The organism is Pseudomonas sp. FG6 (genome assembly GCF_057809015.1).
In genome coordinates this window covers 115,343-171,369 of sequence record NZ_JBMDJD010000003.1, presented here as the reverse complement: position 1 = coordinate 171,369, position 56,027 = coordinate 115,343, and the positions used below count along the sequence as shown (strand labels likewise).

Sequence of the window (56,027 nt, the reverse complement as noted above, 5' to 3'; positions counted from 1 at the left end):
CGAAACACCGCCTTGCGCTCGGCTTCCGGAATGCCCGGGCCGGAGTCGAGTACTTCGATGCGGGTGCTGTCGCCCTGGTCGACGCCACGCAGGATCACCGTGCCGCCCGGCGGGGTGAACTTGATGGAGTTGCTCAACAGGTTCGACACCGCTTCGAACAGCAGCGCCCGGTCACCGTTGAGCAGGGGCAGGGCGTCGGGCACTTGCAGGGTGAAGGTCAGTTCGCCTTCTTCGGCCAGGGGCAGGTAAAAGTCGTGCAGCTCCTGCAAGAGCTGCAACGGATCGAGGCGCACGAAGCCTGAACGCCGCTGTTGGTCTTCCAATTCGGAAATTCGCAACAAGCCGCGAAACCGCGCCATCAGGGTGTCGGTCTCGGCAATCACCTGGTCCATCTGCAAGGCTTCGGGCGAGCCGTCCGGCGCTTGCTGCTGGATGCGATAAAGCTGGGCGCGCAGGCGGGTCAGGGGCGTGCGCAGGTCATGGGCGATGTTGTCGCATACGCCCTTGACCTCATTCATCAAGCGTTCGATGCGTTCGAGCATGGCGTTGACGATGGCTGCCAGCATGTCCAGCTCGTCGCGTCGGCTCGACAGCGGCAGGCGATGGGTCAGGTCGCCGGCCACGATGGCTTCGGCGCTGGCCTGCAGTTTGCGGATCCGTTGCAGCGGTCGGCGGCGTAGCAGGTGCCAACCGGCGATCCCCGGCAAAATGGTCAACGACACGCCCCAGAACAGCGCGTGCAAAATGATGCGCGTCACGGCGAACAGCGAGCCATTGTCCCGGGCCAGGACCAGCCAGCGGCCGTCCTGGGTCCGCGTCGCTACCGCATCGCAGCTGTCGGAGGGTACGCCGGGGTCGTCGGAGTCGACGCAATCGCCGAGCATGTGGATCTGGCCGTCCAGCGGCAGGTCGGCGGGGATACGCTGGATCGGTCCGCTCAGGTGGTGCAGCTGCGGGTCGAACAGGCCGTAGGCATCGACGCCTCGGTCGTCCAGCGTCAGGCTGGCCATGAGGGCGTCTTCCAACTGATCGCCGTGAATACGGGCGAACAGGTGCTGGCGCTGCATCAGGGAATGCTTGGCCAGGCTGTCGAGGTAGCCGAATACCTCGTAGTACATCACCCCCATCAAAATCGCGCTCCAGATCACGAACAGCGAACTGTACAGCGCCAGCAACCGGCTGCTGGAGGAGCGCCAGCCCTTAGCGGGGTTCAGCAATGACATAGCCGGAACCCCGTACCGTGCGAATCAGCGGTTCCAGGCCCGGCGGGTCGATTTTCTTGCGCAGGCGGCCGATGTGGACGTCGATCAGGTTGGTGCCCGGATCAAAGTGATAACCCCAGACTTCTTCGAAGATCATCATGCGCGAGAGGATCTGCCCGCTGTTGCGCATCAAGAACTCCAGCAACTTGTATTCGGTGGGCAGCAGACTGAGCAATTGCCCGTTGCGGCTGGCTTCGCGGCTGATCAGGTTCAACTCCAGGTCGGCGACGCGCAGCACGGTTTCCGGCTCGCGGGCGCCGTTGTTGCGGCGCAGCAGGACCTCGACCCGGGCGGCCATTTCATCGGTGGCGAACGGTTTGGTCAGGTAATCGTCGCCCCCTGCGCGCAGGCCACGCACGCGCTCATCCACGTCGGAGAGGGCACTGATCATCAGGATCGGCGTGGCCACGCCCATGGTGCGCAGGGTGGTGACGATCACCAGGCCGTCGAGTTCGGGCAGCATCCGGTCGAGGGTGATCAGGTCGTAATCGCCACTCACCGCGCGCTCCAGGCCTTCGCGGCCATTATCGACCCAGTCGACGTTCAGGCCGTTGCGGGTCAGCTCGGCGACGATCTCGCGGGCGGTCACGGCGTCGTCTTCGATGGTCAGGATGCGGTTCATGGGCGATACCCTGTTGGGAAAGTAGAGCAATTGCGCAGCATTCTGCCAAAGAATACCTGTCGGCTTTCTGAAAAAAAGTTCATTGGCCGGCGAGCGGATTTCCTGGCTTGGATCAACACTTGGTCACAAATAATCCCTAACATAAATCTGATACGCACCATCATGCTGCATCTGCTCCCCTGTTTGGCGCGCTGTCGGGGTTCGATGCGAAACGGTGATGGTGTGCCGCAAGGAGCCGAGACCTCACTGAACTTTCAAGGAAGAGCTGCATGATGCAACCTCAAGACCCTCTACGCCGTAAATTCGATATCCAGCCACTGACCCAGGCCGACATGACGGTGCGCCTGGATGGGCGAACCGTCAATGCCGCCCAGGGCGAAACCGTTCTCACCGTCATCCAGTCCCTGGGGCAACGCCAGGTTGCCCGCAACGACCACGGTCGGATCAGCGGCGCGTACTGCGGCATGGGCGTGTGCCAGTGCTGCCTGGTCAAGATCGATGGCCGCCACAAGCGCCGCGCCTGCCAGACCCTGGTGCGCCCTGGCATGCAGATCGAAACCCGGGCCAATCGCCTGACCGAAATGGAGGCGCCATGAGCCTCGATCCGGTCATTGTCGGCGGTGGGCCGGCGGGCATGGCCGCAGCCATCGAGCTGGCCTCCCACGGGGTGCGCTGCACCTTGCTCGAAGAGGCGCCGCGCCTCGGCGGCGTGGTGTATCGCGGACCGCTGCGCGATGGCGTCAGCCTGGACTACCTGGGACCGCGCTACAGCGAAGCCCTGGACAAACTCCACGGGGAATACCAGTGCCACGCCGGGTTGATCGACGTGCGGCTGAGCAACCGCGTCATCGGTGCCGAAGGGTTCCGTTCGCTGGTGCTGCTCGACGCCGACGAGCGCCTGGGCGAGGTCGCGTATTCCCATCTGATCCTGGCGGCCGGTTGTCATGAACGCAGCGTGCCGTTTCCGGGCTGGACCCTGCCGGGGGTGATGATGCTCGGCGGCCTGCAGTTGCAGATCAAGAGCGGGGTGGTCAAGCCGCCCAGCCCCGTGGTAATCGCCGGCACCGGCCCGTTGCTACCGTTGGTGGCCTGTCAGTTGCACGCGTCGGGCGTGGCGGTGGCGGGCGTCTACGAGGCCTGTGCCTTCGGCAAGATTGCCAGGCAGAGCCTGGCCTTGCTGAACAAGCCGCAACTGTTCCTCGACGGCCTGGGCATGCTGGCCTACCTCAAGCTCAATCGCATTCCCGTGCGCTATGGCTGGGGCGTGGTGCGGGCGGACGGCGAGGATGAATTGAGCACCGTCACCGTCGCCCCTTATTCCAGCGATTGGGCGCCCGACTTGAAACGCGCCGAACAGGTGCCGGCCCAGACCCTGGCGGTCGGCTATGGTTTTATCCCGCGTACCCAATTGAGCCAGCAGATGGGCCTGGAGCACGGCTTCAGCGAGGATGGCTACTTGCGCGCCGTGTCCGATGCCTGGCAACAGAGCAGCGAGGCGCACATTCACCTGGCCGGCGACATGGGCGGGATTCGCGGTGGCGAAGCCGCCATGCTGAGCGGGCGCATCGCGGCGCTGTCGATCCTGATGCAGCGCAACGTGCTCGATCCCGCCACCGCCCTCGCGCACCGCCAGCGCTACCAGGCGCAGCTTGAGCGGATCGTTCGCTTTCGCGCCGCCGTGGACCGCTACACTCAGCGCGGTGCCGGGCAAACCGCGTTGCCGACGGCCGAGACGGTGATCTGCCGTTGCGAACACGCCACCCGCGCCGACATCGACCGGGCCCTGGAGCAGGGCGTGCAAGACATGGCCAGCCTGAAAATGCGCACCCGCGTGAGCATGGGCGATTGCCAGGGGCGGATGTGCGTCGGCTATTGCAGCGACCGCTTGCGCGCCGCCACCGGGCGTGCCGATGTCGGCTGGTTGCGACCGCGCTTCCCCATTGAACCGATTCCCTTTTCAGCGTTCCAGCACGTCGGCACGGAGGCCGTTTCCCATGATTAAGCAATACGATGTGGTCATCGCCGGTGGCGGGGTGATTGGCGCGGCCTGTGCCTATCAACTGTCTAAGCGCAAGAACCTGAAAATCGCCCTGGTCGACGCCAAGCGTCCTGGCAACGCCAGCCGTGCTTCGGCCGGCGGCCTGTGGGCCATCGGCGAGTCGGTGGGCCTGGGTTGCGGGGTGATCTTCTTTCGCATGATGTCGGCCAACCGCAAGCGCCAGACCCAGGGCGCCGCCGTGGCGGTGGACGCCAGCACGCCGCACATCCTGCCCCAGTCGTTCTTCGATTTTGCCTTGCAGTCCAACGCGATGTATCCGCAGTTGCACCGCGAGTTGCTGGACAACCATGGCATGGATTGCAAGTTCGAGCGCACCGGGCTCAAGTTCGTGATCTACGACGACGAAGACCGCTTGTACGCCGAGCACATCGTGGCCTGCATCCCCCATCTGGCCGACCAGGTGCGCTGGCTCGACCAGGCGGCCCTGCGCGAGGCCGAACCGACGGTCAGCCATGAAGCCTTGGGCGCGCTGGAGTTTCTCTGCGATCACCAGGTCAGCCCCTTCCGCCTGGCCGACGCTTACACCGAAGGCGCGCGGCAGAACGGCGTCGACGTGTTCTTCAACACCAACGTAACCGAGGTGCTGCGCAGCGGAAAACGGGTGACCGGGGTGAAAACCGCCGAGGCCGGCACCTTCATTTGCCGGACCCTGATCAATGCCGCCGGCGCCTGGGCGGCGGACCTGAGCGAGCAGGCCACCGGCGTGCGGATCCCGGTCAAGCCGGTCAAGGGGCAGATCCTGCTGACCGAGCGCATGCCGAAGATCCTCAACGGCTGCCTGACCACCAGCGATTGCTACGTGGCGCAGAAAGACAACGGCGAAATCCTCATTGGCAGTACCACCGAAGACAAGGGCTTCGACGTGACCACCACTTATCCCGAGATCGAAGGGTTGGTGCAGGGCGCGGTGCGTTGTATTCCCCAGTTGGCCGACATCAACCTGAAACGGACCTGGGCCGGCCTGCGCCCTGGCTCACCCGACGAACTGCCTATCCTCGGGCCGATGGCGGGTGTGGAAGGCTACCTCAACGCCTGCGGGCATTTCCGCACCGGCATCCTGACCTCGGCCATCACCGGGGTGTTGTTGGACAAGTTGGTGAACGACGAGCCGTTGCCGCTGGACATCACCCCGTTCCTGGCGGATCGCTTCGAGGTGGCGCCCATCAATGAGCTGAAGGCGAAGGAGCTGGCTTGAGGTAATCCAGTGAGTTGGGGATGGTGAATGCCATCTGTGGGAGCAAAGCTTGCTCGCGATGACTGCAGCCCATTCAATATTGATGCAGGCTGACTTACCGCTGTCGCGAGCAAGCTTTGCTCCCACGGGAGGGGGATGTGAAACCGAACTTGGCGCTATTGCATCGGCGTACTGACAAACGCCTCCAACCCCTCGGCGTAGGCAGTGAATGCGCTGATCGACGGGAATGACTGGCCCCGCACCTGGTCCGCTACCACCAGGTTGGTGAAGCTCCAGGCTACCGCCACGGTAATGCCCGCCTGATCGAGGGTGCCGTCGGTGTCCAACGGTTGTTTCGCTAGTTCCTGCTCCAGCATCCGGTAGGCCGCCGCCAGTTGGCCTTCCACGCGCTCCACCCAGGGGGCGTGCTGGATTTGCTCCGGTCGCAGGTTGCGCTCGTAATACAACTGCACCGATTTCTCGCAGGCCGCCAATGCCAGCCCGATCAGGCGCAATGATCGCAATCGTTGTGCGAGGTCATCCGGCATCAGGCTCTTGCCCGGCGCAGCCAAGGCCTGCAGGTAATCGATGATCAACGTGGAGTCCATCAGCACCGTGCCGTCATCGAGCACCAGGGTCGGTGCCTTGACCACCGGGTTGATGCCCTGGAACCGCTGGAAATGCCTGAACACCGAAACCGATTCATGCTCCAGGGCAATGCCCAGGCACTTGGCGCTGATCGCGACGCGTCGTACATAGGGTGAGTCCAGCATACCGATCAGTTTCATGGTGCCTCCTTCAACGATGCGGGCAGGGTGCTCAGGTGTCAGTCCTCGAACCCCACCTGTTCATGGATTTCGTCCACTTTCAGTTCCAGCCGGTAAGCCACGGCGATGAACAACGCCTGGCACAGGCACAACGTGGCGCTTAGCGAACGGAAGGCGAACGAACTGCCTTCGTTGACCAGCAGCACCGCGTTGGCCCGTTTGGCCAGGGGCGAGAGGTTGCTGTCGGTGATGATCAGCGTCTTGGCCTGGTGATGCTGGGCGATGCGCAGGCAGTGCTGGGTTTCCTTGCCGTAGGGCGTGAAGCTGATGGCGATCACCAGGTCGTTGGCCCGCACGCTACGCATCTGCTCGCGATAGCTACCCCCCAGGCCGGAAACCAGGTGGATGCGCTTGTTGGTGTGTTGCAGGTTGTACACCAGGTAATCGGCCACTGCGAACGAGCGCCGCACGCCCACCACATAAATGTTGTCGGCATTGACCACCAGGTCCACGGCTTTTTCGAACGCCTGGTCGTCCAGTTCCAGGCCTAGGCGCTCGATGCCCGACAACGTGGCGTTGACGCACTCGCGGGCCAGGTCGCCGCCGCTGGCTTTCTGCGACTTGTTGGCGATCATGCTGCGGATGCGCTGCTGGTAGTTCTGCACCGGCGTGGTCTTGTGGGTATAGGCCTCGCGGAACAGCGCCTGCATTTCGCTGAACCCGCTGAACCCGAAGCGCTGGGAAAAGCGCACGATGGCCGACGGGTGCACTTCGCATTCACGGGCGATGTCACTGATGCGATCGACCATGATCCGGTCGCGCTGCTGGCTCATGTAGCTGGCGATGCGCTTGAGTTGGCGCGGCAGGCTTTCGTACTCGTCGCTAATGAGTTGCAGCAGACGCTCGGCATTGATCGGTGGGCTGGAGAGGGCGCTTTCGGACGTACTCTCGGACGGCGCCGGCAGATCGGTGCGGGTCATGGAAAATCCTTCTGGCTTGTTCTTGTGGGCCGTCCGCAGAACGGTCGGCCCCGACAAATAGGTTGGCTGGTCGCAGTCTACAGCGTAGGTGAGGGGAAAATCATGGGCGGGCGCGATCACTGTCCTATGCTGAAACGATGCACTGTCATAAGTTTATTGGAAAAAATATTCTACATATAAATTTTATAGAATAAATATTGATTGTTGGCTGCCGCTCGTTTTAGTCTGCCCCCACCAAGAGCGTTGGCGCCGGCCACCGGCAGCGACGCAGGCTGATAAAAATAACAGGAGCCAGCATGGGCCAGACTCGTTTTGCCAGTGGGCGTCAATTGGATGTGATCTGCCTGGGACGCCTGGGTGTCGACCTCTATGCGCAGCAAGTCGGCGCGCGCCTGGAAGACGTCGCAAGCTTCGCCAAATACCTGGGGGGCTCGTCTGCCAACATCGCCTTCGGCACCGCGCGGTTGGGGCTCAAGTCTGCGATGTTGAGCCGGGTGGGGGACGATCACATGGGCCGCTTCCTGGTGGAGTCTCTGGCGCGCGAAGGCTGTGATGTCAGTGCCATCAAGGTTGACCCTGAGCGTCTGACGGCCATGGTCCTGCTGGGCATCAAGGACCGCGACACCTTTCCCCTGGTGTTCTACCGGGAAAATTGCGCCGACATGGCGCTACGCGCCGAAGACATCGACGAAACGTTCATTGCCTCCAGCAAGGCCTTGCTGGTGACCGGTACCCATTTCTCCACCGAAGGCGTCTATAACGCCAGCCTCCAGGCGCTGGACCATGCCCGCAAGCATGGGGTCAAGTGCATCCTCGACATCGATTATCGGCCGGTACTCTGGGGCCTGGCGGGCAAGGCCGACGGTGAAACCCGTTTTGTCGCCAGCCAGAACGTCAGCCAGCATGTGCAAGCGATCCTGCCGCGTTTTGACCTGATCGTCGGCACTGAAGAGGAATTCCTCATTGCCGGCGGCAGCGATGACCTGCTGGCCGCGCTGCGCACGGTGCGCTCACTGACGGCGGCGACCCTGGTGATCAAGCTTGGCCCGCAGGGCTGCACGGTGATCCATGGCGCCATCCCGAACCGGCTTGAAGACGGCGCGATCTATCCCGGCGTGCAGGTTGAGGTCCTTAATGTACTGGGTGCCGGTGACGCGTTCATGTCCGGTTTTCTCGCCGGTTGGCTGGAGGAGGCCAGCGATGAACAGTGCTGCCGGCTGGCCAATGCCTGTGGCGCCCTGGTGGTCTCGCGTCACGCCTGTGCCCCGGCGATGCCGACCCGGGCCGAACTCGACTATCTGTTCGACAGCCCGCTATTCAACAGCCCGGCGTCGATCACCCGACCGGATCAGGATCTCGTGTTGCAACGCCTGCACCAGGTGAGTGTGCCGCGCAAGGCCTGGAAGCAACTGTTCATTTTTGCGTTCGATCATCGCTGGCAACTGGTGGAACTGGCCCACAAGGCCGGACGCGATCTCTCTTGCATCGCAGCGCTCAAGCAACTGTTCGTCCGGGCGGTGGAACGGGTCGAGGCAGACCTGCGCCGCCAGGGCATCGAGGCCGACGTCGGCCTGTTGGCAGACCAGCGTTTCGGCCAGGACGCGCTGAACGCCGCCACGGGGCGCGGCTGGTGGGTGGCGCGGCCGGTGGAGGTGCAGAACTCACGGCCGCTGGCTTTCGAACACGGCCGTTCCATCGGCAGCCAGCTGATTGCCTGGCCTCAAGAACAGATCATCAAGTGCCTGGTGCAATTTCACCCCGATGACGAACCGCTGCTGCGCCTGGAGCAGGAGGCGCAACTGCTGGCGTTGTACAAGGCCTCCCAAACCAGCGGCCACGAGTTGCTGCTGGAAGTCATTCCACCGAAGGATCATCCATCGTCGCACCCGGACGTGCTGTACCGCGCCCTCAAGCGCCTTTACAACCTGGGCATTTTCCCGGCGTGGTGGAAGATCGAAGCCCAGACGGCGCAGCAATGGCGGCAACTGGATGAGCTGATCCAGCAGCGCGACCCGTACTGCCGTGGCGTGGTGGTGCTGGGGCTCAATGCGCCGCCGGCAGCGCTGGCAGAAGGTTTCCGCCAGGCCAGCCAGAGCACCACCTGCCGCGGGTTCGCCGTGGGCCGCACGATTCTCCAGGAACCGAGCCGGGCCTGGCTGGCCGGGGAGATCGATGATGAAGGGTTGATCCGGCAGGTGCAGGGGACGTTTGTGGAATTGATCGATGCTTGGCGTGCTGCCCGTGCTTGATGTACATGGCTTTTGTGGCGAGGGAGCTTGCTCCCGCTCGGCTGCAAAGCAGTCGCAAAACCTATGGATGCGGTTTACCTGTCGAATCGGGGTGGCTGACTTTGGGACTGCTTCGCAGTCCAGCGGGAGCAAGCTCCCTCGCCACAGGTGATCGGTTGAATATTAGAGACAACAATAAAAAGGTACCGCCATGCCCGCTATTCGAATTGGCATCAACCCGATTTCCTGGAGCAACGACGACCTGCCTTCCCTGGGGGGCGAGACGCCGCTGAGTACCGCGCTGAGCGAAGGCAAGGCCATCGGCTACGAAGGGTTTGAACTCAACGGCAAGTTTCCCAAGGATGCCAAGGGCGTTGGCGACGTGTTGCGCCCGTATGATTTGGCGCTGGTCTCGGGCTGGTACTCCGGTCGCCTGGCGCGGCGTTCGGCGGCCGAGGAAATCGACGCCATCGCCAGCCACGTCGAGTTGCTGGCGCAGAACGGAGCAAGCGTGCTGGTGTACGGTGAAGTGGCTGATTCCATCCAGGGCCAGCGCGTTGCGCTGGTCGAGCGTCCGCGTTTCCACACCGACGAAGCCTGGCAAGCCTACGCCGAAAAACTCACTGAGCTGGCGCGCTTTACCTTGGCCCAAGGCGTGCGCCTGGCCTATCACCACCACATGGGCGCCTATGTCGAATCGCCCACGGACATCGACAAGCTGATGGCCCTGACCGGCAGCGAGGTCGGCTTGCTGTTCGACGCGGGCCACTGCTACATGGGCGGCGGCGAACCGTTGCACGTGCTGCGCAAGCACATCGAACGGGTTTGCCATGTGCACTTCAAGAACGTGCGCAAACCGGTGGTGCAACTGGCGCGCAACAACCTTTGGAGTTTCCCCGACTGCATCATCAACGGCACTTTCACCGTGCCGGGGGATGGCGACATTGATTTTGCCGCGTTGCTCGATGTGCTGCTGGCCGCCGATTATCAAGGCTGGCTGGTGGTCGAGGCCGAGCAGGACCCGGCTGTTGCGCCGAGTTATGCCTACGCCAAGAAAGGCTACGACACCCTGCGGGCGTTGCTGCAGGCAAGGGGGCGGTCATGAGCCTGTTGATCAAGAGCCATCCCAGCGGGCGAAACATCGTCCAACTGCCCCCAGGCGAACTGGAATACGTCGGGTTTGCCGCCTACCGCCTGAGCCTGGGTGAAACCCTGCCGGTGGCCGCGGCTGACAAGGAGTTGTGCCTGGTGCTGCTCAGTGGTCGCATCAGCCTCAAGGGCGAGGCGCCGGGGCAGGGGGCCTTCGACTGGGACAACCTCGGTGATCGCCAGTCGGTGTTCGAAGACAAGTCGCCTTACGCCGCTTACCTGCCACCTGGCAGCCAGGCGCAGGTAACGGCCCTGAGCGATGTGCAGGTCGCGGTGTGCGCCGCGCCGGGCGCCGCCCAGAACACCTACGGCCCTCGGCTGATCGACCCGCAGAGCATGAAGCGCAGTGTGCGCGGCAAGGGCGCCAATACCCGCTATGTCTGCGACATCCTGCCCGACAGCGAACCGGCCCATTCGCTGCTGGTGGTGGAAGTGCGCACGCCGTCGGGTCACTCGTCGAGCTACCCACCGCACAAGCACGACACCGACGACCTGCCGCACCAGAGCTTCCTGGAAGAAACCTATTACCACCAGGTCAACCCGTCCCAGGGGTTTGTGTTCCAGCGGGTCTACACCGATGACCGCAGTCTCGACCAGGCCATGGCGGTGGAGAACAGCGACCTGGTGGTGGTGCCCAAGGGTTATCACCCGGTCAGCGTGCCGTACGGGTATGAGTCGTACTACCTGAACGTCATGGCCGGCCCCAAGCGAGCCTGGCAGTTCCATAACGATCCGCAGCACAGTTGGCTGCTGGACCTCTAGCTCGAAAGAATCCCCTGTGGGAGCGGGCTTGAGTCAGCCGCCAGATTTGCGTTTGAAAAGGTGCAAGCATGACCACAACACGACTGACCATGGCCCAGGCCCTGGTGAAATTCCTCGATAACCAATACGTCGAGGTCGATGGCGTCCAGAGCAAATTCATCGCCGGGGTCTTTACCATTTTCGGCCATGGCAACGTGCTCGGCCTGGGCCAGGCGCTGGAGCAGGAGCGCGGCGACCTGGTGGTTCATCAGGGCCGCAACGAGCAAGGCATGGCCCACGCGGCCATCGGTTTTGCCAAGCAGCATCTGCGCCGCAAGATCTACGCCTGCACCTCGTCGGTCGGCCCCGGCGCGGCGAACATGCTGACTGCCGCCGCCACGGCGACGGCCAATCGGATTCCGCTGCTGCTGTTGCCCGGCGATGTCTACGCCAGTCGCCAGCCGGACCCGGTGCTGCAACAGATCGAACAGTTCCATGACCTGAGCATCAGCACCAACGATGCGTTCAAGGCCGTGAGCAAATACTGGGACCGCATCAACCGCCCCGAGCAATTGATGAGCGCCGCGATCCAGGCCATGCGCGTGCTCACCGACCCGGCTGAAACCGGCGCGGTGACCCTGGCACTGCCCCAGGACGTGCAGGCCGAAGCCTACGATTACCCCGATTACTTCCTGCAAAAACGCGTGCACCGCATCGACCGTCGCCCGGCCACCGACGCGATGCTCGGCGATGCGCTGGCGCTGCTTCAGGGCAAGCGCAAGCCGTTGATCATTTGCGGCGGCGGGGTGAGGTATTCCGGTGCCAACGCGGCGTTGCAGGCGTTTGCCGAGCGCTTCGACATTCCCTTCGCCGAAACCCAGGCCGGCAAGAGCGCGGTGGTGTCCAGTCACCCGCTGAACGTCGGTGGCGTCGGCGAAACCGGTTGCCTGGCGGCGAACCTGCTGGCCAAGGAGGCCGACCTGATCATTGGCATCGGCACCCGCTACAGCGACTTCACCACGGGGTCGAAATGGCTGTTCCAGCATCCCGAGGTGCAGTTCCTCAATCTCAATGTCAGCCCGTGCGATGCCGTGAAGCTCGACGGCGTGCAACTGCTGGCCGACGCCCGTGCGGGCCTGGAGGCGCTGTCGGCGGCGATGGGCGACTACCGTGCCGACTGGGGCGGGCAGGTCGCCGAGGCCAAGGCCCAGCTCGACGCCGAAGTCGATCGGGTCTATCAGGCCGACTACCAGGCCCGGGATTTCGTCCCGGAAATCAACGACCACCTGGACCCGGCGGTGCTTCGCGAATTCATCGAACTCACCGGTTCCTGCCTGACTCAGAGTCGCGTGTTGGGCACCCTCAACCAAACCCTGGCCGATGACGCCATCATCGTCGCCGCTGCCGGCAGCCTGCCCGGCGACTTGCAGCGCGCTTGGCGCAGCAAGGGCGTGAACACCTATCACCTCGAATACGGCTATTCGTGCATGGGTTACGAGGTGAACGCGGCGCTGGGGGTGAAACTCGCCGAGCCCGACAAGGAGGTTTACGCCCTGGTGGGCGACGGCTCCTACCTGATGCTGCACTCGGAACTGGCGACCTCGATCCAGGAGCGTCGCAAGATCAATGTGGTGCTGCTGGACAACATGACCTTCGGCTGCATCAACAACCTGCAGATGGGCAACGGCATGGACAGCTTCGGCACCGAATTCCGCTACCGTAACCCGGACACCGGCCAGCTCGATGGCGGCTTCGTGCCGGTGGACTTCGCCATGAGTGCGGCGGCCTATGGCTGCAAGTCCTACACGGTGCGGACCCTCGACGAGCTGCACGCAGCGCTGGCCGATGCGCGCGTGCAAACGGTTTCGACGCTGATCGACATCAAGGTCCTGCCCAAGACCATGATCCACAGCTACCTGTCGTGGTGGCGGGTCGGCGTGGCGCAAGTCTCCACCAGCCCGCGCACCGATGCGGCCGCCAGGAAACTCAACGAACGACTGGGCGAAGCTCGTAAATATTGACCCGTCAGTATTAGTTGCTCTATCCAACGAAAGGAGTTCTACATGTCTTTGAAGCTGGGCGTCATCGGCACCGGGGCCATTGGCCAGGACCATATTCGCCGTTGCAGCCAGACCTTGCTCAACAGCCGGGTGGTGGCGGTGACCGACATCAACCTGGCCCAGGCGGCGAAGGTGGTGGCCGACTTGAAGCTGGCCGCCGAGGTCTATCCCGACGGCCATGCGTTGATCAAGGCGCCGGACGTGGAGGCGATTCTTGTCACCTCCTGGGGCCCGAGCCATGAGGAATTCGTGCTGGCGGCGATTGCGGCCGGCAAACCGGTGTTTTGCGAGAAGCCCCTGGCGGTCACGGCCCAGGGTTGCCGCAATGTCGTCGACGCCGAAGTGGCCCACGGCAAGCGCCTGGTGCAGGTCGGCTTCATGCGCCCCTACGATGAAGGCTATCGGGCGCTGAAGGCGGTGATCGACAGCGGCCAGATCGGCGAGCCACTGATGCTGCACTGCGCCCACCGCAACCCTCGCGTGGGAGAAAACTACAAGACCGACATGGCGATCACCGACACCCTGATCCATGAGCTGGATGTGTTGCGCTGGCTGCTGGCCGATGATTACGTATCGGTACAGGTGGTGTTCCCGCGCAAGACCAGCAAGGCCCTGGCTCATCTGCGCGATCCGCAGATCGTCCTGCTGGAAACCGCCCGTGGCACGCGCATCGACGTGGAGGTGTTCGTCAACTGCCAGTACGGCTACGACATCCAGTGCGAAGTGGTGGGGGAGACGGGCATTGCCAAGCTGCCAGAACCGTCCCAGGTGCAACTGCGCAGCGGCGCCAAGCTGTCCAATGCGATCCTGATGGACTGGAAGGACCGCTTCATCGCCGCCTACGACGTCGAGTTGCAGGCCTTCATCGACGGCGTGCGCGCCGGGCAAGTGGGCGGGCCTTCGGCCTGGGATGGCTACGCGGCGGCGGTGGCGGCGGATGCCTGCATCCAGGCGCAGCAGAGCGGGCAGATCGTCAAGGTAGAACTGCCTGAACGTCCGCGGTTCTATGGTTAAACACCTCCCCTGTGGGACATTTCCCTGTGGGAGCGAGCCTGCTCGCGATAGCGGTGGGTCAGTTTATATCGATGCTGAATGCCAGTCCGCAATCGCGAGCAGGCTCGCTCCCACAGGAGACAGGTTGAAAAATATTTAAATTCTAAAATTAATTGATATGGAAAATAATTTCTAATAGAGTCGATTCCGTCGTCACGCCTTATCCATAAAACCAACAAAAAATGTGGAGAAAGACCGTTCATGAAGACCAAGACCCGTATCGCCTCTCTGGCCCTGTCGTTGATGTTCACCAGCGGCGTTGCCCTGGCGGACCTGAAGATCGGCGTCAGCATGTCGCAGTTCGACGACACCTGGCTGACCTACCTGCGTGAATCCATGGACAAGAAAGCCAAGTCCCTGCCGGACGGCGTCACCTTGCAGTTCGAGGACGCCCGTAGCGATGTGGTCAAGCAACTGAGCCAGGTGGAAAGCTTCATCAGCCAGAAGGTCGACGCCATCATCGTCAATCCGGTGGACACCGCCGCGACCCAGCGCATCACCAAGTCCGCCGTGGCCGCCGGCATCCCGCTGGTCTATGTCAATCGTCGTCCCGATGACCTGAAACTGCCCGCCGGCGTGGTGACTGTCGCCTCCGATGACCTGGAAGCCGGGCGGATGCAGATGCAGTACCTGGCCGAGAAAATGGGCGGCAAGGGGGACATCGTGATTCTGCTGGGCGACCTGGCCAACAACTCCACGACCAACCGCACCAAAGGCGTCAAGGAAGTGCTGGCCAAGTACCCGAACATCAAGATCGAGCAGGAACAGACCGGCACCTGGCTGCGGGACAAGGGCATGACCCTGGTGAACGACTGGCTGACCCAGGGCCGCGAGTTCAATGCCGTGGTGGCCAACAACGACGAGATGGCCATCGGCGCCGCCATGGCTCTCAAGGGGGCCGGCAAGGATAAAGGCAGCGTATTGATTGCCGGTGTGGACGGTACCCCGGATGGCTTGAACGCGGTGAAGAAGGGCGAAATGGCGGTCTCGGTGTTCCAGGACGCCAAGGGCCAGGCCGATGGCTCGATCGACACGGCGGTGAAAATGGTCAAGAAGCAGCCGGTCGAGCAGGCCGTGTGGGTGCCGTATCGGCTGATCACGCCGGAAAACGTCGATCAGTTCAAGTGACGCCCCACCCCCACGACAACGAACGGGCAAGGTCGCCACGCCGACCTTGTCGAGGGAGTACCTGACCATGTTCGCTTCAGCGACTGCTTCGAGCGCCCCGGCGATGACCTTCCGGCCGGACGTAATACCTGACGAACCGTACCTGCTGGAAGTCGTCAATGTCAGCAAGGGCTTTCCCGGCGTGGTGGCCCTGTCCGATGTGCAGCTTCGGGTCCGTCCCGGCTCCGTGCTGGCCTTGATGGGCGAGAACGGCGCGGGCAAATCCACCCTGATGAAAATCATTGCCGGCATCCATCAGCCCGACGCCGGCGAGTTGCGCCTGCGGGGCCGGCCGGTGACGTTCGAGACGCCGCTGGCGGCCTTGCAGGCCGGCATCGCGATGATCCATCAGGAACTGAACCTGATGCCCCACATGAGCATCGCCGAGAACATCTGGATCGGCCGCGAGCAGCTCAACGGCCTGCACATGATCGACCACCGGGAAATGCATCGTTGCACCGCCAGGCTGCTGGAACGCCTGCGCATCGACCTCGATCCCGAGGAACTGGTGGGTCACCTGAGTATCGCCGAGCGGCAAATGGTGGAGATCGCCAAGGCCGTCTCGTATGACTCCGACATCCTGATCATGGATGAGCCGACGTCGGCCATTACCGAGACGGAAGTCGCCCACCTGTTCTCGATCATCGCCGACCTGAAGGCCCAGGGTAAGGGCATCATCTACATCACCCATAAGATGAATGAAGTGTTCGCCATCGCCGATGAAGTGGCGGTGTTTCGCGACGGCGCCTACATCGGCCTGCAACGGGCCGACAGCATGGACGGCGACAGCCTGATCTCGATGATGGTCGGCCGCCAGTTGAGCCAGTTGTTCCCGGAGCGGGAAAAGCCCATCGGGCCCTTGATGCTGTCGGTGCGCGACCTGAGCCTGGAAGGTGTCTTCACAGGCGTGTCCTTCGACCTGCATGCCGGGGAAATCCTGGGAATCGCCGGGTTGATGGGCTCGGGCCGGACCAACGTGGCCGAAGCGATCTTTGGCGTAACCCCCTGCACCGGGGGCGAGATCCTTCTGGACGGTCAACCGGTGCGCATCAGCGACCCACACGTGGCGATTGAAAAGGGCTTTGCCCTGCTGACCGAGGACCGCAAGCTCAGCGGGCTGTTCCCTTGCCTGTCGGTGCTGGAAAACATGGAGATGGCCGTGCTGCCCCATTACGTCGGCAACGGTTTCATCCAGCAGAAAGCCCTGCGCGCCTTGTGTGAAGACATGTGCAAGAGGCTGCGGGTCAAGACCCCGTCCCTGGAGCAGTGCATCGACACCTTGTCCGGTGGCAACCAGCAGAAAGCGCTGCTGGCGCGCTGGCTGATGACCAACCCGCGGATCCTGATCCTCGACGAACCGACCCGTGGCATCGACGTCGGTGCCAAGGCCGAGATCTATCGCTTGATTGCCTACCTCGCCAGCGAAGGCATGGCGGTGATCATGATTTCCTCGGAACTGCCGGAGGTGCTGGGCATGAGCGACCGGGTGATGGTCATGCACGAGGGCGAACTGATGGGCACCCTCGACCGCAGCGAAGCGACCCAGGAACGCGTGATGCAACTGGCTTCGGGCCTGGCCTGATGCCAGCCAACTATTCCCGTGGCGAGGGAGCTTGCTCCCGCTGGGGCGCGAAGCGTCCCTGTTTTGGGGCTGCTACGCCCGAGGCGTCGGACCGACCCAGCGGGAACAAGCTCCCTCGCCACCGATAAAAAAGGTATGTGGCTATGAACGCAATACTGGAAAACAAACCCGCAACGGCACTGACCAGGACGCGCCGACGGTTGCCGACGGAACTGAGTATCTTCCTGGTGTTGATCGGCATTGGCCTGGTGTTCGAACTGTTCGGCTGGATCATGCGCGACCAGAGTTTCCTGATGAATTCCCAGCGCCTGGTGCTGATGATCCTGCAAGTGTCGATCATCGGCCTGCTGGCCATTGGCGTGACCCAGGTGATCATCACCACCGGTATCGACCTGTCGTCCGGCTCGGTGCTGGCGCTGTCCGCCATGATCGCGGCCAGCCTGGCCCAGACCTCGGATTTCGCCCGGGCCGTGTTCCCCTCGCTGACTGACCTGCCGGTGTGGATTCCGGTAGCGGCGGGGCTGGGTGTCGGGCTGTTGGCCGGCGCGATCAATGGCAGCATCATTGCCGTCACCGGCATCCCGCCCTTTATTGCGACCCTCGGCATGATGGTCTCGGCCCGCGGCCTGGCGCGCTACTACACCGAAGGCCAGCCGGTGAGCATGCTGTCGGATTCCTACACCGCCATCGGCCACGGTGCGATGCCGGTGATTATCTTCCTGGTGGTGGCGGTGATCTTCCACATTGCGCTGCGCTACACCAAATACGGCAAATACACCTACGCCATCGGCGGCAACATGCAGGCGGCGCGTACCTCGGGGATCAACGTCAAGCGGCATCTGGTGATCGTCTACAGCATTGCCGGGTTGCTGGCGGGGCTGGCCGGGGTGGTGGCCTCGGCGCGGGCCGCGACCGGACAGGCGGGCATGGGCATGTCTTATGAGCTGGACGCCATCGCGGCGGCGGTGATTGGCGGTACCAGCCTGGCGGGTGGGGTGGGGCGCATCACCGGGACGGTGATCGGCGCGCTGATCCTGGGGGTGATGGCCAGCGGGTTTACCTTTGTCGGCGTCGATGCCTACATCCAGGACATCATCAAGGGCCTGATCATTGTGGTGGCCGTGGTGATCGACCAGTACCGCAATAAACGCAAACTCAAGCGCTAAAGGCCCTTGGGCTGCGACAAAGCGCCACGCCTGATACGCGCGGCGTTGCCATTTGTCTTCTAAATGCAGCCACTACGGCGAATTTCTTGTTATAAACGCATTCCGACGACCGCCGAAAGCTTGTCAGAGAACATTTGCAGGGGTTGTCAGACATTTTCCCTATGTTTTCAGTTGCTGATGCCTCCACTCGGCCTTAGACTGCCGCCCCTCATAAATTGAGTACCGGGTGGCGCTTGGAATAGAAAGCGCCTTCCGATGAGCGCGGCAGAGGCGCTGCGGGACGCACCATAATTCGCCTTAATGCACGTTTTTTGATAGAGAAATCAATGACAAAGGAAAAGTTGCTGGCCATGCCGGCGGATGACTACATGAATGCCGAGCAGCTGGCTTTCTTCACCAAGCTGTTGCAGAACATGAAAGTCGAAACCCACGAGCGCATCGAACAGAACCGAATCGCCATTGAGAGCCTGGACTCCCCGGCTGACCCGGCCGACGCTGCTTCCGTAGAAGAAGAGCGTACCTGGCTGGTCAACGCCATCGATCGCGACCAGCGCATGCTGCCTCAACTGGAGCAGGCCCTGGACCGCATCAACGACGACAGCTTTGGCTGGTGCGACGACAGCGGCGAGCCTATCGGCCTCAAGCGCCTGCTGATCAGCCCGACCACCAAGTACTGCATCGAAGCCCAGGAACGTCACGAGCAGATCGACAAGCACCAGCGTCAGGCCTGATTCGCGCTTTTCCGCAAAAGATCGCGACCTTTTTTCAGAAGGTCGCGATCTTTTGCTTTTGTGCGCCTTTCGTTCGCGCCCGTTGAGCGGCTGCAAGAACGCGACTAATGGACCATGGATAATGGCTCTGTAGTGGCGTTTAATGCGGTCATAACAACGAGAATATGGGTGACGAACATGGCGACAGACGGAACGCTGGCGGGCGCGGTGCCGGCCTCGGTACCTGGGACAAAAAGCACGGCGCGCTGGCTGACGCCGACCTTGCAGAGTCTCGCCCTGGCATTGCTGCTGTGCGGCATGACGCTGGGCGGCTGGTCACTGTACCTGGGGCTGCCGCTGGTCATGCTCATCGTCTGGTTGCCGCGCCTGCGCTCGCGCATGGCGACGGTGCCTGCAGCCACGACCGACAATCTGGCCGAGCTGACCCGCGACTTGTCCTACACCACCAGCCATAACGCGCTGTCGGCGGCCGGTGTCGCTTATTCGGTCAGGCAGTTGGCCGGCAAGGTCCAGTCGCAACTCGATGCGGCCGCGCAGATCGTCGGCAACGCCGAATCCATGATCGCCACCGAACAAGCCACCTCCCAATTGAGCCAGCAGGCCTTGGGTGCCGCCAGCGAGGCCCATCGCAGCAGCGTGGCCGGACGCAGTGAACTGGTGGAGTCCATCAGCCGCATGCACCAGCTCAGCCAGCGCGCCAACGACAGCCGTGAGTTGATCGAAGCCTTGAGCGTGCGCAGCGATGAAATCCAGCGGGTCAGCCTGGTGATCCAGTCGATTGCCAGCCAGACCAACCTGCTGGCGCTGAACGCCGCCATCGAGGCGGCCCGGGCCGGTGAGCACGGCCGTGGGTTCGCGGTGGTGGCCGATGAGGTCCGGGGCTTGGCCGGGCGCACGGCTGCGGCGACCGGCGAGGTCGGGGTGATGGTGGCCGACATCCAGCAGCGCACCGCCCAAGTGGTGGAGCAGATCCGCCAACTGGCCGCTGACCTGGACAGTGGCGTGCAGCAGGTCGAGCACACCGGCCAGCACCTGGAAAACATCGCCCGGCTCGCCGCCGGCGTCGAAACCCAGGTCAGCGCCATCGCCCAGGGCACTGACACCAACCGTGAACAACTCGACAGCCTGTTCCATGCCATCGAGCAGATGCGCAGCGACCTGGCCATCAGTGACCAGCAGACCCAGCGCCTGGCCGAGGCGGCCGTGCAAATGGAAGGGCAGGCCGAGACCATCAGCGAACGCCTGGCCGAGGTCGGCCTCGACGATTATCACCAACGGGTCTACGACCTGGCGCGGGAAGGGGCGAGCCAGATCGCCGCGCAGTTCGAGGCCGACATCGACCAGGGGCGTGTCAGCCTGGAGGATCTGTTCGACCGCAACTACCAGGTCATCCCCAACACCCAGCCGGCCAAATACCAGACCCGTTTCGACCGCTACACCGACCAGGTGCTGCCAGCGATCCAGGAACCGTTGCTGGCCCGGCACGAGGGGCTGGTGTTTGCGATTGCCTGCACCCAGCAGGGCTATGTGCCGACCCACAACAAGGTCTTCAGCCAGCCGCTGACCGGCGATCCTCAAGTGGACACGTTGAATAACCGGACCAAGCGCAAATTCTCCGACCGCACCGGGATTCGCTGTGGCAGCCATCAACAACCGGTGCTGTTGCAAACCTACACCCGCGACACCGGCGAACTGATGCATGACCTCTCCGTGCCGATCATGCTCAAGGGCCGTCATTGGGGTGGCTTGCGGCTGGGGTACAAGCCGGAGAAGCCGCGTTAGGCGCTTTGCCCCTGTGGTGAGGGAGCAAGCTCCCTCACCACAAAAGCTGCTTTGTCATTAGCGGTGGCTGAGGCTACCTACCGCCGTGCAATCGCACGTTCAGTTGGTCCACCAGCACCGCCTCTTCACCGTCGGCCAACAACCCGTCCCTGAGCAGTTCCCTTTGCAGGTCCGACCAGAAGCCGGCCTCGACCAGCTTGGTCCGGTGTTCCCGAGGCCCTCAGGCGCTTCGTTCCAGGCGCCTGGCCAGGTAGCAGGCTTCGTTGTGATCGGTGCGGAAACCTCTTACACGTCCAGTCGATGTTTCCTCGATGTGAAAGAAACATTTGCCGGCCAGAACCACCCGATAGCGTGGCTGGATCAACGCCACAGGAAGGCAATCGATCCCGGCAAAGCGCTCTGTTGTTCCGATCACGCAAGGTTCAGCAGGTTGAGCCAGGGTTGTGAAAGTGTCCATTTGAAGTCCTTTTCTATGGTTTACCGATGAATTGCTGAATACTTTGAGTAGTCTCCACAGCACCTGCTGCTCTAGAATCGGCAGCACCGTATGGACGGCTGTGCCTATCTAAAGCAATTTTTTTTGGGCTCGATGTCAGAAAAATGCTTTTTTAAGTACGAAATTTCCCTAAAGTTAGTAGTCCTCCTTTTCCGATACGCAGAGTGGCGTTTTCCTTCGACCTCTGACGACCCCCCGGGAAAGACGGCAAGAGCGGCAACCTTTAGTCTGCTCGGGTCCAGGATGGGGCGCGCTGCCCACTTCGAATTTCAGTGACAGGTCCATTGCGACATTGCAGTCGGCACGGGTTCTTTTGGTCCGTCCCTCCCAGGGAGTGGGCCGTTTTCAGAAAGATGGGGATGTTTCCTTGGCAGTAAGTAATCTCGACATGCATGCGTTGTTTGTACTGGGTGATCTGCGGGCAAAACTGGTCAAGCAATTCCAGTCACGTTTCGTCTACATCACCGAGCAGACCGCTGAAGGCATCTACGTGGCCGAAATCGACACCGAATCGGCGTTGGTGGTGGATGACAAGCCCAGGCTTGAACTCAAGGTCGGCGATCACTTTCGTGCAGCGGTATTGCCGAGCCGTGAGGGCGGCAAGTTTGAGATCCGCTTTCGCGAAATCAAATTGACGGTTTATGGCCTGGGCGACTACGCCTTCGTCACGACGACCGGTGGGCATGCCATCCTGTTCAAGGAAGGCCACAGCGTGGTGACCGTATTCGCCGCCAACGAACAGTTGCAAGAGGGCTTGACCAAGACCCTCAAGGCGGTCACCGCCAAAGCGGCCAAGTGGCGCAAGGGCGAGCTCGTGACCTTCAAGGCCAGCGAGTGATCCGCTCGGGCCGGTGAACCGAACCTGGAGCTGCATTCGCGGCTCTTTGGCCTGTTTCGCAAGGCTTCGCTGGAACCTCGGCTACAGTCAGTGGACTGAATAATTCAGGGACTTGCGTTTGGTTGCGCAGGACCGTTCAGCCATGGCTGTAACTGGCACGAGGTGCAGAGCATGAAACGAGTTCGACAGTGGCTGGCTGCCTGGGCCACCTTCGCGGTGTTGGTTTCCTCATTCCCGGCATCGGCCGCCTCGGCACCGATCCACTTTGCCGACTTGAATTGGGAAAGCGGCAGCCTGATCACCGATATCCTGCGAATCATCGTCGAAAAGGGTTATGGGTTGCCGACCGATACGTTGCCCGGTACCACCATTACCCTGGAAACCGCCCTGGCCAACAACGACATCCAGGTGATCGGCGAGGAGTGGGCCGGGCGCAGTCCAGTGTGGGTCAAGGCCGAGGCCGAAGGCAAAGTGATTGCCTTGGGCGATACGGTCAAGGGTGCGACAGAAGGCTGGTGGGTCCCTGAGTACGTCATCAAGGGCGACCCGGCCAAGGGCATCAAGCCCCTGGCGCCGGACCTGCGCAGCGTCCAAGACCTGGCGCGCTACAAGCATGTGTTCAAGGATCCGGAGAGCCCGGACAAGGGGCGTTTTCTCAACAGCCCGATCGGCTGGACTTCCGAGGTGGTCAACAAGCAGAAGCTCAAGGCCTATGGCCTGGACGACAGTTACGTGAACTTTCGCAGCGGCTCGGGGGCGGCACTGGATGCAGAAATCACCTCGTCGATCCGTCGCGGTAAACCGGTCCTGTTCTATTACTGGTCGCCGACGCCGCTGCTCGGGCGCTTCAAGCTGGTGCAATTGCAAGAGCCGCCGTTCGACGCCCAGGCCTGGAAAACCCTGACCGACGCCGACAACCCCGACCCCAAGCCGACCCGCTCGCTGGCTTCGAAACTGTCGATTGGTGTGTCGGCGCCGTTCCAACAGCAGCACCCGGACATTGCCGAGTTCTTCAGCAAGGTCGACTTGCCCATCGAGCCGCTGAACAAGGCGCTGGCGCAGATGGACGAAAAGCGCACACCGCCCCGTGAGGCCGCGCAAGCGTTCCTCAAGGACCATCCTCAGGTCTGGCAGGCCTGGTTGCCCAAGGAGGTGGCAGACAAAGTCGCCGCCGGTCTCTAGGCTCTGTACGAAAAGCCTTGATACTCGTTCATGCTGCGTTGAAAACAGCCTCGGAATGCTCATTTACAACCCGTAAAGTCGAGCGCGACCCCGGCCGTTCCTCGGCTGTTTTCGCCTTGCCTGACCTTCGTCTCAAGACTTTTCGTACAGAGCCTAGCGGCCTGCTCGTCGTAGAACTCTTGATCCTGGGCAATGAGTCCTTCGCGGGAAACTGGCAGTCTGCGCCCGTCGTAGCGAGATCCGGAATTCAAGCTAGGATAATTGTTCAACCTTTACAGGAGGCTGGCGGATGACGCTTTTATTGGCCCGGACGCTGGTCGCAACGTTTGCGGCCATCAGCTTGATTCATTTGTATTGGGCCCTGGGCGGGCGCTGGGCGACCCGGGCGGTAATACCCCAGGTGCCGGTGAAACAGGGGAGCGGGCTGCGTCCGGCGTTCGATCCGTCGGGCTGGCTGACGCTGTTGGTGGCGCTGGCGCTGTTGCTGATTGCCGTGTTGGTCAGCCTGCGGGTGGGCCTGCTGGCGCAACCGGTCACCCATCGGGCGTTGCAGTGGCTGATCAGTGCGATCGCCTTGCTGATGTTTGCCCGGGCCATCGGCGAGTCGGAGCTGGTGGGTTTCTTCAAGGAGGTCAAGGGCTCGACCTTCGCCCGGCTCGACACCTGGGTGTACTCGCCGCTGTGCGTGGTACTGGGGGCTGGGTTATTGGCGGTGGCTTGGGCCTGAGAGCCCGGACCGATGCACCAAGATGCCCTTGTGGCGAGGGGATTTATCCCCGCTGGGCTGCGCAGCAGCCCCAAACCTGGCAACTCGGTGTGTCAGACAAATTGCATTCAGCCGTTAAGGGGCTGCTTCGCAGCCCAGCGGGGATAAATCCCCTCGCCACAAGGGTTGGCTAGAGATTCAATCGTTCTTGCGACTGCTCACTTCCCCCGGCACGTCGTCCTTGGCCATGCGCTTGCGGAACAATGCCGCGCGGGCCAGCAGCAGGGTGGTCACCGGCACGGTGATCGACAGCAGGATCGGGATCAGCCAGGCATGCAGCACCGGCCCGGACTTGAGATCGGAAAAATACAGGATCGAGGCCAGCGCCACGCACCAGGCGCCCAGCGTCGAAGCCAGGGCCGGCGGGTGCATGCGCTGGAAATAGTCCTTCAGGCGCACCAGGCCGATGGCGCCGGTCAAGGCGAAGAAGCTGCCGCACACCAGCAGGATCGCCACCGGGATTTGCACCCACATCGACAGTTCTGCGGTCATTCGATCACCTCGCCGCGCAACAGGAACTTGGCCAGGGCAAACGAGCCGACAAAGCCGAACAGGGCGATCAGCAGCGCCGCCTCGAAATAGGTGTCGCTGGAGTAACGGATGCCCAGCACCAGCATCATCAGCATCGCCACGATGTACAGATAGTCCAGCGCCAAGACCCGATCCTGCGCCGAAGGCCCCTTGAACAGCCGCACCAGCGTCAAGACCATCGCCAGGGAGAACAGGAACAGGCTCAACAAGATCGCATTGGACAGCAGCGGGCTCATTCGAAAATCTCCATCAACGGTCGCTCGTAGGTGGCCTTGAAGTGCGCGATGAATGACGCCTCATCCTCCAGGTCGAACACGTGCATCAACAGGATGCTGCGATCCAGCGCCAGTTCCGACCAGACCGTCCCGGGAATCACCGTGGTGATCATCGACAGCGCGGCCAGGCCGTTGGCGTCGCTCAGCTCCAGCGGCACCTTGATGAACCGCGAGCGGGGCGGACGACGGCCGGCGTTCAGCACGCCCCAGGCCACCGTCAGGTTGGAAACCAGCACGTCGCGGCCCACCTGCAGGAACAACCGCAGCATGACCCACGGTCGCCGGATGCGGATGGGGCGGGGGCGCAGCGGGCGCATCAGCAGCGGTGCCAGCAAGCCCAGGGCCGCGCCCAGCAGCAGATGGCCGGCGCTGAGGGACGCGTTCAACACCAACCACAACAACCACAGCGCCAAGGACAGCCAAGGCGCAGGAAACAGGCGCTTCATGGCTGCACCTCCAGCAAGGCGGCGCGGGCCTCGGGACTGGGCACGGCGCGGGTCGCCAGCACCGACATCACATAGTGTTCCGGGTTGTTCAGCGCATCGGCGGTCGCCTGGGTGTAGCGCAGCAGCGGCTCGGCCTTGAACGTCAGGGCGATGCCCAAGCCCAGCAAGACGATGATCGGCAGGCATTCGAACGGTCGCAGCAACGGCGACGGGCGTTCCTGGGGCGTCCAGAAACGCTGGATACCCAGCCGCGAAAAGGCAATCAGCGACGCCAGCCCCGACAGGATGAGCAAGGCCAGCAGGCCCCACGCCGGGCTCGACACCGATTCGCGGGCCCCCAGCCCGTGGGGATTGAGCAAGGCGCTCAGCAGGCTCAGTTTACCGATGAACCCCGACAGCGGCGGCATGCCGACAATCAGCAGCGCGCAGCAGATGAAGCTCAAGCCGAGGAAGGCCATGGTCCAGGGGATCACTTGCCCGACCACGGCTTTTTGCTCGTCATCGAGGTTGATGCCCTTGGGCGGTTGCAGGGATTCGAGGGGGCGCGGCAGCGTATCGAGGTCGTCGTCCAGGGCCGGTTCATTGGCCGAGCGCGAGCGTTCGATCAATTCGGCCAGCAAGAACAGCGCGCACAGTGCCAGGGTCGAGCTCACCAGGTAAAACAGCGCCGCCCCCACCAGGTTGGGCTGGGCGAAGCCAATCGCCGACAACAGGATCCCGGCCGAGACCAGGATGCTCAGGCTTGCCATGCGCTCCAGGCGCTGGGCCGCGAGGATGGCGATGGCGGCGCAGACGATGGTTGCCATGCCGCCATAGACCAGCCAGTCGGCGCCGAAATACGCCGAGGCGCCGGCCTGGCCAGAGAACAGCAACGTCCACAGCCGCAGGATCGTATAGACGCCGACCTTGGTCATGATCGCAAACAGCGCCGCCACCGGCGCACTGGCCGCGCTGTAGGCCGGCACCAGCCAGAAGTTCAGCGGCCACATGCCGGCCTTGGCCAGGAACGCCACCGCCAGGATCCCGGCCCCGGCGTGCAGCAGACCACGGTCGGCTTCCGGCACCAGCGGGATCTTCAGGGCCAGGTCGGCCATGTTCAAGGTGCCGGTGACGCCGTAGATCAGCGCCGCGCCGATCAAGAACAGCGACGAGGCCAGCAGGTTGATGGAGATGTAATGCAGCCCCGACGACACCCGAGCCCGGCCCGAGCCATGGAGCATCAGGCCGTAGGACGCGGCCAGCAGCACCTCGAAAAACACGAACAGGTTGAACAGGTCCGCCGTGAGAAAGGCGCCATACAGGCCCATCAGCTGGATCTGGAACAAGGCGTGGAAACTCGCCCCGGCGCCGTGCCAGCGCGCATTGGCGAACAGCAGGGCGCAGACGCCGATGATGCCGGTCAGCACCAGCATCAACGCCGACAGATGATCGACCACCAGCACGATGCCGAACGGCGCCGGCCAGTTGCCCGGCAGGTACACGCCGATTGAAGCGGGCTGGGCCTGGTCCAGGGTCCAGCGCAGCAACAGCACGGCAATGCCCAGGCCCAGCAGGCTGGAGCACAGGTTGATCCGCGCCTTGAGCGGACGGTGTTTCTCGCCCAGCATCAGCATCAATGCGGCGGTCAGCAGCGGCAGCAGGATGGGGGCGGCAATCAAGTGCGGCGTCACGCTCATTGCTTGGGCTCCCGGCCGTCCACGTGGTCGGTGCCGGTCAGGCCCCGGGAGGCCAGCAGCACCACCAGGAACAGCGCGGTCATGGCGAAGCTGATGACGATGGCCGTCAGCACCAGGGCCTGGGGCAGCGGGTCGGTGTAGTGCAGCAGGTCCTGGGGCACGCCGTCCTTGATGATCGGCTCCTTGCCGATGAACAGGCTGCCCATGCTGAAGATGAACAGGTTGACGCCATAGGACAGTAGGCACAGGCCCATGACCACCTGGAAGGTCCGTGGCCGCAGCACCAGCCAGACACCCGAGGCGGCCAGTACGCCGATGGCAATTGCGATGACTTCTTCCATCAGGTGTTGGCTCCTTCGAGGGGGGCGACGGGTTTGGGTTGCAGGCCCGGCTTGTGGGCCCGCACCGACTGGTGAGCCAGGGCGGTGAGGATCAACAGCGTCGAACCGACCACCACGGCATACACACCGATGTCGAAGAACAGCGCGCTGGCGACATGCAGATCACCCAGCAGGGGAACTTCGACATGCCAGGTGTGGGTGGTCAGGAACGGGTAGCCCACGGCCATCGCCCCGAGGCCCGTGGCCGTGGCAAAAAACAGTCCGGTGCCCATCCAGCGCAACGGCCGCAGGCTCATTTGCGCTTCGACCCACTGGGTGCCTGCGACCATGTATTGCAGGATGAATGCCACCGACATCACCAGCCCGGCCACGAAACCGCCACCGGGTTGGTTGTGGCCGCGCATGAACAGGTAGAACGACACCACCAGGGCGATCGGCAGCAGCAGGCGCACCAGCACCGAAGGCACCATCATGAACCCCAGTGCGGTATCGCTGGCGTGTCGTGGGTTGACCAGGTCGGTGACCACGTCCGGTGCCAGCAGCCGCTGTTGCGCCGGCAGCTGCATGCTTTCCTTCGGCGGGCGAAACCGTCGCAACAGCGCGAACACCGCCAGGGCCACGGCCACCAGCACGGTGATTTCCCCCAGGGTGTCGAAGCCACGGAAATCCACCAGCATCACGTTCACCACGTTGCTGCCGCCGCCTTCGGGCAGGGCACGGCTCAAGTAGAACGAGGAAATGTCGTTGGGCGTCTGGCGGGTCAGCATCGCATAGGCCAACAGCGCCATGCCGCCGCCCACCGCTGTGGACAGCAGCAAGTCGCGCAGGCGCCGCACACGGGCGCGCCGCTCGCTGTTGGGCAGGGGCGATGCATCCTCGATCCGCCGTGGCAGCCAGCGCAGGCCCAGCAGGATCAGCACCGTGGTGACCACTTCCACCACCAGTTGGGTCAAGGCCAGGTCGGGGGCGGAGAACCAGACGAAGGTCACGCAGGTCATCAGGCCGCAGACGCTGACCATGGTCAGGGCGGCGAGCCGGTGATACTTGGCTTGCCAGGCTGCGCCCAGGGCACAGGCAATCGCCAGCAGCCACAGGGTGACGAAGACGACGGAGCCAGGGATCTTCGGCCGATGCCCCCAGGCCAGGGTGCTGTGCAGCATCGGGATCGCCCCGGCGAGCACGGCGGCCAACACCAGCCAGAACAACTGGGTCTGCAGGCGGCGGGTGCTGAGCCGTCGCTCCAGGCGTCGCCCCTGGCGCATCATCGACACCAGGCACCGCTCGAACAGCCGCTTGCCGCTGAGCCGGCCAATGAACGGCGGATGCTTGATGTGCCCTTGCTTGAACTGGCTGCGCAGCAGCAGGTAAAGCACGATGCCGCCGGACATCGCCACCAGGCTCATGATCATCGGTGCGTTCAGGCCGTGCCAGATCGCCAGGCTGTAGGACGGCAGCGTCCCGCCCACCACCGGCAACGCGGCGGCCGCGAGCAATGAGCCGACCACCTGGGCCGGGAAAATTCCCACCACCAGGCAGGTGAACACCAGTAACTCCACCGGCGCGCGCATCCAGCGTGGGGGTTCGTGAGGGGTATGGGGCAGGTCGGTGGCGGTCGGGCCGAAGAACACATCCACGGTGAACCGCAGGGAATAGGCGACGCTGAAGGTCCCGGCGAGGGTGGCGATGATCGGCAGCGCCAACTCGACCCAGGCCGTGGCGGAGATGAACACGGTCTCGGCGAAGAACATCTCCTTGGACAGGAAGCCGTTGAGCAGTGGCACCCCGGCCATGGCCGCACTGGCCACCATCGCCAGGGTCGCCGTGAACGGAATCAGCCGCACCAGGCCGCTGAGCTTGCGAATGTCCCGTGTGCCGCTTTCGTGGTCGATGATCCCGGCAGCCATGAACAGCGAGGCCTTGAACGTGGCGTGGTTGAGCACATGGAAGACCGCCGCCACCGCTGCCAGCGGGCTGTTCAGGCCCAGCAGCAGGGTGATCAGCCCCAGGTGGCTGATGGTGGAATACGCCAGCAGGCCCTTGAGGTCGTTCTGGAACATCGCGCAGTAGGCGCCCAGCATCAGCGTGCACGCGCCCGCACCCCCGACGATGTAGAACCACTGTTCACTGCCCGACAGCGATGGCCACAGCCGCGCCAGCAGGAACACGCCGGCCTTGACCATGGTTGCCGAGTGCAAGTACGCCGACACCGGCGTGGGCGCGGCCATGGCATGGGGCAGCCAGAAGTGGAACGGGAATTGGGCGCTTTTGCTCAAGGCGCCTATCAGGATCAGCGACAGCAGGACCGGGTAGAGGGCATGGGCGTGGATCAGGTCGCCGGCGGCCAGCACTTTGTCCAGGTCGTAGCTGCCCACCACATGGCCGAGCAGCATCACCCCCGCCAACAGGCAAAGCCCACCGGCCCCGGTCACCATCAAGGCCATGTAGGCCCCGCGGCGCGCGTCGGCACGGTGATGCCAGTAGCCGATCAGCAGGAACGAGAACAGGCTGGTCAGTTCCCAGAAGAACACTATCTGGATGAGGTTGCCGGAAATCACCAACCCGAGCATGGCGCCCATGAACGCCAGGAAAAAGGCGAAGAAACGCGGCACCGGATCGGCCGGCGACATGTAGTAGCGGGCGTACAGCGACACCAGCGCGCCAATGCCCAGCACCAGCAATGAAAACAGCCAGGCAAAGCCATCCAGGCGCAAGACGAAATCCAGGCCCAGGCTGGGCAACCAGGCATAGTGCTCGCGGATCACACCGCCGTCGGCGATCTGCGGATACAGCAAGGCCACCTGGACCGTGCCGACCAAGGCCACGAGGCCCGCCAGCAATGATTCGGTGTTACGGGCGTTATGCGGCAACAGTGCCGCGACACAGCTGCCGATGAAGGGCAAAAGCAATAGAACTATCAGTGACATAGGCTTCTATTCGGCGGGTGGATAGCAGGGATCATACGTGCCGCGTCCCGGATCACCAACCGCGAGGGTGTCGCAGAATCCTACAAGATAGGTGGAGTTTTCTGACTTTGCGTTACTTCAAGAGGGAGGTCTTATCTGTAGGGTCAGGATCAGCTATGGGGACAGCCCTTATCCGAGCAGCAAAAAAATTTCGATGTAATACATATGTACCGCATCTGTACACGGTTTCATCGCCAACCTGCGCCATACAGAAAAGGAGATCTGTATGGCAAAGCAAACACTTAATGATGGGTCAGATGGAACGGTAGTCATCAGGCCGGGACCGACGGCTTCAGGCGGCGGTTTTCAGGTCACGAGCGGAGGTTTTTCAGGCGGATTTGGTGGCTCGGGCAGCCGGCGCAGCAGACGACGTCGTAAAGCTAGGGCACGAGCCAAGTACGAACGGCTCAAGGCCCAGCAAGAAGCCCAGGCCCAGGCCGCCGCCGTAGCCCAGGAGCGGGCGCGTTTCCAGGCACGTCAACAAGAACTGGCGGCAATGGTCCAGCGACACACCAGCACCCGGGCCGAGGTGGACCGGAACTTCGCGAGCAAAAAGCAGCAACTCGACACCACGCTTCAAAAGGAAATTTCCGCTGCAAAACGGGCGCCCACCTCAAAGTCGACCGAACGCTGGCAGCTTTACCTCATTACCAAGGAAAAAAACGAAATCGACGGGCTGATCGCCCGCAAAACCACGGAACTCAACGCCAAGAACATCGTCGCTCGTGCCTTCGATGGAGAGGACCCGCTCACCCGTTCGGCGAGCGACTACCAAACGCGACTGGATCAGTTCGGCACCGCGCTCGATCACGGTCACAGGCTTTGGGAGCAGGCCTATATCGCGGCTCAAGAAGCGCGCCTGCTGTCCGGGCAGATCAAGGCACTGAACGAAAAATCCAGCGCGTTGGCCCTGCACCATGGCAAACAAACCGTGGCGTGGCGCGAACGGGAGGCTGGCTGGGAGCGTCATCGTCAACATGCCGAGCAACGGGAGGCGCGCATCCGCTTCAAGCAGCAAGTTGACGAAAGCACTCGACTTCAGCGGTTCAGGCAAGTCCACACCCTGAACGTGCCTGCGCCGTCGATGGCGGCGGGCGGGATGGTATTGACCCGGGACGCGGTGCTCGTCGGCCAGCAAGCCGCGGCGATCCTGGAGCAGGCCGTTGCAGCCTCTGTCGAAACGCTCAAGGACTACGGGCGGATCCTGGCCAGGACGGGGCCGGTCTTCGTCACGGCGATGGTCTATTCGCCAGTGCTGGGTGACGGCGAATTGACCCCCGAACAACGCAAACGCTTGTTCCAGGGCGTCGGCGTACCGGCACAGGCGCTCGGGCTCACCGACACACCAGCGTTGCAAGCGATTGCCGAGGCAGGCGGTTCGGTTGAGGTGGCTTATCGGCTCAAACCGCAAGCCGTTGCTGAAGGTACCGCGCTTCACGTTGCCAGTACCGGCGACGCGATCGGCGCGCGTGTCCCGGTCATCAACGCGGTTTTCGATCCCTTGACCGGCCTCTACAACGCCGAAGTTCCCGGTTCACCGAGCCGACACCTGCAATTTACCGCCGATACCGTCGCTCAAGCGATGCCTGCAAACCCACCGGTGTTGACGGCAACAGCGCCTCAAGTGGAAACCCTGCCAGCGGGTGTGGACCTGCGCATTCAAGACTGCATCGTCTGCATGCCCGGCATGCCGCCGACCTATTTCTCTTTCGAGTTACCGCCCTTGGGGTCGGGCATTGTCACGGGCGCCGGCAAACCCGCAGCGAATGATTGGTGGAGCACGGCCAGCCAGGCTGGGGGAGCAGCCATCCCCGAACAAATCGGCCACCCAATGCGGGCGCAGGCCATAGAGTCCTTCCGTGCCTTCGACCAAGCGCTGTGGCGCACCCTCGCCGAACAGCCGGGGCTGTTCAGCGCGAACGACGAACTCAATAAAAAGCGGATCGAGCGTGGTTTTGCGCCCTATGCGCCGAAAAGCACCTGGGTGGGGGAGCGTCGCGAATTCGAACTGCGCTATCAAAACCGCGCCGAGCTGGGCGAGAACCCTTTCGATCTCGACCGCGTCAGTATCACCACGCCAGACAGCCTGCTGGGAAGACCGGGCATCGTGCCCGCCGTCATCCCCTGGCCGGCGCCGCCGATTGGCAACGGTACTCGGACACCGCTGGTGCCACCGGGCATCGAACAGCTTGGCTCCACTACCTCGCCGCTGACGCCTCCACTTTCGCAGGTCTATCCCGGCAATCCTGTCATCCCCGTCCTACCGGAAAACGAGACGTTTCCGGCTGTTGACGAAGGGCAGGTCGGTGCCAGTATTCCTGGGTATCCGGGGGATATGGAGCTGCCGTCGCCGGATGCGCTGTTCTATGACCGGCGCGATGATTCAGGGATGGCGCTGGGGTATGGGCAGCCAGTGTCGGGCGTCTGGTTGGGGGAGGCGGCGAGGACGACTGGCGCACCTATTCCTGATCGGATTGCGGATCAGCTGAGAGGACAGGAGTTTGCGAATTTTCATCGGTTCAGGGAGGCGTTTTGGAGGGCTGTGGCGGGGGACCCGGAGTTGAATCAACAATTTACTGGCATTAATTTGGAGAGAATGCGCAATGGTCGATCGCCGTACCCATTGCGAAAAGATCAGGTGGGAGGACGTAAAACATTCGAACTTCATCATGAAGTTGAAATTTCAAAAGGTGGCGACGTCTACGGTTTGGGTAATATTTCTGTGTTGACACCCAAACGTCACATCCAATATCACAAAGAGAGTTGATAATGATGTTATTTAAAAATGCGCTTGAAGAATATACCGAGGCGGAGTTCTTAACTTTTCTAGAAGAGTTGTTCCACAACACGAGTGGGCTTGAGGGGGAATCTCTCGAGAAGTACCTAGACAGTCTGGTTGATCATTTTGAGCGTGTTACTGAGCATTCCGACGGCTCGGATGTACTTTTCTATCCAAAAGAAGGCCAGGAAGACAGCCCCGAAGGCATCCTGAAAGAAGTCAAGGAATGGCGCGCTCGCAATAACAAACCCGGCTTCAAGCCAGAATAAATCAGGTCCCGTGATGCACCTGCTCGACCAACACGAGCAGGTGCATCACCCACTTGCATGTTTAAACAAGGAAAAACCCTAGATGGAACTTAAACCCCAACTCCAGGATTACACCGAGGCCGAGTTTCAGGCATTCGTAAGGAAAATCTGGAATACCGATGTGCCCAAGCAAGAGCACGATCGGCTGATCAATCATTTCGATCGAGTCGTCGGTCATCCCAAAGGCGCGGACCTGCTGTTTTATCCGGAGGACACCGGATATACGAACGCTCCCGAAATGGTCGTCCACTTCGTGAAACAGTGGCACTTCAAAAAGAACATCGTTCCTTTCAAGGGCGGGGCGCTGCCTGCGCCCACCCAGCCCGCGCCCCGGTTGAGCATGGCGGAGCAGGCGACGGCCAGGGCCAAGCGGGAGCTTTCCAATACACAACAAGTGGCTGCCCAGATCGTTGCTGCCGAACAGACAGTTGAAAAAGCCTTTACCCAGTTGGAGCAGGTCACCCGGCAACGACAAAATCAGGATGGGGCAGGGCAGACGCTGGAGGTGCTCAAGCAGGACATGCGGCAAATCGAGCAAGCGCAGCACGAAGTGTTCATGGCGGTCCGTGGGTTCGAACACCATAAAATGCGCATCGAGTTCGTCCAGAACGCTGCCCAGCGCAATCTCACGTTCAACCAGGCGGACCGGGGGCTCTGGCAGGAGAATGCGCAGCAGGCCACGGCCAGTCATGACCGTTATCTTGCGCGCTTGTCCTCGATCGCCCAGCGTCATGCGGCTCTTCATGCAACCGCTGAAAGCCTACTGGATCGTTTCTTGGTGCAACTGGCGCGTTTGCGCGGCCATGACAACGGCTCGGTTTTGTTTCGTCTATCCGCAGAGGACGACACTATGAGGCGACCGGACTTGCTGCTGAGCGATGCGACACCACTGGAGGCCGTCCAGCAGGTGAGCCTGCAAAAGTCCATACGTTCGGCCGTCGCCGAGTTCAATTGGCTGATGACGCATCCTGAACATGGACACAACGGGCAATATGCCGAGGTCCTGAGTTTTGATCTTGTCAGTCGAACCAAGGAGGCGCGTTTTGGCCTGTGTGTTGCGCTGGCCGAGCTCTCTGCCATCGAACAGGACTGGCAGGCCCTCGCTGCGCAGCAGGGTGAGGTGGAGTTGCCGTTGCGAATGAGCACGGCAACGACCACGACAAAACCTGGCACCCATTTCAGGGGACTGAAAGAAATACGTGAGCTGTTTCAGATATACATCACGCCTGCCACGGGTGTGTTGCCCTTCAAGGTCCGGGTAAGGCAAGCGGTTTGGCATGATGCTGGACGGGTCTTGCGCTTGACGACGGAAGGGCCGAACACCCGAGTGGTTGAATGGACCCTTCCGCACACCCTGGGAGCGCCGGCAGCATCCAAGCAAAACCGACTGGACTCTGCCGGTTTTATCAATTCCTCGCCGGTGCCGATCTTGGAATCGTTCGACGCCATCGAAGAGGTTCGATTCGATGATTACGTCGTGGTGTTTCCCCGAGACTCGGGATTGGCGCCGGTTTATGTTGTGTTCCATGACCTCCGGGGAAGGGATGGAAGTCGCTTGTGACTTGCAACGGCCATGAAAGCCTCACTGCTCGCGCTCAAACCCCTCATCCACCTCGACAGCCTCCTTGCCCCGCGTCTTCAGCTCGCTGACGATCACCGCCGCCACGATCAGTGCCGCGCCAAACAAGGCAATCGCCGGCAGCCGCTCGCCCGCCAGGCGCCCGGCGATGCCGGCCCACACCGGTTCGCCGGCGTAGATCAGCGTGGCGCGGGTGGGCGAGACGCTTTTCTGTGCCCAGTTCATTGCCACCTGGATGGCCGCACTGCAAGCGCCCAGGCCGACGGCGGTGGCGAGTAGCAGCCAGGAGAAATCCGGGATCGTTTCCTGGGTCGGTACCACCATCAGGAACGCCAGCACTGCCGTGCTTGCCAGTTGCACCACGGTGACGCGGCGCACATCGACCTGGCCGGCATAGGCGCTGATGAGGATGATTTCGGCGGCAATCGCGATGGCGCTGATCAGCGTGGCGATTTCCCCGGGGCTGAAATTCAGCGACGCCCCGGCCGGGCCCGACACCAGCATCAGCCCGGTGAACGCCAGCATGATGCCGAGGCTGGGCATCAAGCCTGGCCGACGGCCCAGCACCAGCCACTGCAACAGCGGCACGAACGGCACGTAGAGGGCGGTGATGAACGCCGACTGGCTGCTGGGGATGGTTTGCAGGCCGACGGTCTGCAAGCCGTAGCCGAGCATGATCGCCACGCCGATGAAGGCGCCGGCCTTGAGTTCGAACAGGGTCAGGTCCCGCAGATGACGCCAGGAAAATAGCCCGACGAACGCGGCTGCGGCGGCGAAGCGCAAGCCGACGAAAAACATCGGCCCGCTGACGGTCATGGCGTGCTGGACCAGCAGGAAGGTGCCACCCCAGATCATGGTGATCAGCACCAGCACGCATTCGGCCTTGCTGAGCCGGGAGAAACGAGGGGAAGCCTGGGGGGAATTCACCGATGTCATGACCTTGCGCGCCCATTGAGGCGGACGCACAATGCGCCCGAATAGAAGTTGGGCAGTATAATGCGCAACCCCAGCCTGTGAGCAATATAGTGCACAAAGAAAACGGTCAGCGGGCCTCCGTCCTGCAACACGTCAGCCAGAATGTTCGCCGTCTGCGCCACGCTGCGCAGCTCAGCCAGAGCGCGTTGGCAGAGCTTTCCGGGGTCAGTCGGCGGATGCTGGTGGCCATCGAGGCGGGGGAGAAGAACGTCAGCCTGACCACCCTGGATCGCGTCGCCGAAGCCCTGGACGTGGCCTTCAGCGACTTGATCCAGGCCCCTGACGCCCGTGATCCGAGCCGCATCAATGAATTGGCCTGGGCCGGGACGATTGCCGGCAGCAAAGCCGTCCTGCTCGCCAAGGCCACCGCCAGCCGCGAAGTGGAACTTTGGGAGTGGCGCCTGGAGCCCGGCGAGCATTACCCTTCGGAACCCGACAACGATGGCTGGAGCGAACAGCTCTATGTGTTCGAAGGCTGCCTGACGTTATTGCTGGGCAGCGAGGAGCGGCGGATCGCAGCCGGCGAGTTCTTCATGTTCGCCAGCAACCAGCCCCACGCCTATCGCAACGACGGCCCGGTGGCTGCGCGGTTCGTGCGCAATGTGGTGATTTGATTCCGGGAGAGTGGTATGGACGCAACGGTGGATCGACCAGGAGACGGCGTCACTCGTGAGGCCGATGTGCTGGTCATTGGCGGTGGCCTGAGCGGCGCGATGCTGGCGGCACAGTTGCTGCGCCTGCCGGGGCGACGCGAAGTGCTGGTTGTCGAGCCACGCAGTGAGTTGGGCCGGGGCGAGGCCTATAGTGCCGTGGAGCTGGGCCACACGTTGAACGGCAATGCGGCGCGAATGAGCGTCGACCCGGACAACGCCGATGACCTGACCCAATGGCTCACCGCGTTCATCGAGGCCGGTCACTGGCCCGAGTCGGCCCGGCAGCCCGTGCCGATCAGCGAGTTGTTCCCGCCCCGAGGGATGTTTGGCCTGTATGTGCAGCAGCGCCTGGCCGAGGCTCGCGAGTGGGGTGCACAAAACGGTTCGACGGCCGAGCACGTGCGCGGCGAGGCCGTGGATTTGCGGCTTGGTGATGATGCCGTGATGGTTACGCTGGACGACGGCCAAATCTTGCGGGGCCGTTTTGCGGTGCTGGCCACCGGCATGTTCGCGGCCGCGCGAACCCCGCAAACCGAATCCAGCGGCTTGAATGCCACCGCCCTGGATCCTTGGGATGTGGCCGCGATGCGCCAGCTCGATCCGCAGTCCACGGTCATGATCATCGGCTCGGGATTGACCATGGTCGATGCCGTGGTGTCGTTGGAACAGGCCGGGCATCGCGGCCCAATCGAAGTGTTTTCCCGCCATGGCCTGTTGCCCCACGTGCGCCGCCAGCCGCCGGCCTGGGTGGATTTCCTCGCTGAGGATCACAGCCTGCGTTCACCGCGCCAGTTAATGCGAGCCTTGCGCGAGCAGTGCCGCCAGGCCCAGGCCCAAGGCATCGATTGGCAAGCACCGCTGGACACCGTGCGTGCCCACATCGGGCGCTTGTGGAGCCAGGCCAGCGATGTGCAGCGTCGACAGTTCGTGCGGCATGTACGGCCCTGGTGGGAGAGTCATCACCATCGTTCGCCGCCGTTGAGCGCCGAGTTGGTGGCGCGGCTGCATGAAGAAGGGCGGTTGCGAATTCACGCGGCGTCGTTCAAGGGACTGGCAACTTCTGTCGAGGGGACGTTGGGCATTGCCATCCGCCGCCGGGGCGAGGCCGGGTTGACGGTGGTGCAGGGCGCTGCGCTGATCAACTCCAGCGGCATTGAATATGACTGGCGACGCGTGGCGCGCCCGTTGCCGCGACAATTGCTGGCCCGAGGGCTGATCCAGCCGGGGCCGCTGGCCTTGGGCATCGCCGCGCGTCCCGACGGTGCTGTGCTGGACGCCACGGGCGAGCCCGCCAGCCGCTTGTTCGCCATGGGCCCGCCGTTGCGCGGGATTTGGTGGGAAAGCACCGCCGTGACCGACGTAGCGAGCCAGGCCAAGGCGCTGGCGGCGCGGTTGGCCGAATTGCAAACCCAATCTTGAGCGTGGGGTGAAGGCAAGATAGCCATCGCGAGCAAGCTTTGCTCCCACAGGGGCCAAAATTGACGCCAGATTTGTGAACAGTCGCAACCCTGTGGGAGCAAAGCTTGCTCGCGATGACACCAGCCCAGGCACAACCAATCCTGTGGCGAGGCAGCGCCAGGCGTTATAACTCGCTGACCCTCACCCACCGCGCCTCCCGCGCCGCCAACCGAATCGCCGTCGCCAGCCGCTCCACTTCCCAGGCTTCTTCGAAATCGGTCCCGCTACCCCCTTCACCCGCGAGGGCCATGACCAGTTCCTGCACCTCCAGCGTCTTCAGTTCGTTGTAGCCCAATTGGTGCCCGGCGGCCGGGCTGAACGCGGCGTAGCCGGGCAGGTCCGGGCCGGCCAGCAGGCGCTGGAAACCTGGCTGGCCGGCGCGACACAGGCGCAGCTCATTGAGGCGTTCCTGGTCGAACGCCAGCGTGCCGAGGGTGCCGCTGATTTCGAAAGCCAGGTGATTCTTGTAGCCGTGCTTGAGCCAACTGCTGCTCACCGTGCCCCGGGCGCCGTTGGCGAAACGCAGCAGGGCATGGACCTGGTCATCCACGGCAATGGCGCGTGATTCGTTGTTGCCGGCGCTGGCAGGACGTTGGCCGTGCACGGTCTGGCTGTCGGCGCACACCGCTTCGACATCGCCCAGCAGATGACGGGCCATCGCCAGTAAGTGGCTGCCCAAGTCCGCCAGTGCGCCACCGGCGTGGGCCGCTTCGCAGCGCCAGGACCACGGGGAGGTCGGGTCGGCCATGAAGTCTTCGCTGAACTCACCCTGGAAACTGATGATCCGCCCCAGTTCCCCGCGCTGGATCATCTCCCGCGCCCGTTGGAGGATCGGGTTGTGCTGGTAGTTGTAGCCGACCCGGGTCACCACTTGGGCCGTCCGGGCTGCTTGACGCATCTGCCCGGCCTGCTCCAGCGACACTGCCAGGGGCTTTTCACAATAGACCGGCTTGCCCGCCGCCAGCGCCGCCATCGCCATGGGGAAATGCAGATGATTGGGCGTGGTGATGGCGACCAGGTTGACCTTCGGGTCGTCGATCAGCCGTTGCCAGTCGCTGTGGGCGGTCTCGAACCCCCAGCTTTGCGCACACTGCCGGGCGCGTTGCGGATCGGCATCGGCCAGGGCCGCGAGGTGCAGGTTCAGGGGGAGATCGAACACCGCCTTGGCATTGTGGAACGCCAAGGCATGGGCACGGCCCATAAAGCCGGTGCCAATCAGGCCGATGCCGAGTTCGCGCATGAGAAAGAGCCCTTTGAATTTTTGTTTTCAGGAGGACTCTTTATGGAATAAATATTCGCTAATTGCAAACTGTGGAATAAATATTCATTTTTCTGATCGTTGTAGATCCCCTCTGTGGGAGCGAGCAAGCCCGCTCCCACAGAGGATTTCACAGCTCTGCCATGGAGCTCACTGTCAGGAAAGGAACCCCCCATCCACATTCAACGCCACCCCGGTGGTGTAGCTCGACGCATCGCTGGCCAGGTACAGCACCGCGCCGGCCATTTCACTCGGGTCGGCCACGCGCTTGAGGGGGATCTGCGCCAGGGCGGTTTTCAGGATGGCGTCGTTCTTGACCAGGGCCGAGGCGAACTTGGTGTCGGTCAGGCCCGGCAGCAGGGCGTTGCAACGGATGCCAAACTGCGCGCATTCCTTGGCGAAGACCTTGGTCATGTTGATCACCGCAGCCTTGGTCACCGAGTAGATGCCCTGGAAGATGCCCGGTGAGATGCCGTTGATCGACGCCACGTTGATGATGCTGCCGCCGCCGTTATCACGCATCAGCTTGCCGGCTTCCACCGACATGAAGAAGTAGCCGCGAATGTTCACATCGACGGTTTTCTGGAACGCCCCCAGGTCGGTGTCCAGCACGTTGCAGAACTGCGGGTTGGTGGCCGCGTTGTTCACCAAAATGTCCAGGCGCCCGAACTGCTCGCGAATGCCGGCGAAGACCTGGCTGATCTGCTCCATTTCACCGATGTGGCAGGCGATGGCGGTGGCTTTGCCGCCGGCGGCAACGATCGCGTCGGCGACGTGCTGGCAGCCGTCGAGCTTGCGGCTGGAGACAATCACGTGGGCGCCTTGCTGGGCCAGCAGTTTGGCGATGGCTTCGCCGATGCCACGGCTGGCGCCGGAAACGAAAGCGATTTTACCGTCGAGGTCGAACAACTGGGTCTTGGACATGCTGTTTCCTTGTGAAGGCGCTCAGAGCGTGGATTGGCCGATGACCTGCAGGCTCATCTGCTCCAGCAGCTTGTTCATCTGAACGAACTGCGCGAAGCGTTTGTCCTGGGTCTGGCCGTGGAAGAAGCGGTAGTAGATCTGCTGCACGATGCCGGCCAGGCGGAACAGGCCGTAGGTGTAGTAGAAGTCGAAATTGTCGATGCGGATCCCGGCGCGCTCGGCGTAGTAGTCCACGAATTCGCGGCGCGTCAGCATGCCCGGGGCATGGCTCGGCTGGCGGCGCATCAGTTGCACCGGCGCCGGGTCGTTGGCTTCGATCCAGTAGGCGAGGCTGTTGCCCAGGTCCATCAACGGATCGCCGATAGTCGTCAGCTCCCAGTCCAGCACACCGATGATCTGCATCGGGTTGTCCGGGTCGAGGATCACGTTGTCGAAGCGGTAGTCGTTGTGGACGATGCTTGAGGTCGGGTGGTCGGCGGGCATCTTGTCATTGAGCCAGGCCTTGACCGCTTCCCACTTGGGCGCATCGGGGGTCAGGGCTTTGTCGTAGCGGTCGCTCCAGCCACGGATCTGCCGGGCCACGTAGCCTTCGGGCTTGCCCAGGTCGGCCAGGCCGCAGGCGTGGTAGTCGACCTGGTGCAGTTCGACGAGCCTGTCGATGAAGCTCTTGCACAGCGCTTCGGTGCGGGCGGCGTCGAAGCCCAGTTCCGGCGGCAGGTCGGCGCGCAGGATGATGCCCTTGACCCGTTCCATCACGTAGAACTCGGCACCCATCACTGATTCGTCGGTGCAGTGCACGTAGGCCTTGGGGCAGTACGGGAAGCCGTCGCGCAACTGGTTGAGGATGCGGAATTCACGGCCCATGTCATGGGCGGACTTGGCCTTGTGGCCGAACGGCGGGCGGCGCAGGACGAGTTCCTGTTCGGGGTATTCCAGCAGGTACGTCAGGTTCGACGCACCACCGGGAAACTGACTGATCTGCGGCTTGCCGGTCAGGCCTGGAATGTGAGCCTTGAGGTACGGGTCGATCAGGTTGGCATCGAGTTCTTCACCGTCGCGCACGCGGGTGGACTGATCAGTAAACGCCATGCTTATCCCTTCTACTTATTCTGGAGGCCATCGATCATTGGCTAATCTAATGGTGTGGGTGGGGCGTCACAAGCATGCCCGGGTCTTATAGGTTAGCGTGTTGCCGGATGATCAGCGGGCCTGATGCGCACGGGTGAGCTATGGTTTCGGGGTCGCTCTTCAAGGAGTCACCGCGATGGGATGCCCGCAAGTCTGTAGCACCGCCACCTTGCAATGCAGCTTCGGCGTCGCGCCGGCGGTGCTGAACGTGTTGCCCGTCAATCGAATGCTGACCGGCGGGATGCCGGCGGCGAACATCATGGATCACATCCCGTTGGTGAACATCACCACGTTCGGCATGTGCCAGAGCCTGGCGAACCCGACGGTGGCCGCCGCTACCGCCGCCGCCCTGGGCGTGCTCACCCCCATGCCCTGCATCCCGGCCACCGCCGCGCCGTGGATTCCCGGCGGTGCGCCGACCCTGCTGCTGGGCAACATGCCGGCTATCGATGCCAACAGCACCTTGATGTGCACCTGGGCCGGGGTGATCAAGATCGTTGTGCCGGGGCAGGTGCAGATGCTCATTCCCTGATGACACATTTCGCCCACCACAAATCCCTGTGGGATCGGGTTCACATGGGGCGATGGCGTTACACCTGCGCCGGATCATTCCAGCGCCTGAACCACCAGCGAACCCGCGAGATCGGCTTGCCTTCGGCGTCCAGGGGCCGGCCGTCGTCGGCATAGGCCTGGGCCGGTTCGAGCAGTTGGCCGTTGAGGTAGCGCGCCTCGACGGCGGGCTTGCCGTTGGGGTGCAGGCGGCGGTAACGGCCGTCGCGCACGCCGTCGCGGTAGCATTCGGTTTCGGCCAGTTGCCCGTCGGGGAAGTAATTGTTGGCCTCGCCGTGGAGCAACCCGCCGCGATAGGACGCCTGGCGCTGCAAGCCCCCTTCGGCCGCATAAAAATTTGCCACTCCGTGTAATTTGCCTTTCACGAACGGCAACACCGCCGAGACCTTGCCATTGGGGTGATACAGGGTGCTGGTGCCTTGCAGTTCGCCTTGGCTGTAGTTGAGTTTCGCTTGCGGGCGCTGGGCCTCGTCGATCTGCAACGGGCCCTCCAGGCGGCCGTCGACCAGTTGCCCGTCGAGCCGGCTGTCGCCACGTTCCACGTCCAATCTTCTCGAAGCCATCGCAGCGCTCCTGTCAGTTGACCTTCACCAGGCCGCCCTTGATGGTCAGCATGCCGCCGCCGTCCACGGTCTGTTCGGCGGCGGCCTTGTTCACCAGACTGATGCCGGCGTCGTTGGTCAGGGTGGTGCCGGCCTTGTTTTCCAGCGATGTACCGGCCTGGTTGCTCAGGGCCGTGCCGGCTTTCTGGCTGATGGACGTGCCGGCCTGCACCGCCAGGTCGACATCGCTCTTGATCGCGAAGCTGCCGCCGCTTTGCAGGGTCAAGGTGCCGCTGACCTTGATGGTCAGGTTGCCATCCACCGTCAGGTCATAGTTGCCAGTGACCTTGTGCGCGTAATTGCCGCCGGTGCTGTGGGTCTGGTCCGCGCCCACGGTGACAGTGCGGGTGTCCTTCACATCGAGGCTGTCGCTGCCGGTCTGGATGGTCACGCTGCGCTTGCCTTTTTCCAGGGTGACGGTCTCGTCGCCGTCCTTCACCGTGCGGGTGCGAGCGTTCTGTACCGTGAGGGTTTCGTCGTGACCGACGGTGGCGGTGGTGTCGTTGAGCACGTTGATGTTGAAGTCTTTCTGGGCCTGGAGAAACACTTCTTCGGAGTCCTTCTTATCCTCGAAACGCAGCTCGTTGAAACCGCCGCCGCCCTTGGACGAGTTGGTCTTGATCCCGGACTGGGTCTGGTTCGCCGGCAATGCGTAGGGCAGGGCGTTGTCGCCATTGTAGACGCAACCGGTGACCAGCGGCCGGTCCGGATCCCCATCGATGAAGGTGACGATGACTTCCTGGCCGATGCGCGGTACGAACTGCATGCCAAAGCCCTTGCCGCTCCAGGGCAAGACCACGCGCACCCAGCAGGATGAGGTTTCGTCGTTCTTGCCGGTGCGGTCCCAGGGAAACTGCAACTTTATCCGGCCGTATTCGTCGGTCCAGATTTCTTCGCCGGCCTTGCCCACTACCAGCGCCGTCTGGGTGTGCATGCGCGGTTTGGGCGTGAGGCGGGCCGGCCGATAAGCGGTGGCCTTGGGGATCGCTTCGAAGCGGTTGCGATAACTGTCATGGCTGGCTTCGTGGTTGACCGAGGTCACCACCCAATCGATGTTCAGCGTGGTGTCTTCGTGGCCGGCAAGGGTGAACCAGTACCCCGGCACCAGCCAGCGGCAGTCGCTTTCACCGACAAAGCGTTTTTCCTGGCTGCGCAGGCCGTCCACCCGTTGCTTGGTCAGCGCATCGCCCTGGGCCTTGGCGGTGTAGCCGCCCGGATGTTCGTACATCGAGTTTGGCCCGGCCACGGCTTCGGCCTGGCTATAGAGCGACGTCGTCGGCGTGGTGAATTCGTAATCGGTGGCCTGGTAGACCCCTGCCACCGCTTGCAGGCACACCTGCCCTGAGCGGATGCCGTGCAGTTCCCGCTCGCCCAGTTTCTGTCCGAGGTAATTGACCGTCGGGCCATTGGGGATGGGGGTGAAGGCGTCGTTGCTGTCGGCCAGCACCAGGGTGTGCTTGCCGTCTTCATGACTGAAGAACCAGAAGATTCCGTCCTCTTCCATCAGCCGCGAGACGAAGGCCAGGTCGGTTTCGCCGTACTGCACGCAGTATTCGCGCGGGGTGTAGCTGCCGGTGAGTTTGAGCTGAAAGTCAGTGAAACCGTGGGCCTTGAAGATCGTGGTGACGATGTCCGAGGTGGCGAGGTTCTGGAACACCCGGTTGTTGCTGGCCAGGCCCAGCCACCAGAGCCAGGGGCGCAGTACCAGTTGATAGCGCTCGGCGGTAGCGTCGGCGGGGAGTTGGCGGATCTCGGCGACGAGCCAGTCCATTGGTCGCAACAGAGCGTCTTTATGCAGTGTGGTGGTGACATGGCTGGCGACGGCGCTGGTGAGTGTCAGTGAAGCGCCGTCATTGATGCCATTGAGGATGTGCGAGCCCAGTGCATTGAGGCGTTCTTCGCCGGACAGCGAATCAGGGTACAGCGCCGACACCGTGGCGCTGGTGAGCGAGAGGGTGGTGTTGCTGTCAGTGGAGCGGGGCATGGAACGTCCTCGACAGAGGCTACGATGCGAGCAGTGCTTGCCGATTCATTTGTAGCTGGTTTTCAGCGGCTTCTTGCCTTTTTTAGTGCGGTATTTGTTTTCAAAGGCCAGCCAGACCAGGCGGATGTCGTACCAGGCCTGTGCCAGTTTCAACTCGGTTGCCTTGCTGTGCAGTTTGGCCGGGATCGCGCCAAGGTCGTTGTTGTCGTTGATCACCTGAATCAGCGTCTCGCTCTGGCTCATGCTCTTTTTTTGCAGGTGATTCATGCTGTTCGTTTTCTTTTCTTCCTGGGCGATCGTGGGCTTGTTCAGTTCCAGGAACGCAATCGCTTTGTCCAGGTTGATCGTCGCGGCCGGTGATTCCGGGCCACCGGAAGGGCCCGACTCGTGACCGTGATATTCATCTTTTCCGCTATAGCCCTCCAGGCACTCAATGATCTTGTGCTGCGATATGAAAATACGGTCAAGCTCCTGGGCTTTGCTCGTACGGTACGACTGGATGCAGCTCCACACAGTTGTCGCAGACATTCAATAACCCTCTCTATGGATAGGGGCGGGGTATGCCCGTGGCTTCATTCCAGAACCCACTCCGCCAACTTCCCCGTCACCTGCGTCATCAACACATTCTCGACATCCCGCGCACCCGCCGCGCTGCATTTGGCCAGCACGGCCTTGACGATCCCGGCATCGAACTCGAACTGTTTGCCGGTCGCGGCCTTGTAGCGGGCGCGCAGTTTTTCCAGCTTCGCCAGCACGATGCCCTCCAGCGTCGCTTCATCCAGCGGCCGATACGCCACCACCGTCATCCGCGCCAGGAACGCCGGGCGGAACGCTTGCAGCAGCACCTTGTGCAAGGCTTCGTTGAAGGCGTCGCTGCCCAGTTGCGCGGCGGGGGTGTCCAGCAGCAGTTCGGCGCCGACGTTGCTGGTGGCGAGCATCACGGTGTTCTTGAAATCCACCACCAGGCCGGTGCCGTCTTCCATCACGCCCTTGTCGAAGACGTTATAGAAGGCTTCGAGCACATCCGGGTGGGCCTTTTCGATTTCATCCAGCAGCACCACCGAGTAGGGTTTGCGCCGCACCGCTTCGGTGAGCACGCCGCCGCTGCCGTAGCCGACGTAGCCGGGCGGGGCGCCCTTGAGTTGGCTGACGGTGTGGGCTTCCTGGTACTCCGAAAGGTTGATGCTGATCAGGTTGCGTTCGCCGCCGTACAAGGCGTCGGCCAGGGCGTAGGCGGTTTCGGTCTTGCCCACGCCGGTGGGGCCCACCAGCAGGAACACACCGACCGGTTTCTGCGGGTCGGTGAGGCCGGCGCGGTAGGCTTGCAGGCGTTGGGCGATGGTGCTGAGCGCCGTGCCCTGGCCCATGACTCGCTGGCCCATGCGTTGGCCGAGGGTGCGCACGGCGTGAGCTTCGTCGGCGAGCATCTTGCCGACCGGGATGCCGGTCCAGCCGGCGATCACGGCGGCGACGGTCTTGCTGTCGACTTGTTCGGGCACCAACGGATCGTCCTGGCGAATGGCATCGAGGCCGGCTTCCAGGCGCAGCAGCTCGGCGGCAAGATGGTCGATGCGGTTGTCGATCTCGGTGTCGGGTTTTTCGCCGTCGGCACGCTCACTCAGCGCGAGCAGTTCGCGTCGGGTGTCGAGCAGTTCACGCACGGCTTCGCGCTCTTCGCCCCAACGGGTTTCCAATTCGCGGATGGCCTGCACGTTGCTGCTGGACTCGCTTTCCAGCAGGGTGATGCGTTCGCGATGATCCAGGCCAGTGGCCTGTTCCCGGCGCAGGCGTTCGACTTCATCCTTGAGGCTGTTCTGTCGGTGACGCAGGCTTTCCAGCGGCGGCGGCACGTCGTGCTGGCCGAGGGCGACCCGGGCGCAGGCAGTGTCGAGCACGCTGATGGCCTTGTCCGGCAACTGGCGTCCGGAAATGTAGCGGTGGGACAGCTTCACCGCCTCATGGATGGCAGCGTCCAGTACCTGCACGCCGTGGTGCTGCTCCAGTTTGCTCGCCACGCCACGGAGCATTTCCACGGCGGTGAGTTCGTCCGGTTCTTCGACCTGCACCAGTTGGAAGCGGCGAGCCAGGGCCGGGTCTTTCTCGAAGTATTTTTTATATTCCAGCCACGTAGTGGCGGCCAGGGTGCGCAACTCGCCCCGGGCCAGGGCCGGTTTGAGCAGGTTGGCTGCATCGCTACCGCCTTCCGCCCCGCCGGCACCAATCAGGGTGTGGGCTTCGTCGATGAACAGGATGATCGGTTTTTCGGCGCTGCGTACCGCGTCGATCACGCCCTTGAGGCGCTGTTCGAATTCACCCTTGACCCCGGCACCGGCCTGCAACAGGCCCAGGTCGAGCACGCGCAGTGTCACCTCCTGCAACGACGGTGGCACATCCCCGGCGGCGATGCGCAAGGCCAGGCCTTCGACCACGGCGGTCTTGCCGACGCCGGGGGCGCCCACCAGGATCGGGTTGTTCTGCCGCCGCCGCAGCAGGATGTCGATGCATTGGCGAATCTCACCGTCGCGGCCGACGATGGGGTCGATGCGGCCGTTCCGGGCGTCGGCGGTCAGGTCTTGAGTGTACTGGTCCAGCACCGGATCCTGTTTCTGCGGCGCCTCGCCGGGCTTGGCCGGGCGTGTGCCAGCGACGTGCTCACGGGAGCTTTCGGTCCATTCCAGCAGGTGCGTGCGCAGGGCATCCCGGGGAATGCGCAGCAGCGACGAGGCGCTGTTGAGCAGCAGGCTGCGCCGCTCGTCACGGTCGAGCAGGGCCAGCAGCAACAGGCCGGAGCGGATGTTCGCAAGGCCCAGCACACTGGCCTGGACCACGGCGTCTTCCAATAGGCCGATGGTTTGCGCCGACAGCGCCGGGGTGCGGGTGCTGCCGGACTTGAACAGGTCCAGGGCCTTGTTGATTTCCGCCGTCACCGCGTCGCGCTCCAGGCCGAAGCGCGGCAGCAGGCAGGCGAAGTCGCCGCCCTCGATGTCGAGCAATTCCAGCAGCAGGTGTTCGATCTCCACGTAATGGTGGCTGCGCTGCATGCAGCGTTGCGCGGCCCGTTCCAGGGCACGGCGGTTGTCCGGGTTGAGGCGACCGATCAGGCTGGCCAGTTCCATGTCAGGCGATCTCCGGCTGGCGAAGGCGGGTTTCGATCCGCTGCACGGTGAGGGTGGGCTGGCGTTGCAGGCCACCGTTCCAGTTCAGCCGTGGCGCGGCTTGGCGGCCCAGTTGCAATGGGCCGGCCCCGCGGACCAGCAGCACCAGAGTGCAATCCAGGTCCGGGCCGAAGTACAAGGCGTAAAGGCTGGCGAGCAGCGGATGGGTCTCGCCGGTGGGCAGCAGGTCGTTGGCTTGGCTGGCGCTGAGCGGGCCCAGGGTCAGGCGCACGCCGGCGTGTTCGTCCCAGACCCGGGTGCCGGCCACCGCGCTGCGGCCCAGGCGCAGGTTGCGCCCGCCCGGCTGCAAGCGGCTGCGGCTGGCGGACGGGATGTCGCGCCAGCCGCCTGCGTAGGCGCTCAGCTCCACCGGCAGCCCGAACTGTTCGCGCACGATTGCCGCGAACCCGGCCAGGGAGCGTCGACCGTCCGCGTACAGCGCGGTGCAGGTCAGGACCGCTGAATCGGCTACGGCCTGGCGTTCTTGCAGGGCCTTGGGCAGCAGGCCGGTCAAGGCTCGCAGTTGTGCCTGGACCGCCGAGGCGCCGGGGGCGGTGAAGCCCAGGGCGATGCGATGTTTGCGCATCACTCTATAGAGCAGGCTGAGCAGCCGATGCTGGAACAGGTCGAGAAATTCCGCGGGTGCGTGGTCCCGGGCGCGGGCGCGTTGCTGCAACCATTCCTGGTAGGCGTAGGGCAGGGGGCCGTCGGGGCCCCCCAAACCGAAGATCGGCGTGGTCAGCACCGGCACTGAATCGGCCGGCTGGCTCAAACTCTCGACTTCGCTGGCGGCGAACAGCGGCATCAACGGTCCGCGCAGACGCAAGGCTTCGGCCTGGGGTGAGGTGCCGCTGCCCAGCGTCTCGGCCTGGGGGTGTTCACGTTCCAGCAACAGCAGCGCCTGGAGCCACTCGAAGCGTTGCGGATCGCGCCGCAAGCGCTGGCTCAGGTTCAGAGCGACAGGGGTTTGCCGGCTTGGGGTTGCCATGTCTTGACCTCCTTGTCGGACTGGACCAGAACGGTGCGCACGAAGCGATTGGCGGTGGCGTAGAGCGAGAAGAACTGCGCCAGCACCCCGGAGAACAACACGGCGCTGCTGCCGACAAAGTGCTGTGGGTCGAGTTGCAGGCGCACTTCCAAGCCGTTGCGCCAGCCGCGCCAGGCATCTTCGCCAACGTGGGCGATGACCCGTTCGCAGCCCAGTCCCAGCACGCCTTCGATCTGGCGTTGGGCACTGGGCTCGTCGCGCAAGTTGTGCAGTTCGAGAATTTCCTGCAACGCGTCCAGGGCCTGGGGGCCTTCCACCAGCGAGAGGTGATTGAGGGTCAGTTGCGACACCAGTCGCCAGCGCGATTCACCGTCCAGGCGCGGCAGGCTCTGGGGGCTGGGCGGGTTGCGCAGGCGTGCCCAAGCCACCGGGCCCGGCCGCTCGAAGCCCAGCGCGGTGCCGGCGGGCAGGCTCTGGGCCAGGTGTCGATTGGTGCACAAGAGTTCGGCGGTGAGGCTGTAGTCGTGGACATCGTTCAACGGATCGAGCCGGGTGTCCACCAGGCTGACCATCAAGTCGGTGCCCAGCCGGTTCGGGCTCAGGCCACTGACACGCCGCGCGTGCCAGTACAGCGTCTGGTCGCTGCCGTGCTGGCTGCCGTAATAGGCCGGCACCGGCTGCACGCCGAGGCCGGAACTGGCGCGCATGGCGCGGACACTGTGGATCTCGACGCTGTTTTCACGGTGACTGTCGGCCACCAGTCGATACTCGCTGCGGGTACCGTCCGGGCGCAGCGGCTCGGACGTCCTGGGGAACAGGTTGATCACCGGCGCGCAGCCCAGGGCAATGTCGCTGGCTTGCAGCGGCAGGCGGCTGGGCGGGGCCTGGTCGAAAACGAGGTACAGGTACAGCGACTGGCTGTCGCTGGTGGCCCCGGCCAATGGCAGGTCGAAGAAGCCGAATTTGTCCGGGAAAGCGAAGTATTCGGCCAGCAGGCGCATGCCTGGATGCACGCCATCTTCGTCGGGCAACAAGGCCTGGTCGCCGGCAAAGCCGACAATCTGCGGCAGGCCCTTCAGCGGTTCGGGCACGCTGCCCGGCGCACCGGCCAGGACCTTGACCGTGTGGGCGCCGAGCAAGTCGTACAGCCAGGCGTTGATCATCGGCGAGGCCGCCAGGTGCACCCGCAGGGTGTCGATCCCCAGCGTCGCCCATTGGCTTTGCCCCAGGCAGCGCAGGTTCAGGCGCAAGGCCGAACGCGCCTGGACCACGCCGGTCAGCGCCTGGGCTTCGTCGCTGCCCAGCAGTAACGCTTCGCTGACTTCCAGCGGCCACAGGTGCACGGCGGCGGTGGTGCGAAAATGAATGCTCTGGCCCTTGTCGGTGGTGACGAACAACGGCGTATCCCGGGGCAACGGGTAGCCTTCGTTGAGGTTGCCTTTGCTGGGGTCGGGTTCGAACTGGACGATGGCGCAGGACGGCAGCGGGCGCATCGCCAAGGGATAGAGCTGTTCAAGCAGGGCGTCGCTGAACTCGGCGTAATCGTCATCCAGCCGGCGCTGCAAGCGTGCGGCCAGCAACGCGAAACCTTCGAGCAGGCGTTCTACGTGCGGGTCGGGGCATTCGCCGGGCGACAGTTCCAGGCGCCTGGCAACCTTGGGGTAACGTTCGGCAAAGGCGGTCCCGGCGTGCCGTAGCCAAGTCAGTTCCCGTTGGTAGTAATCGAGCAGTTGCGGGTCAATCGAGTCGCTCATGGCGTACCTCAAGGCCGTCGCCGGCAGGCTCGATGACGAATGCCACGGGCCACGCGTGCGGGTTGCCGCGCAGTTCGCCCACCAGTCGGATGCTCAGTTGCTGCGGATGGCCCGGTACCGGTTCGACTTGCACGTCGCCCAGGCGCAGGCGCGGTTCGAAGCAGGTGATGGCCTGGCGGATTTCCCGGGTCAGTTGGCGACGGTCATCGCTGCGTTGCTGTTGCAGCGCGGTCCAATCGGCGATGCCGTAGTCCAGGATGCTCGGTGGTTCGGTGAGTGCTCGTGGACCGCGCCGGGTGTTGAACAGACGATGCAGTTCGGCGTGAACCGAGTCTTGCAACGCCTGTCGGTCGTACACCCGGTCGGCATCGTCCGGCGGGCTGGCCAGGCGTTCGAACAGAGGGGGGCGAAGCCCGAAGCCGGCCATGGCGCAGTTTCCTTATTTGGTCATTTTGTTGGCGGCCAGGTCCCATGTGGTCCCCGCCGTACCTTCCTTGGTGCCGTCGTCTTTTTGTGCGGTGAGCTCCCATTTGATCTTGGTGAAGTTCAGCGACAGGGTCTCCACCGGTTTGCCGCCGGTACCGCCGCTGACGCTGACGTTGGACAGCACGACGTTGGTCAGGGTGTAGACGATGAAGGGCATGATCTTGCCGCTGCCTTCGGCGGCGTTGCGGCCGATGGTGATGACGGCTTGCGGGATCGGCTTGCCGGCGCAGCAATATTCGTTGAGCGAGGGAGTGGAGCTGTCGATGAATTTGGTCAGGGTGAATTCACCGATGTGCGGCCGGCCGGAGGTACGCTCCGAGTTGCTGACGTCGTTGGTGACCTGCATCGCCACGTTGTGGCTGTAGGACATGACCTCGATCTTGTCCGTGAAACCCTCCAGCAGGCTGTCGCCCTTGATGTCGCCGCCGAGGTCGAGAATGATTGCATCCATTGTGTGGAACTCCAGAAAAGTAGATAGGCCGATCCGTTAAAGGTGAACGCTGAACCTGTGGCGAGGGAGCTTGCTGCGGCTAGGAGGCTTTTTGTGGTGAGGGAGCTTGCTGTGGCGAGGGAGCTTGCTCCCGCTGGGCTACGAAGTAGCCCCAAAAATCTTAGGAGCGCTTCGCACTGGAACGCCAGCCCGGTCCAGCGGGAGCAAGCTCCCTCGCCACAGGTTCTCTACAAGCCACAGGTTTCTCTGTCACTCCACAGGCTTTCCTGTCACATCACAGGTTTCCCCGGTCACAGTTCATGCGCCGTCAGGCAGCAACCGGCGGCGGCAGCGTCGCCACCAGGCGGATCGAGGCGGTCAGTTCTTCAAGCTGGAAGTGCGGCCGCAGGAATACCGTGGCCTTGTAGGCTCCCGGCTTGCCCGCCACCTCCGTCACGTCCACCCGCGCTTCGCGCAACGGGTACTGCGCCTTGATCTCCTGCGGGGCGTTGTCGTTGATCAGCACATAGTCGGCGATCCAGTTGTTGAGGTAGGTCTGCACGTTGTCGCGGGTCATGAAGCTGCCGACCTTGTCGCGCATGATCACCTTCAGGTAATGGGCGAAACGCGAGGCCGCGAGCACATACGGCAACATCGCCGAGATCCGCGCGTTGGCGTTGGCCTCGTTGGTGTTGTAGAGCTTGGCCTTGTTGGTGGTCTGGCCGCCGAAGAACACCGCCACGTCGCTGTTTTTCTTGTGGCACAGGGAAATGAAACCCAGATCGTTGAGTTCTTTTTCACGCCGGTCGGTGATTGCCACTTCGGTCGGGCATTTGAGCGACAGGTCCCCGGAACTGGTGCGGAAGGTGTGGGCCGGCAGGCCCTCGACCGCGCCACCGCCCTCGGCGCCGCGAATCGCTGCGCACCAACCGTACTTGGCGAAGGCTTCGGTGATGCGCTGCGACAGCGCCCAGGCCGCGTTGCCCCACAGGTATTTGCTGTGGTCGGTGCCGTTGACGTCTTCGACGTAGTTGATGCCTTCCACTGGCCGGGTGTCGGGGCCATAGGGCAGGCGCAGCAGGAAGTGCGGCAGCACCAGGGAGACGTAGCGCGAGTCTTCGCTTTCACGGAAGGCGCGCCACTTGATCAGTTCCTGGCTCTCGAAAATCTTCGACAGGTCCCGTGGCACCGCCAGTTCGGTGAAGCTGGTCATGTCGAACAGGCGAGGGCTGGCAGCCGCGAGGAACGGCGCGTGCGCGGCGGCGGCGACGTTCGACAGCTTTTCCAGCAGGCCGATGTCTTGCGGGTGCCGGCCGAAGGTGTAATCACCCACCAGCAGGCTGAACGGATGGCCGCCGAAGGTGCCGTATTCTTCTTCGTAGATCTTCTTGAACAGCGCGCTCTGGTCGAACTCGACGGCTTTTTCCAGATCGTTCTGCAGCTCTTTCTGGGTCACGTTGAGCAAGCGCAGCTTGAGGCGCGTGCTGGTTTCGGTGTTCTGCACCAGCAGGTGCAGGCCGCGCCACGACGCTTCGAGTTTTTGCAGGTCGGGGTGGTGCAGCACTTCGTTGAGCTGGGCACTGATCAGCTTGTCGATCTGGCTGATGCGGTCGTTGATCATGGCCACGGTGTCCTTGTCGATGGCCATGCCTTCGTCGAGAACCTGAGTGGCGAACTCGGCCAGCATGTCGCGGGCGTAGTCCTGCTGGCTGTCATCGTGGGCCATGCGGCCTTCGGCGATGATCTTGTCCAGCAGGGACAGAGTCTGGGTCGTGCTCTCGCTGGTTTGAGCGGCGGATGAAGCGGGCATGGCGTTATCTCCCTTGAGTGATGAGCACGATCAAGCCTGTGGTTCGGCCGGGGCCGGGTCATCGTTGGCGGCCACGGTGGGCAGCTCTTGCGGTGCGTCCTGGGGCCGCGCCGACTTGATCTCTTGCAAGCCTTCGGTGTTGATGATCACGTCACGCAGCAGCTTGTCCAGGTCGTCGTTGCCGTCGAGCTTGGTCAGCAGATCGCGCAGGCGCTGGCGTGCTTCGAACAGGCGGCGCAGCGGCGTGACCTGCTCCACGACCTTGACCGGGTCGAAGTCATCGATATGGCGGAAGTTGAGTTCGATGTTGAGCTTGCTGTCATCGCCGCTGAGGGTGTTGTTGACCTGGAGCGTGGCGCGCGGGCCGATGGAGGCCAGCACCTCGTTGAAGTTGTCGCGATCGATTTCGGTGAAGCGTCGCTCGCTCAGCTTGGGCAGCGGGTCCAGCGGCTTGCCCGAGAGGTCGGCCAGAATGCCGACGACCAGCGGCAGTTCTTTCTTTTCGATGGCATTGCCGATTTCCACGTCGTAAGTGATCTGGACGCGAGGAGGACGGATTCTGTCGAGCTTGTGCTGGGTGCTTTCTGCCATGGCGGCCGACTCCGATGCATGTGTGGGAGCAATGCATCGGGGGGGCCCGCTCATCGCATTCCCTTGCTGATCCGCAGGTTGCAAATGGGCGGCAGAGGACCTGTCATTCCCTTGACAAACCTGGTGCATTCGACCGTGTTGGTCGAACTACCCAAGACGCTAGAACAGGTCTATAAAAAAGCAAGCAAAAACAATTTTTGACCGCTTTGAAAAGGAAGATTCATTTTGCGTGTCTTTTTTTCCGGATTTTTTTTGAGCCTGCTGCTCGGCGGATGCTCGCTTTTTGCCCCCAGTGTCGAGCTCGACAGCCTGACCCTGGATGTCGCGCCCAAGGCCAATGACGACACGCCCATCGCCGTGGATTTCATCGCCGTGAACGATCCCGACCTGCTCAAGCAGCTGTCGGCAATCACCGCGCGCCAATGGTTCGCCGAGCGCGAACAGTTCCAGCGCGACTATCGTCAACTCATGTCGGTGTGGGGGCTGGAGCTGGTTCCGGGACAATTTCTCGACCACCAACCTTTCCCCCTGGAGGGTCGGCGCGCCGCTGGACTTTTGGTCTTCGCCAGCTATAACACTCCCGGAGCCCACCGGCTTCGGCTGGACGACCAGCGCAAGGCCTGGCTGAAGTTCGAAAGTCGCGAGATGACGCTGGTGAGCGACAAGCAGCCTTGAGTGACCGCGGGCCGCCCGAGTGCGGCGACACTGGGATGTCGAAGGGAGTCGTATGAGTCTGTTACCTGACGCGGTGTGCTGGCATGAGGGCATGCAATTGCTGCCCCAGCATTTTCAGTTGCAAGGGCTGCGTGCTGAGGCGCTGGCCGCGCATTTTGCCGGCGCCTGCAACCCCTGGTTCTGGGGGGTTGGTCAACTGGAAGTCGACCCTTCGGCACTCAGCGCCGGCCAGGTCCGGGTGTTGCAATTGCAGGGCACCTTGCCGGATGGCCTGCCGGTCAACGTGCAGGCCGGCGTCGGGCCGAGCCTGGAGCTGGACATCACCGAAGCGATCGACAAGACCGACGACGCGACCGTCACCGTGTACCTGGCGATCAGCCCGCTCTGGCGCGCCGGACAGCTGCTGCCGCTCAAGGGCCGGTTGCAGTCGGTGGTCGGCGAGGCCTTGCCGGACCTCACCAGCGGCGAATTTCCCGAATCCATCACCGTCTGGCGACCGAACCCGCGCCTGTGCACACAGCTGAGCAAGGCCGACTCCATCTGCCTGCCGCTGATGCGTGTGCGCAAGGAAGGCGGCGGTTTCCTGCGGGTGGCCTACACGCCGCCCACACCGGTGCTGGTGCCCGAATCGGTGCTCGGTCGACGCGTCGCCGGGCTGTGTGCCCGGGCCCGTGAGAAATGCCTGTTCCTCGGCGGTCGGTTGCGTCAGGCGCAGGCGGCGGGCAATCAGGACGACGCCATGGAGATCCGGCGCCAAATGACTGCGCTGTGGTCCCGCTTGCCGGAAGTCGAGGGCGCGCTCAATACCCGGGTTGCCACGCCCCAGGCGCTGTACGGCCTGCTGCTGGGGTTGGCCGGTGCCTGGTCGGCCCTGGATCCACTGGCCGGTGTGCCGGCCTTCGCGCCGCTGGATTTCCTGGAGTTGCAACGCGGTTACGAGCCGGTGCTCGATTGGCTGGAGATCACCCTGGAACTGGTCCGCGCCGGCTACCGCAGCCTGGCTTTCGAGCGCAATGACCCGGTCTTTTCGATCCAGTTGCCCGACGACCAGCCCAGCCAGCGCCTGGTCATCGGCCTGCGCATGCCCAACGGTGCCAGCGAGCAGGCCGCGGCCGAGTGGCTGCGCGGGGCGATCATCGCGTCCGCGCCGCACGTCCCGTTGTTGAGTCGCCAGCGCATGAGCGGCCTGCCTCACCAGGCCATGAGTCGCAACGAGCAAGTGGCCTACAGCGTTGGCGACGACACCCGACTATTCGTGATTGCGGCCAGTGGGCAGTGGTTCGACGGGCAGTTGCCGCTGCACATCGTTGCGCCGGCCTCGGCCCAGGCCAGTAGTCCGTGGCAAGTGGTGTTGTTCGTGGGGCAAGCTGGCGAAAGTGCCTGATCGCAAAAGGGGAGTCGTATGCCTGATGGAAGTGGCGGGGCGGTCCGGGGTCTGCACGAGGCGCCGCTGAGCAGCGCTTTTCGCCAAGCCTGGCTGAAGTGGTCCCGGGAGTGGCAGGACTTGCCCAAGGACAGCGACGCGGTGCTGCTGGTCAACCGGGTGGTGGAGTTTTCCGGGCGCACCGCCCAGCGTCTGTGGCGCGTCGCCTTCGCCACCGTCGGTGATGCGGCCACCGAGCAGGTCAAGGCGCTGGTCTATGCCTTTGTCGCGCTGGTGGACGAAACCCTGTTGTTCACGGCCTGGCCCGGGCAGCTTGCCTGGCAGCAGCATCCGCTGGAATCGCGCATGTATGGCAGCCGCCAGGCCGGTGAAAGGCTGCCGGCGGCCATCAAGAAACTGCTGGATGAGCAAATGCCCGGCACCCGCGACCTGGCAAACGTCTACCTGCAATGCCTGGTCCTGGGGTTCCAGGGACGACTGCGCGGCGAGCCCGGCCAGG

Annotated in this window: 49 protein-coding genes and 2 pseudogenes (2 of these 51 running past the window's edge); 25 read left to right on the top strand and 26 right to left on the bottom strand. The window is 63.0% G+C overall.

Going from position 1 to position 56,027, the window contains the following annotated elements; genetic code table 11:
* Positions 1–1,223 carry the 5' portion of a sensor histidine kinase gene (locus tag ACODSJ_RS03135; protein ID WP_489100332.1) on the bottom strand. Its footprint begins 163 nt before the window's first position, so the window shows 1,223 of its 1,386 coding nt (coding positions 1–1,223); the start codon lies at positions 1,221–1,223; its stop codon lies beyond the left edge, outside the window.
* On the bottom strand, positions 1,201–1,884 hold the full coding sequence (locus ACODSJ_RS03130; protein WP_260954667.1) for a response regulator transcription factor: 684 nt from the start codon (positions 1,882–1,884) through the stop codon (positions 1,201–1,203). The genes ACODSJ_RS03135 and ACODSJ_RS03130 overlap by 23 nt, the downstream gene beginning before the upstream one ends.
* Positions 1,885–2,156: 272 nt before the next feature.
* Here ACODSJ_RS03130 and hcnA point away from each other — a divergent pair, with 272 nt between their 5' ends.
* Genes hcnA through hcnC form a run of 3 tightly spaced genes read left to right on the top strand, consistent with a single transcriptional unit; the run spans position 2,157 to position 5,138 of the window.
* Positions 2,157–2,480, top strand: coding sequence for a cyanide-forming glycine dehydrogenase subunit HcnA (hcnA, locus tag ACODSJ_RS03125; protein ID WP_489100401.1), 324 nt, complete (start codon positions 2,157–2,159; stop codon positions 2,478–2,480).
* On the top strand, positions 2,477–3,886 hold the full coding sequence (hcnB, locus tag ACODSJ_RS03120; protein ID WP_489100331.1) for a cyanide-forming glycine dehydrogenase subunit HcnB: 1,410 nt from the start codon (positions 2,477–2,479) through the stop codon (positions 3,884–3,886). Before hcnA ends, hcnB begins: the two co-directional genes overlap by 4 nt.
* Positions 3,879–5,138: a cyanide-forming glycine dehydrogenase subunit HcnC gene (gene hcnC, locus ACODSJ_RS03115; protein WP_489100330.1), complete on the top strand. Its 1,260-nt coding sequence runs from the start codon at positions 3,879–3,881 to the stop codon at positions 5,136–5,138. Before hcnB ends, hcnC begins: the two co-directional genes overlap by 8 nt.
* A gap of 155 nt (positions 5,139–5,293) precedes the next feature.
* Here hcnC and ACODSJ_RS03110 read toward each other — a convergent pair whose 3' ends face one another.
* Both ACODSJ_RS03110 and ACODSJ_RS03105 read right to left on the bottom strand, forming a co-directional pair.
* On the bottom strand, positions 5,294–5,905 hold the full coding sequence (locus ACODSJ_RS03110) for a glutathione S-transferase (RefSeq protein WP_489100329.1): 612 nt from the start codon (positions 5,903–5,905) through the stop codon (positions 5,294–5,296).
* A gap of 38 nt (positions 5,906–5,943) precedes the next feature.
* Positions 5,944–6,864 (bottom strand): MurR/RpiR family transcriptional regulator, encoded by a 921-nt coding sequence (locus ACODSJ_RS03105; protein ID WP_489100328.1) that lies wholly within the window; start codon positions 6,862–6,864, stop codon positions 5,944–5,946.
* Positions 6,865–7,160: 296 nt separating this feature from the next.
* Between ACODSJ_RS03105 and ACODSJ_RS03100 the strand changes: the two genes are divergently transcribed.
* From ACODSJ_RS03100 to ACODSJ_RS03055, 10 genes are all read left to right on the top strand, one after another.
* On the top strand, positions 7,161–9,113 hold the full coding sequence (locus tag ACODSJ_RS03100; RefSeq protein WP_489100327.1) for a bifunctional 5-dehydro-2-deoxygluconokinase/5-dehydro-2-deoxyphosphogluconate aldolase: 1,953 nt from the start codon (positions 7,161–7,163) through the stop codon (positions 9,111–9,113).
* A 190-nt stretch (positions 9,114–9,303) separates the two neighbouring features.
* Positions 9,304–10,197 (top strand): myo-inosose-2 dehydratase, encoded by an 894-nt coding sequence (iolE, locus tag ACODSJ_RS03095; RefSeq protein WP_489100326.1) that lies wholly within the window; start codon positions 9,304–9,306, stop codon positions 10,195–10,197.
* Positions 10,194–11,003, top strand: a complete 810-nt coding sequence (gene iolB, locus ACODSJ_RS03090) for a 5-deoxy-glucuronate isomerase (RefSeq protein ID WP_489100325.1) — start codon at positions 10,194–10,196, stop codon at positions 11,001–11,003. The genes iolE and iolB overlap by 4 nt, the downstream gene beginning before the upstream one ends.
* A gap of 68 nt (positions 11,004–11,071) precedes the next feature.
* On the top strand, positions 11,072–13,003 hold the full coding sequence (gene iolD / locus ACODSJ_RS03085) for a 3D-(3,5/4)-trihydroxycyclohexane-1,2-dione acylhydrolase (decyclizing) (RefSeq protein ID WP_489100324.1): 1,932 nt from the start codon (positions 11,072–11,074) through the stop codon (positions 13,001–13,003).
* 42 nt (positions 13,004–13,045) lie between these two features.
* Entirely contained in the window at positions 13,046–14,056 is a 1,011-nt protein-coding gene (gene iolG, locus ACODSJ_RS03080; RefSeq protein ID WP_489100323.1) for a bifunctional inositol 2-dehydrogenase/D-chiro-inositol 1-dehydrogenase, read from the top strand.
* A gap of 240 nt (positions 14,057–14,296) precedes the next feature.
* Positions 14,297–15,223 (top strand): sugar ABC transporter substrate-binding protein, encoded by a 927-nt coding sequence (locus ACODSJ_RS03075; RefSeq protein ID WP_489100322.1) that lies wholly within the window; start codon positions 14,297–14,299, stop codon positions 15,221–15,223.
* Positions 15,224–15,290: 67 nt separating this feature from the next.
* Complete coding sequence (locus ACODSJ_RS03070) at positions 15,291–16,844, top strand: sugar ABC transporter ATP-binding protein (RefSeq protein WP_489100321.1); 1,554 nt, start codon at positions 15,291–15,293, stop codon at positions 16,842–16,844.
* A gap of 143 nt (positions 16,845–16,987) precedes the next feature.
* Positions 16,988–18,010, top strand: coding sequence for an ABC transporter permease (locus ACODSJ_RS03065; protein ID WP_489100320.1), 1,023 nt, complete (start codon positions 16,988–16,990; stop codon positions 18,008–18,010).
* A gap of 326 nt (positions 18,011–18,336) precedes the next feature.
* Positions 18,337–18,741, top strand: a complete 405-nt coding sequence (locus ACODSJ_RS03060) for a TraR/DksA family transcriptional regulator (RefSeq protein WP_072396172.1) — start codon at positions 18,337–18,339, stop codon at positions 18,739–18,741.
* 177 nt (positions 18,742–18,918) lie between these two features.
* Complete coding sequence (locus ACODSJ_RS03055; protein ID WP_489100319.1) at positions 18,919–20,523, top strand: methyl-accepting chemotaxis protein; 1,605 nt, start codon at positions 18,919–18,921, stop codon at positions 20,521–20,523.
* Between the two features lie 73 nt (positions 20,524–20,596).
* Here ACODSJ_RS03055 and ACODSJ_RS03050 read toward each other — a convergent pair.
* Together ACODSJ_RS03050 and ACODSJ_RS03045 are read right to left on the bottom strand one after the other, a co-directional pair.
* Positions 20,597–20,722 (bottom strand): annotated as a pseudogene (locus ACODSJ_RS03050) (DUF2789 family protein); the annotation flags it as partial.
* A gap of 21 nt (positions 20,723–20,743) precedes the next feature.
* On the bottom strand, positions 20,744–20,980 hold the full coding sequence (locus ACODSJ_RS03045; RefSeq protein WP_489100318.1) for a hypothetical protein: 237 nt from the start codon (positions 20,978–20,980) through the stop codon (positions 20,744–20,746).
* Positions 20,981–21,407: 427 nt separating this feature from the next.
* Between ACODSJ_RS03045 and ACODSJ_RS03040 the strand changes: the two genes are divergently transcribed.
* The 3 genes from ACODSJ_RS03040 (at position 21,408) to ACODSJ_RS03030 (ending at position 23,766) form a co-directional block, all read left to right on the top strand.
* The gene (locus tag ACODSJ_RS03040; RefSeq protein ID WP_489100400.1) at positions 21,408–21,857 is read left to right on the top strand and encodes a hypothetical protein; all 450 of its coding nucleotides are present in this window, start codon (positions 21,408–21,410) and stop codon (positions 21,855–21,857) included.
* Between the two features lie 171 nt (positions 21,858–22,028).
* On the top strand, positions 22,029–23,039 hold the full coding sequence (locus ACODSJ_RS03035; protein ID WP_489100317.1) for an ABC transporter substrate-binding protein: 1,011 nt from the start codon (positions 22,029–22,031) through the stop codon (positions 23,037–23,039).
* A gap of 289 nt (positions 23,040–23,328) precedes the next feature.
* Positions 23,329–23,766, top strand: coding sequence for a DUF3995 domain-containing protein (locus tag ACODSJ_RS03030; protein ID WP_489100316.1), 438 nt, complete (start codon positions 23,329–23,331; stop codon positions 23,764–23,766).
* Positions 23,767–23,943: 177 nt separating this feature from the next.
* On the opposite strand, the gene ACODSJ_RS03025 is transcribed toward ACODSJ_RS03030, so the two are convergent.
* Genes ACODSJ_RS03025 through ACODSJ_RS03000 form a run of 6 tightly spaced genes read right to left on the bottom strand, consistent with a single transcriptional unit; the run spans position 23,944 to position 29,998 of the window.
* Positions 23,944–24,297 carry a Na+/H+ antiporter subunit G gene (locus ACODSJ_RS03025; protein ID WP_489100315.1) on the bottom strand — a complete coding sequence of 118 codons (354 nt, stop codon included), beginning with the start codon at positions 24,295–24,297 and terminating at the stop codon, positions 23,944–23,946.
* Entirely contained in the window at positions 24,294–24,572 is a 279-nt protein-coding gene (locus ACODSJ_RS03020) for a K+/H+ antiporter subunit F (protein WP_489100314.1), read from the bottom strand. The genes ACODSJ_RS03025 and ACODSJ_RS03020 overlap by 4 nt, the downstream gene beginning before the upstream one ends.
* Positions 24,569–25,057, bottom strand: a complete 489-nt coding sequence (locus ACODSJ_RS03015) for a Na+/H+ antiporter subunit E (RefSeq protein WP_489100313.1) — start codon at positions 25,055–25,057, stop codon at positions 24,569–24,571. The genes ACODSJ_RS03020 and ACODSJ_RS03015 overlap by 4 nt, the downstream gene beginning before the upstream one ends.
* Complete coding sequence (locus ACODSJ_RS03010; RefSeq protein ID WP_489100312.1) at positions 25,054–26,733, bottom strand: monovalent cation/H+ antiporter subunit D; 1,680 nt, start codon at positions 26,731–26,733, stop codon at positions 25,054–25,056. Before ACODSJ_RS03010 ends, ACODSJ_RS03015 begins: the two co-directional genes overlap by 4 nt.
* Positions 26,730–27,074 carry a Na+/H+ antiporter subunit C gene (locus tag ACODSJ_RS03005; protein ID WP_350600133.1) on the bottom strand — a complete coding sequence of 115 codons (345 nt, stop codon included), beginning with the start codon at positions 27,072–27,074 and terminating at the stop codon, positions 26,730–26,732. The genes ACODSJ_RS03010 and ACODSJ_RS03005 overlap by 4 nt, the downstream gene beginning before the upstream one ends.
* Positions 27,074–29,998, bottom strand: coding sequence for a monovalent cation/H+ antiporter subunit A (locus ACODSJ_RS03000; RefSeq protein WP_489100311.1), 2,925 nt, complete (start codon positions 29,996–29,998; stop codon positions 27,074–27,076). Before ACODSJ_RS03000 ends, ACODSJ_RS03005 begins: the two co-directional genes overlap by 1 nt.
* 265 nt (positions 29,999–30,263) lie before the next feature.
* Here ACODSJ_RS03000 and ACODSJ_RS02995 point away from each other — a divergent pair, with 265 nt between their 5' ends.
* From ACODSJ_RS02995 to ACODSJ_RS02985, 3 genes are all read left to right on the top strand, one after another.
* On the top strand, positions 30,264–32,804 hold the full coding sequence (locus ACODSJ_RS02995) for an S-type pyocin domain-containing protein (RefSeq protein ID WP_489100310.1): 2,541 nt from the start codon (positions 30,264–30,266) through the stop codon (positions 32,802–32,804).
* Positions 32,805–32,809: 5 nt separating this feature from the next.
* Positions 32,810–33,085, top strand: coding sequence for a bacteriocin immunity protein (locus tag ACODSJ_RS02990; protein ID WP_489100399.1), 276 nt, complete (start codon positions 32,810–32,812; stop codon positions 33,083–33,085).
* 82 nt (positions 33,086–33,167) lie between these two features.
* Positions 33,168–34,685: a bacteriocin immunity protein gene (locus ACODSJ_RS02985; protein ID WP_489100309.1), complete on the top strand. Its 1,518-nt coding sequence runs from the start codon at positions 33,168–33,170 to the stop codon at positions 34,683–34,685.
* 21 nt (positions 34,686–34,706) lie between these two features.
* On the opposite strand, the pseudogene ACODSJ_RS02980 reads toward ACODSJ_RS02985, so the two are convergent.
* Positions 34,707–35,734: pseudogene (locus ACODSJ_RS02980) on the bottom strand (DMT family transporter).
* Between ACODSJ_RS02980 and ACODSJ_RS02975 the strand changes: the two are divergent.
* Both ACODSJ_RS02975 and ACODSJ_RS02970 read left to right on the top strand, forming a co-directional pair.
* Entirely contained in the window at positions 35,729–36,292 is a 564-nt protein-coding gene (locus tag ACODSJ_RS02975) for a helix-turn-helix domain-containing protein (protein ID WP_489100308.1), read from the top strand. The pseudogene ACODSJ_RS02980 and the gene ACODSJ_RS02975 sit on opposite strands and share 6 nt — an antisense overlap.
* A gap of 15 nt (positions 36,293–36,307) precedes the next feature.
* Positions 36,308–37,750 carry an FAD/NAD(P)-binding protein gene (locus ACODSJ_RS02970; RefSeq protein ID WP_489100307.1) on the top strand — a complete coding sequence of 481 codons (1,443 nt, stop codon included), beginning with the start codon at positions 36,308–36,310 and terminating at the stop codon, positions 37,748–37,750.
* Between the two features lie 163 nt (positions 37,751–37,913).
* Here ACODSJ_RS02970 and ACODSJ_RS02965 read toward each other — a convergent pair whose 3' ends face one another.
* The 3 genes from ACODSJ_RS02965 to ACODSJ_RS02955 all read right to left on the bottom strand — a co-directional run bounded on the left by ACODSJ_RS02965 (position 37,914) and on the right by ACODSJ_RS02955 (position 41,060).
* Complete coding sequence (locus ACODSJ_RS02965) at positions 37,914–39,029, bottom strand: Gfo/Idh/MocA family protein (RefSeq protein WP_489100306.1); 1,116 nt, start codon at positions 39,027–39,029, stop codon at positions 37,914–37,916.
* Positions 39,030–39,203: 174 nt separating this feature from the next.
* Complete coding sequence (locus ACODSJ_RS02960) at positions 39,204–39,971, bottom strand: SDR family oxidoreductase (protein ID WP_489100305.1); 768 nt, start codon at positions 39,969–39,971, stop codon at positions 39,204–39,206.
* 21 nt (positions 39,972–39,992) lie between these two features.
* Positions 39,993–41,060, bottom strand: coding sequence for a phosphotransferase family protein (locus ACODSJ_RS02955; RefSeq protein WP_489100304.1), 1,068 nt, complete (start codon positions 41,058–41,060; stop codon positions 39,993–39,995).
* Positions 41,061–41,235: 175 nt separating this feature from the next.
* Here ACODSJ_RS02955 and ACODSJ_RS02950 point away from each other — a divergent pair, with 175 nt between their 5' ends.
* Positions 41,236–41,631, top strand: a complete 396-nt coding sequence (locus tag ACODSJ_RS02950) for a DUF4280 domain-containing protein (protein ID WP_260954589.1) — start codon at positions 41,236–41,238, stop codon at positions 41,629–41,631.
* 58 nt (positions 41,632–41,689) lie between these two features.
* Here the strand turns inward: ACODSJ_RS02950 and ACODSJ_RS02945 are convergent, their stop codons facing one another.
* From ACODSJ_RS02945 to tssB, 10 genes are all read right to left on the bottom strand, one after another.
* Positions 41,690–42,232 carry a toxin-antitoxin system YwqK family antitoxin gene (locus ACODSJ_RS02945; protein WP_489100303.1) on the bottom strand — a complete coding sequence of 181 codons (543 nt, stop codon included), beginning with the start codon at positions 42,230–42,232 and terminating at the stop codon, positions 41,690–41,692.
* Positions 42,233–42,245: 13 nt separating this feature from the next.
* Positions 42,246–44,255, bottom strand: coding sequence for a type VI secretion system Vgr family protein (locus ACODSJ_RS02940; RefSeq protein WP_489100302.1), 2,010 nt, complete (start codon positions 44,253–44,255; stop codon positions 42,246–42,248).
* A gap of 45 nt (positions 44,256–44,300) precedes the next feature.
* On the bottom strand, positions 44,301–44,783 hold the full coding sequence (locus ACODSJ_RS02935) for a hypothetical protein (protein WP_489100301.1): 483 nt from the start codon (positions 44,781–44,783) through the stop codon (positions 44,301–44,303).
* A 44-nt stretch (positions 44,784–44,827) separates the two neighbouring features.
* Positions 44,828–47,371, bottom strand: coding sequence for a type VI secretion system ATPase TssH (gene tssH / locus ACODSJ_RS02930; RefSeq protein WP_489100300.1), 2,544 nt, complete (start codon positions 47,369–47,371; stop codon positions 44,828–44,830).
* A 1-nt stretch (position 47,372) separates the two neighbouring features.
* Positions 47,373–48,398, bottom strand: a complete 1,026-nt coding sequence (gene tssG / locus ACODSJ_RS02925) for a type VI secretion system baseplate subunit TssG (RefSeq protein WP_489100299.1) — start codon at positions 48,396–48,398, stop codon at positions 47,373–47,375.
* A complete protein-coding gene (gene tssF, locus ACODSJ_RS02920; protein ID WP_489100298.1) occupies positions 48,362–50,152 on the bottom strand; it encodes a type VI secretion system baseplate subunit TssF in 1,791 nt (596 codons plus the stop codon). Before tssF ends, tssG begins: the two co-directional genes overlap by 37 nt.
* Positions 50,136–50,579, bottom strand: a complete 444-nt coding sequence (tssE, locus tag ACODSJ_RS02915) for a type VI secretion system baseplate subunit TssE (protein ID WP_489100297.1) — start codon at positions 50,577–50,579, stop codon at positions 50,136–50,138. The genes tssF and tssE overlap by 17 nt, the downstream gene beginning before the upstream one ends.
* Before the next feature lie 12 nt (positions 50,580–50,591).
* On the bottom strand, positions 50,592–51,089 hold the full coding sequence (locus tag ACODSJ_RS02910; RefSeq protein WP_024776584.1) for an Hcp family type VI secretion system effector: 498 nt from the start codon (positions 51,087–51,089) through the stop codon (positions 50,592–50,594).
* Between the two features lie 307 nt (positions 51,090–51,396).
* Complete coding sequence (gene tssC / locus ACODSJ_RS02905) at positions 51,397–52,878, bottom strand: type VI secretion system contractile sheath large subunit (protein ID WP_489100296.1); 1,482 nt, start codon at positions 52,876–52,878, stop codon at positions 51,397–51,399.
* A 30-nt stretch (positions 52,879–52,908) separates the two neighbouring features.
* Positions 52,909–53,469: a type VI secretion system contractile sheath small subunit gene (tssB, locus tag ACODSJ_RS02900; protein WP_489100295.1), complete on the bottom strand. Its 561-nt coding sequence runs from the start codon at positions 53,467–53,469 to the stop codon at positions 52,909–52,911.
* A gap of 225 nt (positions 53,470–53,694) precedes the next feature.
* On the opposite strand from tssB, the gene ACODSJ_RS02895 reads away from it, so the two are divergent.
* The 3 genes in view from ACODSJ_RS02895 to ACODSJ_RS02885 are tightly spaced (at most 52 nt apart) and all read left to right on the top strand, a layout consistent with a single transcriptional unit that may run on beyond the window.
* Complete coding sequence (locus ACODSJ_RS02895) at positions 53,695–54,144, top strand: type VI secretion protein (protein ID WP_489100294.1); 450 nt, start codon at positions 53,695–53,697, stop codon at positions 54,142–54,144.
* Between the two features lie 52 nt (positions 54,145–54,196).
* A complete protein-coding gene (gene tssK, locus ACODSJ_RS02890; RefSeq protein WP_489100293.1) occupies positions 54,197–55,528 on the top strand; it encodes a type VI secretion system baseplate subunit TssK in 1,332 nt (443 codons plus the stop codon).
* 18 nt (positions 55,529–55,546) lie between these two features.
* Positions 55,547–56,027 carry the 5' portion of a DotU family type IV/VI secretion system protein gene (locus tag ACODSJ_RS02885; RefSeq protein WP_489100292.1) on the top strand. 281 nt of this gene lie beyond the right edge of the window, so the window shows 481 of its 762 coding nt (coding positions 1–481); the start codon lies at positions 55,547–55,549; its stop codon lies beyond the right edge, outside the window.

Excerpts from the sequence above, each read along its gene's own strand:
- ACODSJ_RS03130 (WP_260954667.1), bottom strand. The coding sequence starts at position 1,884 with ATGAACCGCATCCTGACCATCGAAGACGACGCCGTGACCGCCCGCGAG.
- hcnA (WP_489100401.1), top strand. The coding sequence starts at position 2,157 with ATGCAACCTCAAGACCCTCTACGCCGTAAATTCGATATCCAGCCACTG.
- hcnB (WP_489100331.1), top strand. The coding sequence starts at position 2,477 with ATGAGCCTCGATCCGGTCATTGTCGGCGGTGGGCCGGCGGGCATGGCC.
- hcnC (WP_489100330.1), top strand. The coding sequence starts at position 3,879 with ATGATTAAGCAATACGATGTGGTCATCGCCGGTGGCGGGGTGATTGGC.
- ACODSJ_RS03110 (WP_489100329.1), bottom strand. The coding sequence starts at position 5,905 with ATGAAACTGATCGGTATGCTGGACTCACCCTATGTACGACGCGTCGCG.
- ACODSJ_RS03105 (WP_489100328.1), bottom strand. The coding sequence starts at position 6,864 with ATGACCCGCACCGATCTGCCGGCGCCGTCCGAGAGTACGTCCGAAAGC.
- ACODSJ_RS03100 (WP_489100327.1), top strand. The coding sequence starts at position 7,161 with ATGGGCCAGACTCGTTTTGCCAGTGGGCGTCAATTGGATGTGATCTGC.
- iolE (WP_489100326.1), top strand. The coding sequence starts at position 9,304 with ATGCCCGCTATTCGAATTGGCATCAACCCGATTTCCTGGAGCAACGAC.
- iolB (WP_489100325.1), top strand. The coding sequence starts at position 10,194 with ATGAGCCTGTTGATCAAGAGCCATCCCAGCGGGCGAAACATCGTCCAA.
- iolD (WP_489100324.1), top strand. The coding sequence starts at position 11,072 with ATGACCACAACACGACTGACCATGGCCCAGGCCCTGGTGAAATTCCTC.
- iolG (WP_489100323.1), top strand. The coding sequence starts at position 13,046 with ATGTCTTTGAAGCTGGGCGTCATCGGCACCGGGGCCATTGGCCAGGAC.
- ACODSJ_RS03075 (WP_489100322.1), top strand. The coding sequence starts at position 14,297 with ATGAAGACCAAGACCCGTATCGCCTCTCTGGCCCTGTCGTTGATGTTC.
- ACODSJ_RS03070 (WP_489100321.1), top strand. The coding sequence starts at position 15,291 with ATGTTCGCTTCAGCGACTGCTTCGAGCGCCCCGGCGATGACCTTCCGG.
- ACODSJ_RS03065 (WP_489100320.1), top strand. The coding sequence starts at position 16,988 with ATGAACGCAATACTGGAAAACAAACCCGCAACGGCACTGACCAGGACG.
- ACODSJ_RS03060 (WP_072396172.1), top strand. The coding sequence starts at position 18,337 with ATGACAAAGGAAAAGTTGCTGGCCATGCCGGCGGATGACTACATGAAT.
- ACODSJ_RS03055 (WP_489100319.1), top strand. The coding sequence starts at position 18,919 with ATGGCGACAGACGGAACGCTGGCGGGCGCGGTGCCGGCCTCGGTACCT.
- ACODSJ_RS03045 (WP_489100318.1), bottom strand. The coding sequence starts at position 20,980 with ATGGACACTTTCACAACCCTGGCTCAACCTGCTGAACCTTGCGTGATC.
- ACODSJ_RS03040 (WP_489100400.1), top strand. The coding sequence starts at position 21,408 with ATGCATGCGTTGTTTGTACTGGGTGATCTGCGGGCAAAACTGGTCAAG.
- ACODSJ_RS03035 (WP_489100317.1), top strand. The coding sequence starts at position 22,029 with ATGAAACGAGTTCGACAGTGGCTGGCTGCCTGGGCCACCTTCGCGGTG.
- ACODSJ_RS03030 (WP_489100316.1), top strand. The coding sequence starts at position 23,329 with ATGACGCTTTTATTGGCCCGGACGCTGGTCGCAACGTTTGCGGCCATC.
- ACODSJ_RS03025 (WP_489100315.1), bottom strand. The coding sequence starts at position 24,297 with ATGACCGCAGAACTGTCGATGTGGGTGCAAATCCCGGTGGCGATCCTG.
- ACODSJ_RS03020 (WP_489100314.1), bottom strand. The coding sequence starts at position 24,572 with ATGAGCCCGCTGCTGTCCAATGCGATCTTGTTGAGCCTGTTCCTGTTC.
- ACODSJ_RS03015 (WP_489100313.1), bottom strand. The coding sequence starts at position 25,057 with ATGAAGCGCCTGTTTCCTGCGCCTTGGCTGTCCTTGGCGCTGTGGTTG.
- ACODSJ_RS03010 (WP_489100312.1), bottom strand. The coding sequence starts at position 26,733 with ATGAGCGTGACGCCGCACTTGATTGCCGCCCCCATCCTGCTGCCGCTG.
- ACODSJ_RS03005 (WP_350600133.1), bottom strand. The coding sequence starts at position 27,074 with ATGGAAGAAGTCATCGCAATTGCCATCGGCGTACTGGCCGCCTCGGGT.
- ACODSJ_RS03000 (WP_489100311.1), bottom strand. The coding sequence starts at position 29,998 with ATGTCACTGATAGTTCTATTGCTTTTGCCCTTCATCGGCAGCTGTGTC.
- ACODSJ_RS02995 (WP_489100310.1), top strand. The coding sequence starts at position 30,264 with ATGGCAAAGCAAACACTTAATGATGGGTCAGATGGAACGGTAGTCATC.
- ACODSJ_RS02990 (WP_489100399.1), top strand. The coding sequence starts at position 32,810 with ATGTTATTTAAAAATGCGCTTGAAGAATATACCGAGGCGGAGTTCTTA.
- ACODSJ_RS02985 (WP_489100309.1), top strand. The coding sequence starts at position 33,168 with ATGGAACTTAAACCCCAACTCCAGGATTACACCGAGGCCGAGTTTCAG.
- ACODSJ_RS02970 (WP_489100307.1), top strand. The coding sequence starts at position 36,308 with ATGGACGCAACGGTGGATCGACCAGGAGACGGCGTCACTCGTGAGGCC.
- ACODSJ_RS02965 (WP_489100306.1), bottom strand. The coding sequence starts at position 39,029 with ATGCGCGAACTCGGCATCGGCCTGATTGGCACCGGCTTTATGGGCCGT.
- ACODSJ_RS02960 (WP_489100305.1), bottom strand. The coding sequence starts at position 39,971 with ATGTCCAAGACCCAGTTGTTCGACCTCGACGGTAAAATCGCTTTCGTT.
- ACODSJ_RS02955 (WP_489100304.1), bottom strand. The coding sequence starts at position 41,060 with ATGGCGTTTACTGATCAGTCCACCCGCGTGCGCGACGGTGAAGAACTC.
- ACODSJ_RS02950 (WP_260954589.1), top strand. The coding sequence starts at position 41,236 with ATGGGATGCCCGCAAGTCTGTAGCACCGCCACCTTGCAATGCAGCTTC.
- ACODSJ_RS02945 (WP_489100303.1), bottom strand. The coding sequence starts at position 42,232 with ATGGCTTCGAGAAGATTGGACGTGGAACGTGGCGACAGCCGGCTCGAC.
- ACODSJ_RS02940 (WP_489100302.1), bottom strand. The coding sequence starts at position 44,255 with ATGCCCCGCTCCACTGACAGCAACACCACCCTCTCGCTCACCAGCGCC.
- ACODSJ_RS02935 (WP_489100301.1), bottom strand. The coding sequence starts at position 44,783 with ATGTCTGCGACAACTGTGTGGAGCTGCATCCAGTCGTACCGTACGAGC.
- tssH (WP_489100300.1), bottom strand. The coding sequence starts at position 47,371 with ATGGAACTGGCCAGCCTGATCGGTCGCCTCAACCCGGACAACCGCCGT.
- tssG (WP_489100299.1), bottom strand. The coding sequence starts at position 48,398 with ATGGCAACCCCAAGCCGGCAAACCCCTGTCGCTCTGAACCTGAGCCAG.
- tssF (WP_489100298.1), bottom strand. The coding sequence starts at position 50,152 with ATGAGCGACTCGATTGACCCGCAACTGCTCGATTACTACCAACGGGAA.
- tssE (WP_489100297.1), bottom strand. The coding sequence starts at position 50,579 with ATGGCCGGCTTCGGGCTTCGCCCCCCTCTGTTCGAACGCCTGGCCAGC.
- ACODSJ_RS02910 (WP_024776584.1), bottom strand. The coding sequence starts at position 51,089 with ATGGATGCAATCATTCTCGACCTCGGCGGCGACATCAAGGGCGACAGC.
- tssC (WP_489100296.1), bottom strand. The coding sequence starts at position 52,878 with ATGCCCGCTTCATCCGCCGCTCAAACCAGCGAGAGCACGACCCAGACT.
- tssB (WP_489100295.1), bottom strand. The coding sequence starts at position 53,469 with ATGGCAGAAAGCACCCAGCACAAGCTCGACAGAATCCGTCCTCCTCGC.
- tssK (WP_489100293.1), top strand. The coding sequence starts at position 54,197 with ATGAGTCTGTTACCTGACGCGGTGTGCTGGCATGAGGGCATGCAATTG.